Consider the following 57,671-nt stretch of genomic DNA (forward strand, 5'->3'; position numbering starts at 1 on the left):
ATAGCATTACCAGTACCCACAGCAAGTCTTCGCCGGAGGTCAGATCCCACATTGATTTTTCGGGAGCTGGGTCAAGAATTGTTGTTAACAGAAGATTCATGGTTGGCATCAATTAGGGCTTTGTAGAGTCGTCCAGTGGCAGGTTACCCATTTGCCGAAGATGCTGCTTATCAGCAATCAACAAATACAGGCCGACCAGGATAAAAAAGGCAAAAAACGTCAGGAACGAGCCGACCATATAGACGTCTGCTCCGGGAATTTTCGAGATGAATTGCTTGAACATAGTTGTGAGGAGCTTGGTGCTCGGAGCGGGGTATGGAGTGGATTATTAAGCCGTGCTCCATGCCCCTTGCCCCATGCTACTTTACTTTTTCCATTTTCTTAATATCCGTTCCTAACCGCTGGAGGTAGGCGATGAGGGCTACGATTTCACGGTCAGATCCGACCTTGATACCTTCCGAAGCCAACTGGCCACTGATTTTATCGGCCTGTTTTTTCAGGTCTTCGTTGGCGTATGAAATACCTGAATCATCGTAAGGAACGCCTACTTTTTTCAGGGCCGTGAGTTTATCCGCCGTATTCGAAATGTCGAGTTTCTGCGTGATCAACCAGGGGTACGATGGCATAATGGAGCCCGGCGACATCGACGTAGGTTCGTTCATGTGGTGATAGTGCCAGGAGTCGGGGTATTTGCCACCTTCGCGGTGTAAATCGGGGCCGGTACGTTTGCTACCCCACAGGAACGGGTGGTCATATACGAATTCGCCCGCTTTGGAATATTCGCCGTACCGTTCTGTTTCAGACCGGAATGGCCTCACCATCTGACTATGGCAGTTCACACAACCCTCACGGATGTAAATGTCACGTCCCTGAACTTCGAGAGCCGTATAGGGCTGCACCGACGCAATGGTTGGTACGTTCGATTTCACCATGAATGTTGGGATAAGCTCAATAAGGGAACCGATCAAAATCACCACCAGCGAGCCAATCAGTAATGGAAATGGTTTCCGTTCTAAGGATCGGTGCCAGAACGTGTCGCCCCCCGTTGGGGTATAGACTTTGGCCAGCGCCGGTGCTTCGGCCTCTTCGTTCGCGACCAGTTTACCGGCAGCCATTGTTTTGAAGAGGTTATAGCCCATCAAAATAGCCCCGATCAGGTAGAACGTACCACCCACGGCCCGCATCATGTGCATAGGCAGAATCTGGAGCGTCGTTTCGAGGAAAGTCGGGTATTTCAGAACGCTTTCGTTTGTAAATTCTTTCCACATCAACCCCTGGGTGAAGCCCGCAATGTACATGGGCACTGCGTAGAACAGAATGCCGAGTGTGCCAATCCAGAAGTGGAAATTCAGCAGCTTTTTCGAGTACAACGGCGTCCGGAACATACGCGGAATGAGCCAGTACAGGATCGCAAACGTCATGAAACCATTCCAACCTAATGCACCAACGTGTACGTGGGCAACAATCCAGTCGGTGAAGTGGGCAATGCCATTTACGTTCTTGAGCGACAGCATTGGGCCTTCGAACGTAGCCATCCCATAGCAGGTCAGGGCCACGACCATGAATTTCAGAATGGCATCCTCGCGCACTTTATCCCAGGCCCCACGAAGCGTCAGCAACCCGTTAATCATACCTCCCCACGAGGGTGCAATGAGCATAATCGAGAACACAACCCCCAAAGACTGTGCCCAATCGGGCAGCGATGAGTAAAGTAAGTGGTGAGGCCCCGCCCAGATGTAGATGAAAATCAGTGCCCAGAAGTGCAGAATCGAGAGCCGATACGAATAGACCGGGCGGTTCGCCATTTTGGGCAGGAAGTAGTACATCATGCCCAGATAAGGCGTGGTCAGAAAGAACGCCACCGCGTTATGACCATACCACCACTGAACCAGCGCATCCTGTACACCCGCATACATCGAGTAGCTTTTGAGGAAGGAAACCGGCATGGCCATCGAGTTGACGATATGCAGTACGGCAATGGTCACGAACGTAGCAATGTAAAACCAGATCGCTACGTACAAATGCCGCTCACGCCGTTTGATAATCGTACCGAACATATTGATGCCGAACACCACCCAGATCAGCGTAATGGCGATATCGATTGGCCATTCCAGTTCAGCATATTCTTTCGATGTCGTGATGCCTAACGGAAGGGTTGCCACGGCCGACAGAATAATCAACTGCCAGCCCCAGAAGTGAATTTTACTCAGCAAATCACTGAACATCCGGGCTTTACAGAGTCGTTGCAGCGAATAATACACGCCCATAAAAATGGCGTTTCCAACGAAGGCGAAAATTACTGCGTTGGTGTGTAGAGGTCGAATCCGACCAAACGTTGTGTATTGGTTGCCAAGGTTAGCGGCTGGTGCAAACAACTGGCTGGCCACAATAACGCCAACGAGCATGCCAATGATGCCCCAGATAATAGTAGCTATGCCAAAATCGCGGACAATTTTATTGTCGTAGGCGAAGCGTTCTACAGGTGTATCGCCACCCGGCGGTTGATGCCCGATCGCGATGGAGCCTGTCGCTCGATCGGGCGATGGACTGGCAGTGGGTTGATTAAACGAAACATTCATAATAAACGAGTACAGGGGTTACTATGCGTTTGATTGAGTTTCAGTGGAGACTGGAACGTCGTCGTCCAGCAGCATTCGAATCGAGGGCGTGTAGAGATCATCCTGTTGCCCGGTTTTCATCGACCAGAAAAACGCGCCCAGAAAACCCAGCGCCATTAGTAGACTAATCCCAATCATAAAAAAGATAATGCTCATCGCCTTGTCGGTTAGTGGCTCAAAAGTGGGGCGATTTCGGAGGAGGAAATATGAGTTTCGTCAGGTGCCAGCCTGATTTTGATTGCCGATGGCGCAAGGCTCCTGCCTTGTGACAGTTATTACCCAGCCTCTGGCTGGTAAATGAAAAACGCTATCAGCAAATTGGCCAGAGGCCGGAGAATAAAGGCACAAGGCAGGAGCCTTGCGCCATCAGCAATAGACTGATGAAGGTCATCTAACCGCCTGATGAACGTCAGGAAGGCAAGGGATATGGTCAGTCAATTTTGCAGTCATTCTTGTCAGTTTATAGTCATTCATTGTCCAGAGCTGATTGAGTTGACAGACAAAAAATGACTATAAACTGACAATGGCTGACCATTAATGACTACTAGATGATTATTGTCGCTTTCTTTCTGGCGCACTGGTACCTATCAGTGCTGATGCAAACGTTTTTTCTCCACCGCTATGCCGCCCACCAGATGTTCACGATGAGCAAAGGCTGGGAGAAGTTCTTTTATATAGTAACGTTTGTTGGGCAGGGCTCATCGTTTTTGAGTCCGCGTGCCTATGGCATTATGCACCGGCTGCACCACGCCCACGCCGACACGCAATATGATCCGCACTCGCCAAGCTATTCTGACAACCTGTTCGATATGATGTGGAAAACCCGATTATTTTATAATGACATCCTGAACAACCGGGATACGATTCCGGCAAAGTTCAAAAAGGGGGTGCCTAACTGGGAATTTATGGAATGGTTTGGTGATCGCTGGCCCGTTCGACTGGCCTGGGGTACGGCCTATACGCTGTTCTATATTCAGTTTGCGCCATCCCCCTGGTTCTTTCTATTGCTGCCCGTGCATTTTCTGATGGGACCGGTTCATGGCGCTATTATCAACTGGTATGCGCACCGCTACGGCTATACCAACTTCAAGCTGGACGATACGGCTAAAAACCTGTTACCCTTCGATTTCCTGATGATGGGTGAATCCTATCATAATAATCACCACAAATATGGTGGTCGGCCTAACTTCGGAGGCTTCCGCTGGCACGAGTTCGACCCGGCTTACCCAATGATTCTGTTCCTCAACAAGGTAGGGGTATTGAAATTGAGGCTTGGGCGAGATGAAGCGTATATGTGACTAGAACTTCCCGAAAGCTTTAAACTTTCGGGAAGTTGGCTAATGTCGAATATTTTCATTTTTTTCGACATCAAATCATTATTATGTCGATTCTGTCAACATATGCATTCATGTATGTCGAAAAAACAGTGGATATTCGACATAATCAAATGAGCGAACTTTGCCGCTTAGGTGAATTCACATGTCATAAAGGATCAATAAGCTATGCATAAAGATAAATGCAGCTGCTATATATACAATATAATTATTTCTAACTACTTATTACATTATACCTATCTCATCCACCGCATCGCCAACACTCCTAAAATGGGGCCGGGAAGTAAGACGTAAAACAGCCAGCCCGAGAGGCCAACCGTTGCCACAAGCCAGGCCATGAACTGGATGGATACTACCGTTAGCAGAAAGCCGAAGCAGGTAACGAGCGTCAGGATACTGCCCCGGTTATCGAGTGTAGCGTGGCTGGCGACGAGGGTGGAAAATTGCGGAGAATCGCCAGCGGCTGCGGCTCCCCAGATCAGTAAAAATACCCCAAACAGCCAGGGTGGTGCAGTTACCAGAAACGGTAGTAGTAAAATGCAGAGGCCGGAGGTCAGCAGTAGATACCGGGCCACTCGTGCGCTACCAACCTGTAGCGCCAGGTAGCCTCCACCCACGCAGCCCACAGCACCCGCAGCAATACCCCCAAACGCCCAGAGTGAATTCGTTAGTTCTACATCAGGATGTTGCAATCGATAGTAGGCTATCAGGGATGGCAGAAAAGCCCAAAGTGTGTATAGCTCCCACATATGGCCAAAATAGCCCAGCATAGCGGGTCGAAAGGCGGAGGGTTTTCCTAATGAACGCAGGGTTTGAAACCGAAAAAAGTTACCCACGGATTGTATAGCTTTCGCTGGTACCACTAGCATCAATAAAACACCCCCGCTAATGGCTAACAAACTGACTGATAGGATCAGTGTACGATACGGCAAGCTGCCACCCAATCCCCGTAGGAGATGCGGAAAGGCCGTACCCAGCACCAACGCCCCAACCAGAAAGCCCATTGCCCGACCTAAAACGGGTTTGAATCGGTCGGCGGCAATCTTCATTCCAACGGGATACACGCCTGCCAGAAAGAAACCGGTCAGGAAGCGGCTGGCTAAAATTGTTTCTGCGTTTACGGGTAGCAATAGCCAGAGCAGATTAATGGTGGCGGCTAATGTAACGGATATCAGAAAGACATAGGTCGAGCGGAACCGATCGGGTATGGCAAACAGCGCGTAGAGTAACGTACCGGCGATAAACCCAATTTGCACCGCCGAGGTGATCCAACTGGTAAGCCCTGGAGCTGTAGCTTTTAATAGGGGCTGAAGTTCAGGCAGGATGGCGTTACCAGCAAACCAGAGCGAAGTACCAGCAAATTGGGCAAATACAACAACCAGTAACTGACCATTGATACGTGAGGAAGCGAGCATGCCCAAAGATAAGTATTCAGGGAATCAGGCAGAATGCATAAAAGGTAAACGTTGTGCCACAGTTTTGAACCGTGGCACAACGTTTACCTTTTATGCATTCTGCAAAAACTAACTTATACTAGTTTTTTCTCCCGGCTCCAGAAGCGATGCTGGCCAATGGCCTCTATAAACTGCGAAGGAACATCAGCGTCGGTCGCATCCAGACTGGTAATCACGCCGTCGCTGTCTAATAGCTTTTCGGCCCCACCAGTCGCAGCGGCTTTCAGAAGTTCAACCCCTTCGCCCGTGGCGGCAATGGCTTTACAGTGCATGAAGGCTTCGTGAACAAATCGGATGGCTTCGTCTTCCTGTAGCAGCGACTTCACACTGGATTTACCACCGGGAACGTACACTGCGTCGAACAGCACCGAAGCTGCCGTTTGTAAACTGGCGTCGATTTTCATCGTTTCGCCGGTCGATGTTTTGAGCATGCCCAATCGGGGGGCAATGATAGCGATAATGGCTTTCTCGGCCGATAGGGCCTCTTTCATCGCGTTCAATGCGGAAGCATCAACACCATCGGCTGCCAGAATCGCTACCTGGCGCGTTTTAATTCCCACTTTAGGCGGGTTCGCCATACTGAGCGCAGCCGAACTTCCCACTGTGGCCTTGGCCGGTACAGACTGGTAATCGGCCGGATTGGCATCAGCCGGAACGCTCTTATTTAACTGCACATCGTTCGATGAAGGCACATCCAGACCCAGTCCTTCGGCAACCCCTTTCGCTAAAGTTGCATCGACCTGGGCCAGGTGCATCAGCATTCGGTTACGGATATCATCGACAACCACTTTGCCCAGCTCAAACCGAAGAGCTTTTATCAGGTGGGTTTTCTCCGTATCCGACTGGCTGTTCCAGAACAGTTTCGCCTGGTTATAATGGTCCATAAAGCTTTTGCTCCGGGCCCGTACTTTATTGGCGTCAATCCGTTCAGGATAATTGGTAAAACCACCCTCCTTCTGCCCCGCCTGCGCTGGTGAATCACCATTGATGGCGTTGGGTCCGTAACTGGTTCGACCTACATTGATCGTCTGGCGCATATGCCCGTCCCGCTGACCATTGTGGACAGGCGCGATGGGCCGGTTAATGGGGATCTCGTGAAAATTAGGACCTCCCAGCCGCTTTAATTGCGTATCGGTATAAGAGAATAAACGGCCCTGCAAAAGCGGATCGTTAGTAAAATCGAGACCGGGAACCAGGTGTCCAAGGTGAAAAGCAACCTGCTCGGTTTCGGCAAAGTAGTTGTCTGGGTTGCGGTTAAGCGTCATCTTCCCGATGCGCTGCACAGGTACCAACTCTTCCGGAATTAGTTTAGTGGAATCCAGTAGATCGAAGTCAAATTTATGTTCGTCTTCTTCCTCCACAATCTGCACCCCTAACTCCCATTCCGGATAAGCTCCGCCTTCAATGGCATCCCACAGATCGCGACGATGGAAATCAGGATCGCGGCCCGAAATGAGCTGTGCTTCATCCCAAACAACCGAGTGAACACCCAGCAGGGGTTTCCAGTGGAATTTCACAAAGCGAGATTTTCCGTCTGCATTTATAAATCGGAACGTATGGACGCCAAAGCCTTCCATCATCCGGTAGCTCCGCGGAATAGCCCGATCCGACATTGTCCACATGATCATGTGCATCGACTCGGGTGTGAGCGAAATAAAATCCCAGAAGGTGTCGTGCGCTGAAGCCGCCTGCGGAATTTCATTATTGGGTTCGGGCTTTACGGCATGAATAAGATCGGGAAACTTAATGGCATCCTGGATAAAGAATACCGGCATGTTATTACCGACTAAATCGAAGTTGCCTTCTTCCGTATAAAATTTAACCGCGAAACCCCGTACATCCCGAGCCAGATCCGATGATCCGCGCGAGCCCGCTACCGTAGAAAACCGCACAAATACGGGCGTTTTTAGCGAAGAGTCTTGCAGGAATCCGGCTTTTGTCAGCTCGCTCTGTGATTCATAGACCTGAAAATAACCATGAGCAGCCGCTCCCCGGGCATGTACAATCCGCTCAGGAATCCGTTCATGGTCGAAATGGGTGATTTTTTCGCGAAGAATAAAGTCTTCCAGTAGAGTTGCTCCTCTTGGCCCTGCCTTCAGTGAATTCTGATCATCGCTGACGCGAAGACCCTGGTTGGTTGTCAGGAACTGGCCGGTACTGTCTTCCCGGTTCTGGTCCAGTTCCTCAAGCTTATCGTTCGTGTTGGTTTTGTTGGTTTCCTTAGGCATGATAATTCCAATTGGTCTTTCTACGTGAAGACAGGAATTACCAATTTGTTGAAACAAACCAGAAAATAGTCTGAAAAGTGTGGCTACGGGCGGTTATCAACCCGCGCCCGACTACCCTTAAATCTTCCGAAAGCGCATGCCTAGTGTAGAAATCGCCAGCATTGTCGCCGAACTGATCGGCATCAGAATAGCCGCCACCACAGGCGACAGGTTCCCCGTTAGGGCATAGCTGAGACCAATGAAGTTGTACAGCAGAGAAACGATAAAACTGAACCGGATCAGGCGCATACCGAATCGAGTGTAGTTCAACATCTGGGGCAGTTGCATTAACGCAGCGGCTTCCAGTATGGCATCACTGGCGGGGGTGAACTGAACGGTATCGTCGGTAACGGCAATACCCACGTCGGCCTGTTTCAAGGCACCAGCGTCGTTTAAGCCATCACCCACCATCATCACCCGCTTATCGTTGGCTTGTAAGTGCTTAATGAAGGCTAATTTTTCTTCAGGCCGGCAATTAAAATGCATCTGCCCAACCTTGGGGAACAAGTGAGTCAATTCGGTCTGGGCATGATCGTTATCGCCAGAGAGCAGATACAGTTGATGCGTGGCGCGTAAATCGGTCAGCATAACCTCTAACCCTGATCGATAATCGTTCGGAAAGCCGAAGTATCCCCGATACTGATGATCGATGCTGAGATAGGTACGTGCTTCGGAAAGTGAACCAGCCACCTCTCCATGGCCTGTGTCCTCACAGACCGCAGGATCCACAAACGAACGAGTACCTAGTTTGACAACCAAACCATCTACAAGCGCCTGAATTCCATGCCCCGGCACTTCGGTAAAATAGTCGATAGAAAGCGGTACATTACCAGATAGATAGGCGGTCAGTTTACGGCTAAGTGGGTGCGCTGACTGTCGAACCAGCGATACAACCATAGCGCGCTCAATTGGATGCAGGGGCCGATCAAACCGCTCAGCTACTGCATGTTGTGGGGTCGTGAGTGTACCCGTTTTGTCGAAAACGATAGTATCGCAGGCCGCCATTTTTTCAATAACATCGGCGTTTTTGAGGTATAGATGCCGTTTTCCCAGCAACCGCAAGCCGTTTCCCAACGCAAAAGGGTACGATAGCGACAGTGCGCAGGGACAGGCAATAATGAGCACGGCGGTAAAAGCGTTGATGGCCCTGGCGGGATCGTGGTAGGCATACCAGTACAAACCTACCAGGGCAGCCACCGACATAACGGTTACGGTAAAATACGTTCCAACCGCATCGGCGAAGGTGCGGATTCGGGAGGTATCGTCCTTTTGAAAAGCATCGTTGTTCCAGAGTTGGGTGAGGTAACTTTGCGATACCTCGCGTACCACTTCCAGTTCAATGGCTTCGCCCACCTGCTTCCCGCCTGCATAAACCAGCGCACCAGGTTCCTTGGCTTCCGGCTCCGATTCACCCGTTACAAAACTATAATCAATCATGCCCTGGCCTTTATAAAGCAAGCCATCGGCAGGGATCAACTCCTGATTTCGCACCCGAATTCGATCTCCTTTACGGAGTTGGGCAAGGGGCACGGAGCAGGAGGCAGGGGGGGCGGATCTACTTACGCCCTGCTCTGCGCTCCCTGCCCCGCGCCCCACCACCGTTACCGCCAATGGGAAGTACGATTTGTAATCCCGCTCGAACGACAGGAATTCGTGGGTACGCTGCTGGAACCATTTACCACATAACAAAAAGAAAATCAGGCCCGCTAGCGAATCAAAATAGCCAGCACCATCAAGCGCCAACACTTCATAAGTCCCCCGAAAAAAGGCTACCAGAATGCCGAGTAGAATGGGAAAGTCGATATTTATAGTGCCCTTTCGCAGTGCCGTCCAGACGGACTCAAAATAACCCGATGCCGAATAAAATACAACGGGAATGGCCAGCAGCAAATTGAGTATCCCGAACAGGTGTTTGAACGACGGATCAGTAAGGCCCAGGTATTCGGGGAAGCTGAACAGCATGATATTCCCCGCGCAAAAGCCCGCTACGCCAAGCCGATAGAGGAACGGCCGATTTGATATTTTTTGCCCGGCCTGCACCACATCGTTGAGGCTAATCAGTGGTTCGTAGCCAATGGAACTAAGCAGTTCGACTACCTGACGAAGTGTTAGCTCGGCGGGATTATACGTCAGATGGACTTGTTTTTTCAGGAAATCAACCCGCGCCTGCTGAATAGCAGGATTAATCCGATACAGGTGTTCCAGTAGCCACAGGCAGGAGCTACAGTGAATGGTGGGAATATAAAACGTAACCTTAGCAGTAGACTCGCTGGAAAACTCCAGCAATTGAGCCACAATATCAGGGTGGTCTAGAAACTCCAGCCGCGTGTGTCGGGCGTCACTAGCCTTCAGATTGTTTCCCGGTCTGGTAGTGCGGCCTTGACCCGACAGTTGCTCGATGTCGTAATATTGACAAAGCTGATGTTGACTCAGGATACTATATACTGTTTTGCAGCCATCGCAGCAGAATGGTTTATCATCAAGAACGATTGACTCGTCGGGGCATTCATTGCCGCAGTGGTAGCAGATGGTTGATGAAATCGTAGCCGTACTCATACCTCATAATTTGGAGGCAAGTTGGCACCAGCGCGCAACTTAACTCCTGATTATCATCAACCCGAGACCTGATACCACTCAGGAGTTACCACGCATGAACAAGCCATTTTTGCTTACACAATAGCAGGGTGCATAGGGCAGGGAGCACGGTGCGGGGAGTATGCAAAAAGGGTTAGTACTCCGTTTCTATAGCTGGCTCCCGGCACCGCGCTCCCTGCCCTATGCCGATCAACCATGAATCCGCTCATCGAGAAATATAACGTCCCAGGCCCACGCTATACCAGTTACCCAACCGTACCTTTCTGGGACGAAACCACGTTTAGCGAAGCCGCCTGGGTATACCATTTGAAACGGGCTTTTTCAGCTACGAATTCAACAACAGGCATTAGTCTCTATATCCATTTGCCTTATTGCGAGAGCCTTTGCACGTTCTGTGGCTGCAACAAACGCATCACAAAAAACCATGCTGTTGAGGTGCCTTACATAGAAGCCTTATTAACCGAGTGGAATCTCTATTGCGATTTATTGCCCGAAAAACCACGCATTGCCGAACTACACTTAGGTGGCGGAACACCCAGCTTTTTTGCACCCGATCAACTGGAACGGCTCTTAACCGGAATCTTTGAGCGCGCTACGCCCACCGATTTTCCCGACTACGGTTGGGAAGGACACCCGAACAACACAACCCGGCAGCATTTGCAGGTTTTATACAACTTTGGTTTCCGGCGCGTGAGTTTTGGCGTTCAGGATTATGACCCTGTGGTACAAGAAGCCATTCATCGGCATCAGCCGTTCGGGAATGTACAACAGGTAACAAACTGGGCACGTCAGATTGGCTATACATCAATAAGCCATGATCTGGTGTTCGGGCTGCCGCACCAAACGACCGATTCAATCGAGGATACGATCTATAAAACCCTAACCCTCCGGCCCGACCGTATTGCGTTTTATTCCTACGCTCATGTACCCTGGCTCAAGGGAAATGGCCAGCGCGGCTTCCGGGATGAAGACCTGCCCTCGGGCGATGAGAAGCGAGTTTTGTACGAAACCGGCCGGGACTTATTAGAAAGTGCGGGCTACGTTGAAATTGGCATGGATCACTTTGCCAGGACGCACGATAGCCTGTACAAAGCCATGGAAACGGGTCACCTCCACCGGAACTTCATGGGGTATACAACCACACAAACGCGCGTATTACTCGGACTTGGGGTGTCTTCGATCAGCGATGTCTGGTCGGCGTTTGCACAGAATGAGAAAGATGTAGATACCTATACCAATCGGGTTCTGGCAGGTGAGTTGCCCTTGCTACGTGGCCATGTTCTTGATGATCAGGACCAGTTTCTGCGTCGGCAAATTCTGAACATCATGTGTCAGGGCGAAACGCATTGGCACATTGGCAGTTGGTCGAAACGGGAGTGGGAAGACCTCGCCAAACGACTGGACGAATTCCGACTCGATGGGCTATTGGACTATGATGCAGAAGGGTTACGCGTCCATCCCGAAGGTCGCCCCTTTCTTCGGAACATCTGCATGGCGTTCGATGAGCGACTGAATTACGCGAAGCTAAATGTCGGCCCGGCCAAAACAAGGTTGTTTTCACAGACGGTTTGAGCAGATTTCTGTTAGCCATAGCCTCGTTAGGGGCGACCTGTCAATAGCAGGCAAGTAAATACACACGTCATAATAAGCGCCGTAGGTGCGACCTGATTCAGTTCATAATAGGTCGCACCTACGGCGCTTTGAGCATAGGAGTTGGCTATTTTACTATTGACAGGCCACTCCTACGGAGTTTACATACAAGCCAAAATAATTATAAATCAGAACGACTCATGCCGTAAACCATAAAACGAGCAGCCCCTGGCTCAACGTAGTACTAAACTCATTTTGAGTCCACAAAAAACGAACCGCCTGATTCACACCGGGCGGTTCGTTTAGTTAACATAGGTTGGCTAGTTTCGGGTGCCAGTCGACCCGCATAGACCAGCAGGCTGGATTACTGATCGTATGCTCAAATTACAGTAAGTCAATGGCGATCATCAGCAAGTGCAGAACCAGGCTAGTCGCAAATGCGGGGAAAATATATTTTACTGGAAAAGCCGACAGAATTGGGATTAGCACCAACAGAAAACAAAGCATGCTCACCAGAAACTGCCAGTCGCCACCGCCAAAGTTCGACATGATCAATAACAGGGCGGGCGACAGTATACAACCCTGAATAGCCAATGCCGAAACGGCCCAGCCAAAGCGGTTGAATTCGGCTTTAGCCACGTAGTTTTTATAAGCAGCTAACCAGCTAGAATCGGCTGTATTTGTATAATTAGTTGTTGAGTGCGAGAGCGTTGCCATAAGTTGTGTTCGTTTAAATGATGACACAAAATAAAGCGTGGGCTATTGTAACCTATATGACGTTCGTCAGGTCAACAACTGATCTTTATCTGGTATGGACGAAGCAGACAGCCGCTTTTTTAGTATCGAATTTCCCAGTATGGATTCTGATGAGCCGTCATTTGCTCAGAAATGTATTGGCTAATTACTTTGTCGTAATCAGCATCCGTGATTTTCTTGCCCTTAGTTTTAGGCAATTTCAGATCGTCGGGCGTAAGCGGTCGGAACGCGACACCAATGGCTTCAATGATTACATCGCCATCGTTGACATTTAATTCCAGAATCAGGCCGGGTAGCCCATTTATGCGTTCGGGTCCGGCAGGCACAGGAATATCCTGGGCAAACCAGGCTGTAATCTTCTGTTTCTTAATCGGGTCTTCGGTTTCGGCTTTCATACAGATATAGCCCGCTACCTCTTTGATTTGATTACCGATTTTCCAAACGGGGGTATGCAGCGAATCATCAACAATGTAGGTTTTTCCCAGCATTTCAATGATGTCGTTTTTCTTATCCTTCTCAAAATTACGATAGAGAATATAGTCGTATTTACGCCAGGAATACCCCCCCTCTTCTGGCTCATCACTGTTGTAGGTATATCGGCTTTCGTTGGGACTAAAGGCCAGTTTCATCTTAGTGCCCTTATTATTATCGTCCCAGTTTTTCGTAATCTGCGCCATTCGGTCTTTTTGCTCCTGACTCAAAAATGTCAATCGACTGGCAATCTTCACCCAGTATTCTTTACGAACGTAGGTAACAATTCCTTCGCTTTTCTGCGCCATTGCCATCGAGCTAGTCAGCAGGCAAAGGATAATTAGTATTTTTTTCATAATCGACGTTTCAACAAAATAGTAGATAGGTAAGGAAACTGTTGGCTCAGAAAAAGCCATCCCGGCGCATTTTGGCCTGAACACCCCGCATGTTATAGGTAAAACCAATTGTAAAATAGCGTGCCAGCGTCTGGATCGTTTCTGACTGCGTGTAGTTGGCACCACGATTTAACGATACCGCTACGTTCCGATTCAACATATCGGTAGCCGTTAAGCGAATTTCAGCCCGTTTGGCTTTTCCCAGAATATGATACATAGCCCCATTCCAGATGGGAATTCGCTGATCAAAGTCCAACTGCGTATTTTTACTAATTCGGTAGTTCAGCGTTGTATTAATGTAGAAATCGTGCGGTAATTTCAGCGTCAGCTCCCCACCAAAGTTGTTGTTAATAAATTGATTACGAATCGAGCTAATTGAAAATTCCGTAGTAGTAACCCCAAAATTGGCATTTCCATAGAATGTTAGCCAATCAACAGGTGTCAGGCTCAAGCGCCCGCCTGCATTAAAACCCTGGCTCTTTGCCTCATTGAGTACATCGTTAATTTTAGCAGGATTCTTTCCCAGGCTTACATTAGCGTTCAGATCGAGCGTTGCCTTGGTTTTCTTGAGTGGGAAGCCAAATCCGAGGTACGAATTGAAATTCTGTCCACCGGATAGATTTTCAGGCTTTATCACTGTAACCAGTGTCTGCGCATTTGTCGTTTGGCTATTCACTATTTGATTCACATACTTGGTTCCGTTCATCCCTACATATAAGTTCATGAAGCTTCCCGGATTAAAATAGTTGAAGCCAATGTTTATATTATGCCCCAATTGCGGCAACAGATCGGGATTACCTTCATTGATAAACAGTGGGTTACTATTATTCCGAATCGGCTGGAGCTGGAGTGACGTTGGAATCTGAACGCTTACGTTATACCCTCCATAGAGGTACTTATTATTTTTCAGATCGTAGTTTAAGCCCACGTTTGGAATCATCGTTGTAAACACCCGGCTAATGGGTGTAAACGTCGCAGCCGTCTGATCGGGAGCAAACTGCCCATTCAGTGTAAACCGTTGGCCTGCCAATCCAACCGAAACGTTCAGGCCTTTGTAGGAGTAACGAACACTGCTTCCCAGCCGGTTATAGACGTAATTGTTTTTGTAGTACAAGCTTAGAGTATCATTGTGAATGTAGCGACCATCTCCCCGGTTAAATACATCGCGATCCACTTCGTCATTCCGCAGGCTAAAGTTGTAAAATGTTTCCCAGGTAAATCGTTTGGCAAAGGGCTCTACATACTGTAAACTGGCTTTGTACTCGCTCCGCACAATATTGTTGTGCTGATCCTGGTGAATATCAGCCGATTTGTCGGCTGCGGTAATGGGGCCAGAGTAGGTATTTTGAGAGTCTAAAATGAGGTTCGCGTTATTGGTGTTTACTTCATACGTGGCACTGGCAGCCAAACTACGGCCTTTTTTACTCTTCATTTTGTGGCGATAAATCAGAGAGTTCGATGATGAAAACTGTTTCTGATCACTGCCGTTCGTACTTTCGTTATGTGTTGTCGCGCCATTGCTTCGGGCCAGATCCTGAATGCGGAAAAGCCGGGCATTACCAACGCCATATCGGCTATTATTGATAAAAAGCAGGGTGTTCAGCGTATCAATCTGTTTTTCGTACCGTAAGCTAACGCGGTGGTTTCCATTGAAATTAACCTGATTACTGGTTTCGTCGGTTGTATACTCGCTCTGGGGCAGCGAGACATTTCGGTTTCGGTTTGCATTCAGTTCCAGTCGGGTCTGGTTATAATAATAGCTACCACTCCATTTTTTCTCTTTTGTATCGAAGTTGTAATTGGCTCCACCGGCTGCATTGTTAGAAAAACCTACTCCCTGGCGGCCACTCACAGGAATGCCCAGTCCTTCGTCGCCACTGTCGGAGAAATAAAAGAAGTTACCGCCACTGAAACCGAAATCTGCGTTCTGATTGGAATTGTATGCATTACTACCCCGAAAATCCTGGTAATCATTCTGCGATAGTCCCTGCTGATTCGTGTTATTTCCCAACCCGACCAGCGAGAACTGGTGCTTGGAATTGAATTTATTGTAAATCCCTTTCACTTCGGCCCGTGCCGATACGTTGTTGGAGGCCGGTCCTGCTGCCGCCGTTATTTTTCCGAAGCCACCTTTCTTAAACTCTTCTTTCAGTTCCAGATTGATGGTTTTTTCTTTCTTACCATCATCAACGCCCGTTAATTTGGCCTGTTCTGTTTTGTCGTTAAAGACCTGGACTTTCGTAATGGCTTCGGCCTGAAGGTTTTTGGTCGCCTGTTTTGGGTCGTTGCCAAAGAAGTTCTTCCCATCAACGGTCAGTTTCTTCACATCCTGGCCCTGTGCTTTAATATTACCATCCTGATCGATCTGCACACCCGGCAGTTTTCGCAATAAATCCTCAACCGTTGAGCCGGGTGGTACTTTAAACGAACTGGCGTTATACTCAATCGTATCTCCTTTGATGGTCAATGGGGCTTTAGCTGTACGAACAACCACCTCCATCAACTCTCGGGTAATGGGCTTCAACTTTAGTTTACCCAGATCTATTACGGCCTCCGTCGATGGTTTGATAACCTGGTTGTAGGGAATGAAGCCGACAAATGAAATCTTCAGAACGTAGTTACCAACCTTAATATTCTTGAACGAAAATGCACCATTGTCGCCCGTACGGGTGAAATTCACCAGCGACGAATCTTTGGCGCTCAACAGCATAACGGTAGATGAACCAAGTGGTACCGATGCGGTGTCGACGGCCTGGCCCTGAAGCGTAAAGCGGGTAATCGCAGACGGACTTTGAGCGTAAAGCGTAGCCGTCAGTAGACACAATACGGCCAACAGGGAAAGGTTTCTCATGGATAGTAGAAGTAAGGATAATAGGATAATGGAAGCAAATATAGACGCCTGACCTTACGCTGTTTACCTGATTAACGATTTTTAACTAAATTTATAGTAGCGAATTTAGCTAACGGTCATTAGTGCTCATAATGAGTCGTTAATCCGACAAAACGTTGCAAGGGGTATACTATACGAGTAGAAAAAGGAAACAATTCCACAAAAAAAGTTTGGAGAATTGTCCATAAAGCCCGCTTAGCTAAAAACTAGCCCCCAGCACATCCCGAATCGCCTTTGCTTTTAGCAGGCATTCCTCCCATTCCTGTGCAGGATCGGCATCGTAGGTAATGGCGCTGCCCACAGAAAATGAAGCATATTGAGTTTGGGCATTGTAGAGCAGCGTTCGGATAACAACATTAAAATCAAAATCACCCTCGGGAGTTATAAAACCAACTGCCCCCGAATACACTCCCCTCCTACTGACTTCCAGTTCATCGATTAACTCCATAGCCCGGATTTTGGGGGCACCCGTCATGCTCCCCATTGGAAAGGCATTACGGATAGCATCAGCCCAGGAAACATCGTCACGGAGGGTTGCCGATACTGTCGAAATCATCTGATACACCTGCTTGAACCCATAGATACCAAAGAGTTCATCCACCCACACTGAGCCGGTTTTGGCACTTCGGGCGAGATCGTTACGGACCAGATCGACAATCATCAGATTTTCGGCCCGCTCTTTTTCAGAGTTCAGCAGTTGGGCACGAAGAATAACATCTTCTTCCGACGTTCTCCCTCTACGAATGGTGCCTTTTATAGGCTGTGATAAAATGGTCCGGCCTTTTTTAGTCAAAAATCGCTCTGGAGACGCACCCATAACATACCGATCCCCAATTTTCAGAAAACTCGAGAACGGCATCGGCGACCGTTCATTCAAGGCGAGATAGGTGGACAACGGGTCCAAGTCGATCTGCTCGGCAAAAAACTCAATGCAATAATTTAGCTCATACACATCGCCCGCCAGGATATGCTGCTGAATTCGGCGAACATTGGCCAGGTATTCATTGGGGGTAACGCGGCATTGGATGGCGCGAGGAGCAGGGGAAAGGGCGCGAGGAGCAGGAGATGAAGATAAGGCTACTAACTGACTCCACAATTCGTTTGGATCACCTTTTCCCCGAATCACTAGGCTATCCTCTTCAAAATCAATGATCCACTCTGGTTCCACAAAATAAGCATCCGGGAAACCAAGCCGATTGGGATTACGGCTATTAAGCGCTTCGAGCTGATTCTTGAGATCATAACCCAGATAACCAACCAGAAATGAGGGATGCGCGTGGTGAGCGTCGGCCAATGCCTGAATGGCTGTTGAGTCCGAAAACGAAATAACCCGTTTCTGTCCGACAAATAATCGGTTCGGAAACGGGTCATTTGGGTAAGCAACAGTATTATTATTCAGAAACGCGACAAAACCGTCTTTGTGTGCCTGTTGCCCCATTGCCCAGGTCAACGCATGCCCCCGAATTGCCGGGATGTTGTCAACAGTCACCCGCAAAACGTTCATTGTTACGTATGTATCAATCGAACATCAACGGCAATGTCTTTACCCTCAGCATTCTGGCCAATGGTAAATTCAACTTCGTCGTCTACCTGCAACTCGTTGAAGTCGGTATCAACCAGGCTTGTATAGTGGAAAAACAGATTGTTGGGCGGATAGTTTACAAAACCATAACCGGTTTTCAGGCTGCGAATGGTACTTATTTTACGTCCTTCCGGGTCATCGTCTACCAAATCCAAGCCATCGGCAAGGTTGTAGTTAGGCTCGTCGGACGATGAATAGGCGGAATCATAGGCATCGCTCGCTGAGAGTCCGCTACCGAATCCATTCGCATAACTGCTGCCATTGGCAGCCACAGCTGTAAAGGTTGGGCGAGCAGCCTGTTGCTTCACAAACAGATTCTGAATGACCATATCATTTCGGCGGCTCCGGTCATCAATCAGGCCGTGCATACCAACTGGATACGATACTTCCTCCAGTAAATCCTGCGAGGTACGCGTAACCTGTTTTTCGCCTTGCTCGTTCAGGAATTCAAAATCCCAGCTCAGCACCATGATTCGGGAACCAAGCGTGTTTAGTTTACGAATAAGGGGCACATAATCTCCATCGGATGTAATGAGTACTACTACATCGAATTTCTTATACTGAGCCAATTCAAAGGCTTCGAGGGCTAACCATACATCAATCCCTTTTTCCTGCCGATAACCCTGATATGTTTTTACGGGAAGGTAGTGCGTGACTACCCCTTCCGACATTAGAATATCATCGAATAACCGATCGTAGAAGAGCTGATTACCGCGTTGGTTAGCTTCATGGGCATTTAATCGCCCACGAAAATAATGTGCATCTACAATCTGACACAGGCGTTCGTTGACGCCTTCCTCTTCGGCTACCTGCCGACGAATGAATGCGTGCAGGCCTGAAATACTGATACGGCTGCGACGTTCGTGAGAATAATTATAGTAGTTGCTTACGTGTAAAAAATAGTTACCGTCATAGAAAACCCCAATCCGGGTTAGTCGGGATGCTGCTGGCATGCTGTACCTAAATGTTTATAATTGTATGATTATGTAAGAGAATACATTAAATTTTTCCTTTTAGTACGGTTGGCTGGTGGTATATGGATTGTATGGCTACGAAGAAAATTGGTTTATAAGCAATCTATTTTATTCGTATAGATTAAATGGGCAAAACAAGTTAATAATAAGCTATTCACTAAGCCGACTATGTAGTCAGTAAGCGTTAAGTATTATAAATAATAGACTTTAATAAGCCCAAAAAGTAACATATAACAAAGAAAATCGGTGCGGGGAGCAATCAGAATAGCTATAAAACTATTCTGCAAACATAACACTTTTTCGCATGCTTTGCACTCGAACCGTATCTTTGTTGGCTTATTCCTGCACACTATGCAAAAAATTCTGTTTATCGACCGCGATGGTACGCTCATCCTTGAGCCACAACCCGATCAGCAGGTCGATTCGTTAGCCAAGCTTGACTATATTCCCAAAGCTATTTCGGCTATGCGGACAATTGCCGAAGAAACGGATTATGAGTTGGTGATGGTCACCAATCAGGACGGCCTTGGCACGGATGCATTTCCAGAAGACACTTTCTGGCCCGCTCATAACAAAATGTTAGCCACATTTGCCGGAGAAAATGTTCATTTCTCGGCGGTTCACATAGACCGCCATTTCCCGCGTGACAACTCACCTACCCGTAAGCCAGGCATCGGGATGCTAACCGAATATTTTACGGATGCCTATGATCTGGCAAACAGCTATGTCATTGGCGACCGGCTGACCGACGTGCAGTTAGCGGTAAATCTGGGTGCCAAAGCGATTTTATTTCTACCACCAGATGGGCTGGCCACCGTGCAGGCAGCTGATGTGTCAGGAATGACGGAGGCTATGCAGAACGCCATTGCCCTTAAAACCGACGACTGGGATCAGATTTACGCGTTTCTTCGATTACCAGCCCGAACGGCAACCGTTGAACGTACTACGAAAGAAACCCAAATCCGAGTCGACTTAAACCTCGATGGAAAGGGTCAGGCCAAAATCCATACCGGGCTTGGCTTCTTCGACCATATGCTCGACCAGGTGGCCAAGCATTCGGGGGCGGACCTGAGCATTCAGGTCAACGGCGATCTGCACATCGACGAACACCATACCATTGAAGATACGGCACTCGCCCTGGGCGAAGCCTACCGACGCGCCCTTGGCGACAAGCGGGGCATTAGTCGTTATGGGTTCCTGCTACCGATGGACGAAGCGCTGGCGCAAGTTGGCATTGACTTCTCAGGACGGCCCTGGCTCGTTTGGGATGCCGACTTTAAGCGCGAGAAAATCGGCGATATGCCTACCGAAATGTTCTTCCATTTCTTCAAGTCATTTTCTGATACGGCGCTCTGTAATCTTAACATTAAAGTTGAAGGCGACAATGAGCATCACAAAATCGAAGCCATTTTTAAAGCCTTTGCTAAAGCCATTAAAATGGCTGTTCGGCGCGATATAAAAGAACTGGATAACCTGCCCAGTACGAAGGGGGTTTTATAGGTCAGTTTGAAGTTTATAGTTCGAGGTTTGAAGTTGATTAGAGGGCGAATAACTTCAAACCTCGAACTGCGAACTGCGAACTTCAAACTTATTAATTACTTTTGCATCTGAATTCAACTGAATATCGATATGGATTTATCAACTCCTTTGACGCTCCTGTTCTACGCTGTACTGCTGATCGCTTCGTTTATGACAGGCCGGTGGTTAGAGAAGAATGACCGGAAGTATTAAAATTAGTCAACAGTCTTTAGTTAATAGTCAACAATAACTACTATGTATTGTCTGTTGACTATTGACTAAAGATTGTTGAGCCTTATGCTTAGTGCTATTACCCGTTGGTTATTTAAGCTTGCCGGATGGCGAGTTGTTGGCCCCGTTCCAGACATATCGAAAGCGATCTGGGTCGTAGCACCTCACACAACCAATTGGGATTTCCTTCTCGGTCTTGGCATTCGCCCAACTATTCATGTCTGGATTGAATACCTTGCTAAAAGCTCACTCTTTACTTGGTACTCAGGCTGGTTATTTCGGGCACTGGGAGGTAAACCCGTCTACCGAGACAAGTCACACAATTTAGTGGATGCGATGGTTGCCGTGTTCAATTCAACTGAGCGGTTGCATATCTGTATTGCTCCTGAAGGTACCCGCAGCAACGTTTCAAAGCTAAAAACGGGCTTCTATTACATTGCCTTTAAAGCGAGCGTTCCGCTTATTCCGGTTGGCTTCGACTGGCCCCGTAAACTCGTTATTATCGGTACCCCCCTATACACTACGGGCAATTACTCTGCCGATATGATACCCTTCTACGAGTTTTTTTCCCAGATTCATGGCATTAAGAAAGACTGGCTGAAGCAGTGGGAAGAAACGGGGATAATTGACTAGCAGGGTCTCGTTGAAATATATGGCTAAAAAAAAGCGGTGCCACGGTTTAGAACCGTGGCACCGCTTTTTTTTAGCTGACTTCACACGTTAACTCAGTCGATCTTTAAAACTCTCGTAGCCGTAGGTTTTGACCAGCTGAAATGTCTCGTTTTCCTTCCAGATACCAATAGCGGGCAAGTTCACCCCATTGAAGGTTGTGGTTTTCACCATGGTGTAATGAATCATGTCATCAAACACGAGTTTATCACCAATTTCCAGGGGTTCGTCAAATGAGTAATCACCCATGAAATCGCCAGCGAGGCAAGTCATACCACCCAGGCGATAGGTTGGTTTGCCCGCAACAGGCTCGTGGTATGAATTGATAATCCGTGGCTTATAGGGCATTTCGAGCGTATCGGGCATATGGGCAGCAAACGACGTATCTAAAACCGCGACGTGAATTCCCTGGCTATCCAGCACATCGAGCACTTCTGATACCAGCACACCCGTTTGCCAGGCAATGGCGGAACCGGGTTCCAGAATTACATCCACATTATATTTCTGTCGGAAAGCAGTCAGCAAGCCAATCAGGTGATTCGTGTCATACCCCTCGCGGCTCATTAAATGTCCTCCTCCGAAATTAACCCACTTCGCCTGATGAAGCAGATCACTAAATCGGGCTTCGAGAGCCTCAAGCGTGCGCTCTAATGTAAATGAATCATTTTCGCAGAGGGTGTGAAAGTGAATTCCCTCCAGCCCCTCCGGTAATTGATCAGGCAGCTGATCACGCGTGGCACCCAGTCGTGAACCCGGTACGCAGGGATTATACATATCCGTGGCCACTTCGGAGTATTGCGGATTTACCCGAATGCCGCAGGAAACGCGCCCAACCGCCCGGTCCTTATATCGCTCCCACTGGCTCCAGGAATTGAAAGTCAGGTGGCTGCTACGGCTAACGACTTCATCAAAAGTAGCATCCTGATAAGCAGGTATATAGGTATGCGCCTGCACGCCCATGTACTCGTTCACGAGTTTGATTTCGTTGAGCGAACTGGCTGTCGCACCGCTTAAATATTCACGCACCAACGGGAACGCACTATACATGGAAAAGCCTTTCAATGCCAGAATAATGGTTACGCCAGCCGCCTTCTGCACCGAATCGAGTAAGGCAAGGTTTCGGCGTAGTTTAGCTTCTTCCAGGATAAAGCAGGGCGACGGAATAGCAGCGTCATTGAGGTTTTGCAACAAAGTCGTATTCATCCCGCAAAGGTAGGCAAACCTCTGTATCGTACCTTGACCTTTGGATAGTCGGTTCCGAAAAGTATAGGCAAATTGTACTTGACTCGTATTAGTCTGCCCGATTGACTTCCTGGCTCCCAACACGGCATTGCTCTAACAACCCGCATAGCCTCTTCGTCGCAGCCGTAGCCAAGGCCTTTCAGGACGGTAATATCCGTACGGGAACCATCTAGTTCAACTATGAACGAAACAAAAAGCCGGTCTTTAATCTTTGCTTTTTTAGCTTCTGGTGGATATTGAACTGATGTTTTAAGGTATTCCATTAATGCACCTATTCCACCAGGAAATTCGGGTTGCTTTTCTACAACTGTGTACACATTCATATCTCGTTCAGCCAATCGTTGGGCGAAACAGGCAACTGAGAGTAAAAACAAACCGATAGTCAGAAAGCAAGCTTTACTGACTATCGGTTGACGCGTATATAAATTTACATGCATGCGAATTATTGGTTAGAGCGTACAGCCTACTGGATGCACACTCTACACATTTTCCACAAGTTTCTGAAGGTCATGGTGTTGCATACGCCATATCTTGGAAATATGGCGTATGCAACACCATGACCTTCAGAAACTTAGGCTTATTATTCCAATGTAAACGAAATGGGCAAATTATACTTTACCCGGACGGCCCGTCCTGCCTGCTTGCCGGGTCGCCAATTAGGCATTTTTCTCATTACGCGTATGGCTTCTTCATCGCAACCAAAGCCAATTCCTTTCAGTACCTGCAAGTCAGTAAGGCTCCCATCCGTATTGACGACAAAGCTGACGAACACCCGTCCCGAAACACCCGCCGAGGCCGCTGAGCGTGGGTAATTTAGGTTTTTACTCAGGAAGTTTCTCAGTGCATCCAGCCCCCCGGGGTATTCGGGTTGTTGCTCAACCGTGATAAATGGTGCTTCGGTCTTCGTTTCTACCTCTACCGCCTTTTCCTGCACCGTAGCCACTTTTGCCTCAGGCGCAGCAATCACCTCCACATCGCCAGAACCTTCGGCGGTTTCAGGCCCTGAAGTAGCATCCTGAAGTTGATCAACCGTAGCAGGCGGATTCTCTTCCACTACATCGGCCTCGGGCATAACTACAGGCGGTAGATTTCGAACCGTATTAACGGTTGGCTGCTTCTCAACAGGTGGCAACTCGATGGGTTTTTCGGCAGGAAGCTCCTTGATCTTGGTCAGCGACACCTCAGTCATTGACTGTTTAGTAGCGAAATCTGCCTGAGGCCAAAACCGGTCGTAGAGCATGGGACCAGATAGTCCCATCAAAAATAAACCGACACCCAGCCCTAATGCGCGGCTGAGTGTCGGTCGGTAATGCTGGCGCAGGTCAAAAGCACCATAGGCCTTATGACGGGCCTGAAAAATAACGTCGTCGTAAGTCAGTGCGACGGATACTGGAGCATCGGAGTGAAGCATAGCGTTAGATCGTTTATAACGCCAGGATGTTCCCTCCGGTTAATTTCCACAACCAGGTTTAAAAACTATCGTATTTCTGCACGACCAGAATAGCCTCTTTTTCCGTTTTACCGCTCAGGTTTTCCTGTTTGACAAATGCCTTCAACTCATCGGCGTGATCGCCAAGGGTTTCGATAATTGCCTTGTCGGACAGCTTCACTTTCGTTAATGTCAGATCGGGTTTGAGGATGAAATAGGAATTAACATCCCTGAACTCGTCGTAGCGATTACCGCTCGAATATGGGTTTTTATAGTCGGCTTGTTTGAAGGCTTTTGATACCCGTTTCAGCAGGGCCGATTTACCCTGATACAGCACCAGAAAGTACCCTTCCCGTAGGGCTTCATCAGGATTTTTAGCCTCTGGTAAATGTCTGAACACATATAGTTGGCCATCAGGATTTTTAAGCTGAAACGATTTTACCTGATCCGCATTGACAATAATAGAATCGTTACCGGCCCACGTTCGGAGTAAGATCAGGTGTTGGCGGTAAGCATCAAATTTGATCGGCACTTCTTTATAATTCTGACCAGCCACCATTTCAATCTGGCCTTTATTCCAGGCTGGCAGAAAATAAGGTGTTCCCCGAAGGCCTTCGTAGCGGTGATCCATGGTATTAACCATTGTATAGGGCCCTGAGCCCACAATCTGGCTTGTCGATTGATAGGTTTCATACCCATTACGCTGGGCGTTGGGATTGTACTGTTGTTGTGGGCTGACCTTCGTTGTATCGGTTTTCTGAGCATGGGCACTCAGGATAGACAAACCAGCCAAAATGGGGATGAATAGAAGTTTCATAACTAAACTACTTTGAAAGGGGATAGGAAATTGGCTGGCATTGACTGTCAGCACACTAAGTAACGAAAATCCCGCCATGTCCTATAGCGGGATTCTCATTTTTTTAAGAAATTTTAATCAGGCAGGGTACTCATGTGGCAACGGAATATTCACCCGTTCGTTTACCGGTAATCCCTGTTTATTCATCTGTTCGATAAACGGATCGGGGTCCATTTCTTCACAATTCCAGACGCCGGGTTTCATCCATACACCTGTGAGCATCAGCATTGCCCCAATCATAGCCGGAACGCCCGTTGTATAGCTAACGGCCTGACCGCGCACTTCGCGATAGGTTTCGGCATGATCGCAGTTGTTCCAGATAAAATAGGTACGGTCTTCACCATCTTTTACCCCTTTAATCTGGCAACCAATACTGGTTTGTCCGGTATAGTTTTCACCTAACGTATCGGGAGCGGGTAGTACGGCTTTCAGAAACTCAAGGGGTACAATATCCATTCCTTTAAATTGAACCGTATCGATCCGGGTCATGCCTACGTTCTGCAGCACTTCGAGGTGCGTTAGATACGCCTGGCCAAAGGTCATCCAGAACCGTGCCCGCTTTAGAGTCGGGAAGTTCTTTACCAGTGATTCCAGCTCCTCGTGATAAAGAACATAGGATTCTTTAGGGCCAATAGCCGGGTAATCAATCGGCTTATGAATGCTCATGGCCGGAATCTCAACCCATTCGCCATTTTCCCAGTAGCGGCCCGGCTGGGTAATTTCCCGAATGTTGATTTCCGGGTTAAAATTCGTGGCAAACGCTTTACCGTGGTTGCCCGCATTGCAATCAACAATATCCAGATAGTCCATCCGGTCGAAGTAATGCTTATTGGCATAAGCCGTAAACACCTGAGTAGCGCCTGGATCGAAACCGCACCCAAGCAATGCCATCAAGCCTGCCTGTTCGAATCGTTCTTTGTAAGCCCATTGCCAGCTATACTCAAACTTGGCTACATCCTTGGGTTCATAATTGGCCGTATCCATATAATGTACGCCCGCTTCCAGGCAGGCATCCATAATGGGTAAGTCCTGATAGGGTAACGCTACATTGATGACCAGCACCGGATTAAACGACCGAATCAACGCAACTGTCTCGGCTACCACATCTGCATCGACCTGCGCCGTTTGAATCGTGATGCCGTGCATTTCCTTAATTTCGGCAGCAATACGGTCGCACTTTGCTTTGGTACGACTAGCCAGCATAATCGTTGTAAAGACCTGGCTGTTCATTGCGCATTTATGCGCTACAACGCTGCCAACACCACCGGCTCCGATAATGAGCACATTTGCCATCTATCTGAATTTAATAGTTCCTGTATTTTCTTTCTGCCGCAAAGATAGGCAAAGTCGATAAGTGCGTACGTAGTGAATTTGTTAACAGACTAGGTCTTATACCTGATGTAGTTGCGAGTGACTTATAAATGAGGAGTATATAGGATAAAAACACTAAATAAAATATAACTTTATCAACAAACAGTTAGTATATTTGTTAAGTAGACATATACTCAATCCCCAATTAATCCCGTTATGAAATTCGTCTCTTCTTCCGGCTCTCCCAACTCATTTGAATTAGCGATTTTAGGCTACGGTAAGGCTACTAAAACCTGGCGTGACCGTAACCGGCTACAATGCCGATTTTCAACTTTCTGGGGGCAAAAGGCCGATACCCAGTCGGCTCCTCTGCAAACCTGGGAGGTCAAGCGTTTATTGGTTGGGTTACGTTCGCTCTGGACTAAAGCAACCAACCATGTTACCCTGACTTTCTCGGAACCCGGCTTGAGTATGGAGGCAAAGGCTCTATCTGATGATAACTATTGCCTGCAAATTCAGTTGGATCATTCCCTAACACCCTCCTGGCATACGTACCCTGATTTTCCAATGGAAATGGATATCCATTTAAATAGAAATCAGCTCCAGGAAGCCATTCAGGAGCTATCGGGCCAAATAGATACCTACCCCGAAAGATAAATACTTTCACAAATCGCTTAGCATGAATTCAACCCTATCTGATCGGGTAAACACAATTCATGCTAAGCTGAAGCGTACCTATTAAGCGATTACTGATCCCTTATTTCTTGTTATAGTTATTTATTTAAAATACTGTAAATCAATAATTTACTTTATTAAATTATCTGTACGCTTTTTAATTAGGCGTGTTTATTTGTTTTGCCAGCTTACGCTAAGGGCATATTATTGAGGAGACTATCTTATAGTTTGTAAATCATTCTTCCATTTATTATTATTTTTTCCCAAGATTATTTTTTGATAACATCAACCGTAATAACCATATTTGTAGCTACAGTAGATTTGTAGTCACACATAGTACTCAATCCGATTGCAAAGGAAAAATCATTGAATCCTCTTTAATAACAAAAACGACCCTATTATATGAAAGTCGTCAAGCGAAGAAATCGCCAGATGACCATGGAGCGAATTTTACGTGCCATGGGTGAAGTAATGGCCGAGCGAGGCACTGAAAAGGCTGGAATCAACGCCGTTGCTGAGCGCGCTGGCGTGAATAAAGTACTTATTTATCGCTACTTCGGTGGCTGGAACGGTCTGCTGGAAGCGTATGTCCATCGCGGATTCTTCCTATCCATGTTCAACGATAAATTTCTGGAATCGGTACCGGATAATCTGGCCCCTGAAGCCCGAAGCAAAGCCTGGTCTGAATATACCATTCAGTTCATGCGTGAGTTTCGGAGCCGTAAGTCTTCGCAGGAATTGATTCGCTGGGAAATGTCGAATGGCGAAACCGAACTGGCCCGCCGATTAGCCGACTTCCGGGATCAGTCCTACAAGACGATGGTGAGCAAATTAGCCCCTTATTCTGATTTCGACCCTATTGCTATTACCAGCCTAATGGTGGCTGCTGTGACGCATCTGGTTCTCACCAGTAACCAACGCGACCATATCGGCGATATTGACCTTCGCTCCGATGCAGGTTGGGAACGGCTGGAAACGGCTATCCGCCGAATTTATTCCAGTTTGAATATTGCCCTTGAGCGTGAAAATGCCAAGACGGCGTAAGCAAAATTGTGAAGAATGTAGAGTGAAAAGTGAAGAATAATTTTTTATACCAGTCTTATTCTTCACTTTTCACTCTACATTCTTCACTTATTCATAAATTCTTCAATCTCTTCGGCTTCGAGGGGAATGTTGGCCATGAGGTCAATGTTTCCAGACTCTGTTAGTACAACGTTGTTTTCCAGCCGGATACCCAGTTTCTCTTTGGGAATATAAATACCAGGTTCAACGGTAAAGACCATACCGGGTTCCATTTTCCGGTATTTGTTACCTACGTCATGCACATCAAGTCCCAGAAAGTGCGATGTACCATGCATGAAGTACTTTTTGTATAAAGGCGCATCAGGGTCCTGTTTATCCACGTCAGCCCGATCCAATAAGCCTAAGCCGATCAGCTCGGACTCCATTACCTTACCCACTTCCTTGTGATAGTCATCCCAGAGGTTACCGGGCTTGAGCATTTGGGTAGCCTCTTTCATTACCCGTAATACAGCATCATACACAGCGCGCTGACGTTTAGTAAACCGTCCGTTAACAGGGACGGACCGGGTCATATCCGCATTGTAGTTTGCATACTCCGCGCCAATATCGAGTAGTATCACATCTCCATCCTGACACTGTTGACTATTGTCGATATAGTGCAATACGCAGGCGTTAGCCCCCGAAGCAATAATTGGACTATAGGCTGCTCCCCGAGAGCGATTTTTGATGAATTCGTGCATCATCTCAGCCTCAATTTCATACTCCCAAACACCCGGCTTGATAAAACCAAGCAGTCGCCTAAACATCTTATCGGTAATGTCGATGGCGGTTTGAATAAGCGGGAGTTCCTGTGGTTGTTTGATGGCTCTGAGGTAATGCATCAACGGAGCAAGCCGTTCCAGCTTATGAAGCGGATATTTTTGTCGGAATTCGTCGATATACCGGGCGTCTCGCGTCTGCACCTGTACGCCAGCGCGAGTATGCTCATTGGTGTTCAGATAGATATGTTCTGCCTCGAAGACCATTTGCATAAATACCTGCTCAAACTGGTGAGTCCAGTAAATTTGCTTCTGAGATATACCCGTTACCTGTTCGGCTTCTGCTTTGGTCAGTTTGTGCCCTTCCCAGATTTCAATAAGCTCGCTGGTTTCACGTAGAAATAAGGCTTCGCGAAATTTTGGATCAGGGTGATCGGGAAATAACACCAGACAGGTTTCTTCCTGATCGACACCCGTTAGGTAAAAGAGGTCGTTATTTTGCCGGAACGTCATCGTGCCATCGGCATTAGTTGGCATAATGTCGTTTGCATTTACGACAACTAATGATTTTGTTTTCAGCAGATTAGCAAGTCGCTGGCGATTGTGAATGAAAAGCTGGTTGTCGATGGGTAAATAACGCATACGGAAGACCGTTGAGGCTGAATTTCTGATTATTTTTGCAAAGAAACTCAAAACCCAGAATACTTTCTGCGTGTTTTCCTGTTTCTACCTAAACGACTCATGACACTTCGTCTTACTGTATTTCTCGGCCTGTTAACTTCGGTGCTACAGGCCCAGCCTAACGTGGACCGGCCTGGCGCTGCCCGACCAAGCGTGGCCCGACCCGATGCACCTAAATACTGGATTTTACTTCGGGATAAAGATCAGGCATCTGCACCAGCATTGTCGCAACAATCAATTGCCCAACGGCAACAACAGAATCTACCGTTAGATGAAACGGACCAACCTGTTTCCGCAGCTTATCTAACTCAGTTCAACCAGGCAGGGATACATCCCATATGCCAGTCGCGCTGGCTTAATGCAGTGTCGGCTCGCTTAACAACCGAACAGCAGATCCGCGTTCTTGCCATGCCCTGTGTGAAAGGCATTCAGCCTATTGATCCAGCCATCGTAATTACGTCGATCAACTTGCCCGCTAATCCGCAAATGGCACCGGTTATGACGCAGATACAGGCACCCGACTTTGCGCAGGCAGGCCTGACAGGTCGGTTTGTGAATATTGGTGTTATTGATGCCGGTTTTTTTGGGGCTGATTCGGCCAATGCACTCAAGCATGTATTTGCACGCCAGGGCGTTAAACGCGTACGTGATTACGTGAACGAGAAAAAGACGCATGATAACCTCTTTCGTACGCTCGAAACCATGTCCGATTTTCATGGCACAGAGGTAATGGCCGCCATTGCCGGTAATGATCCGCTGGAAAATATCCAGTTTGGCCTAGCCACCGATGCCACTTTTTACTTAGCCCGAACCGATCAGGGAAATCGCGAATACCGGGGTGAAGAAGATAACTGGGTGGCCGCTATGGAATGGATGGACAGTCTCGGTGTCCGGCTTATCAACACATCGCTGGGTTATGCCAAGGGCATGAGTAACCCCAAAGAAAATTATGAACCCAGTCAGATGGACGGCCATACAAGCCTCATCAGCCGGGCCGCACAGATTGCCGCCGACAAAAAAGGGATTTTGATTATTGTGTCTGCGGGCAACGAAGGCGATGACCGCTCGTGGCGAATCATCAGCACACCTGCTGATGCACAGGGCGTTATGGCGATTGGCGCTACAAATTCCCGTCTCTGGAACCGGATTGGCTACAGCAGCATTGGCCCAGAAAATCTTCCCTATCTGAAACCCAATGTCTCCTGTTTTTCGCTCTATGGCACTTCACTCTCTGCACCGGTCATCACGGGTTTTGCGGCTTGTATTATGCAGGCCAACCCGAAACTGACCAACAAACAGGTGATGGAGATTATCGAAAAATCATCCCATTTGTACCCATACGGTAATAACTACGTTGGTTATGGGGTTCCGCAGGCTTCGCGAGCGTTAGCGTTGCTCCGGAATAAGGATTTGGCTGGAACTGTTCGATCGGTAAAGGCTACAGGGAAAACACTTACATTACCGATTGAGACAACGGAGTCCATCGTTTCGGTATTTCATAAGAAAGACGCAACGCATGTGTTGCAGCAGGAAGCAACCAAAGTGACCAATGGCAAACTGGTTCTCCGTCGGTCGGCCGATGAAAAACAGACGACAGTCGATTTGAAAAAAGAGGTGATCGAGGTAGTTTGGGAGTAACAGGTCAATGAAAAATGGATAATGTAAAATGGACAATAATCAATGGATACCCATACTGCATTAGTCATTCTACATTATCCATTTACTTAATCCGTATGAAGAAAAATTAATTTCCGTTTCAGTCCGAGCTTATATGGCGATCCTAGATTTGCTTCCGTAATCAACAGTAAACAACAAATTGACTATGGAAACGAACACAAAATTAGTCGCCATTGCCGTACTCACAGCTGCTCTAGCCACTCCCTTTGCACGTGCACAACAAGTAGCTGGTCCTAGTGAACCCATCTTAGGTGTTGCTATGAATGCGCCCGGCAGTGAACGTCCAGAGCCTCCTCAACCCGGCGGACCTGGTCCCCGACACGGCAGGCACGGCGGTGGCCCTGGTGCCCCCGGCCGACCACAAGGACCACAGGGCGGCCCGCAAGGTAGCTTTCATCAACAGGGACTCACGTCACTGACTACCGTTTCGGGTACGGTTGGGCAATGGGTTGGTAATGACGATGCTATCCTGGATGGCTTTCTGTTAACAGGCAATACGGGTACAACAACAGTAAAATTTCCTGCTCATTTGGGGCAACAGGTCCAAAAAGCAATCAAGTCGGGTAGCAGCGTGAGCGTTACGGGCTATTCTGAAACCACGCCAACGGGTGAAACTCGCTTTCGGATGAATAGCCTGACGGCGGGTAAAACAACTGTACTGGACGCCCCTCCTACTCAACCTACCACACCACCCGAAACACCTGCCTTAGCTACAGCTACCGGAAAAATCGCCGATTACCGGCTAGATAAAGGTGGGCGTGTGAACGGCTTAGTGCTGGACGATAAAACGATTGTCAGCATTCCACCGCACGTAGCCTATCAGCTCACCGATCTGGCCAAGAAAGGCAGTACGATTACCGTACAGGGTTACCCAAAAAGTTTGCGTGACGGTCAGGTGCAACTGGAAAAAATCAATATTCTCCGGGCATCGGTACTGACGATCAACGGACAGCAGTATTTAGTTCGCTAACTTAATGGTGAAAGAGTGAATGAGTGAAAGTGCGAAAATTACTGAACAGTTTTGTTCGCTCTTTCACTCATTCGCCCTTTCACTCTTTTATTCTCGTGAAAATCCTAGTTATCGAAGATGAGCGCAAACTAGCCCGGTTTATCAAACAGGGGTTGGAGCAACATGGTCATGTAGCCGACCTGACCCACTCCGGTTCCGAAGGACTCGACTTTCTGGCCGGAGGGCTTTATGATCTGGTTCTCCTTGATCTGATGTTACCGGGCCAAACGGGTTTCGAGCTGTTACAAAATCTTCGGGCATTCGGATTAAGCGTCCCGGTAATTATTCTATCGGCTCTGAGTGATCCGGATAAAGTGGTGCATGGACTGGACCTGGGCGCTGTCGACTACATCCGAAAACCGTTCGATTTTAATGAGCTATTAGCGCGAATTCGCGTTTTACAGCGACGCACAACGACCAGCGATAACGTGGTATTACGCGTAGCAGATCTGGAAATGCGGCTCGTTTCGCACGAGGTGGTCAAAAATGGATCGACGCTTGACTTAACCAACCGGGAGTTTTCGTTGCTCGAATTATTGATGCGCCGGGCTGGGCAGTTGGTCACCAAAAATGAAATTGCCGAAAAAGTTTGGGCTGTCGATTACGATATGGGCAGTAACGTGATTGAAGTACACATTTATCAGCTCCGAAAAAAACTGGATGCCATCGGTAAAAGCGGTCTCATTGAAACACTTATTGGCCGCGGATATCGGTGCAAAACAGCATGAGCCTCCGCAGCCGTATTGTACTGGCCGTTACGGCGGTGTTTGCAGGGGTGAGTCTCTTGGCGGGTTGGCTCATGCTCAATCGTGCCGAACGAAGTCTGCAAATCGCTTTTGATCGGGCTGCCCAAACGAGGGCTGAGTGGCTACTATCGCTTGTTAGTGTTGACCCTGTTGTACTTCCCTTACCCACCGATCGGGAACGGATGCAGGTAATTTATCGAACCTACGGGTATGCTCGTGAGCTATTCCGAAGTCCGGGATTTCCAAACAGTTCCGGCAAAGGTCAACGCAGGGCTCCCCACCGTTTCTCGTATCGGTCTGTTACAGCACAAACCTCCAGCGACCAACTTTCGGACGGTCAGCTTCTATTGACGTTAACCGTACCAGACGCCAGTTTACGGCAGGATATCAACCAGCTTCGATGGCTGTTTGGCATAGGCTGGTTACTAAGTTTAGTGATGGCATTTGGCGCTGGGTACGGCGCGGCAGGTTGGTTATTACGCCCTATACAATCCATTATCAATCAGGCTAATACGATCAGCAAAGCAGCCGATAGCAGTCGAATCACGTTACCTAAATCCCAGGACGAACTTTATCAACTAACCGATACACTGAATCGGATGCTGGCCCGAATTCGGGAACATGTTGACTTGCAACAAAATTTCTTTGGGGCAGCTGCGCATGAACTACGCACGCCATTAACCGTTATGAAAACCGGGCTTGAAGTAACCCTCAATAATGAGCAGGTCGACCCAGGGACAAAATCATTCCTGACCGGTCAACTGGATGAGGTGAGCCGTCTGGCTCGCTTACTGGATGAGTTTTTAACCCTTAGCCGCCCTGATGAATCGACTCAACCACTTACTATCGCCGAAATCAATCTACCCGTTTTAGTTAAAAATTGCGTAGCCCAATTAGCAACCGTAGCCGCTGATTATGAAGTAACAATACGTACGGATACCGATAAATTGACAGGAGAAACAGCCCGAACCGATAGGGTCAAGCTAGAGCATATTCTACTCAACCTAATCGAAAATGCCATTAAATATGCCGTACCAGGTAGTATAGTTCTTGTTCAGGTTCGCTACTCAGGCAAGTGGCAAATACAGGTACAGAACCAGACCGTTCGCGCAACGGGGCCCACCCTTGATTTAATGCAGCCTTATTTTCAGGCTGACCCACTCAAAGAAGGCCATGGGTTGGGGCTTTGGATCAGCCATCGGTTAACAACAATGCTCAATGGTGAGTTACATCTTGACTGGCAGGAATTTACATTCACCAGCCTACTTTCCCTGCCTTAAATCAAAACTAAACTGAAAGTCAAAAATCAATCAACGTATCGAATGAAAGGTGTTTACTGTGTATTGCTGCTTACCCTATCGAATATTTTCATGACACTGGCCTGGTATGGCCATCTTCAGGTTAAACAATACCCCATGCTGGCCAAGCTTTCCTTATTCGGCGTAATTATGTTGAGTTGGGGGCTGGCATTTTTCGAGTACATTTTTCAGGTTCCCGCCAATCGAATCGGCTCTGATGAAACCGGGGGGCCTTTCTCACTTTTCCAGCTAAAAACCGTCCAGGAAGCGGTTTCACTAACGGTTTTCACACTCATCACCGTATTTGTTTTCAAAACGGATAAACTGGCCTGGAATCACCTCGTTGGCTTTGTTTTTCTGGTGATTGCGGTGTTTTTCATCTTTAAAAAATGATAGATACGGCCCAACAAGCCGATACGCGTCAGCCAACGGCAACCAGTCTGAACGCCCTCGACTGGGCTAATTTTTTTCTGGCCGATGTGCGCGATGGGCTTGGGCCTTATTTAGCCATCTACCTGTTAACCTCACGCCATTGGCACGCCCAGAACATAGGCCTGGCCATGTCGGTGATGGGAATAGCCACAGTCATTGCGCAAACACCAGCGGGTATATTCGTTGATCAAACCCAAAAAAAGCGGCTATTTTCAATTGTTGCCTCCCTGTTAATTGCCACTGCATCCCTACTAACCATCTCGCTGCCAACCTTTGGCGTTATTCTGGGCGGACAGGCTATGATGGGGGTAGCAGCCGCCTGGTTTACCCCTGCCATTGCGGCTATTACACTCGGCCTGGTTGGGCATCAGGCGCTGGACAGGCGAGTGGGTCGTAACGAAACCTTCAATCATGCAGGGAATGTGTTTGCGGCTGTACTAGCAGGTTTAATCGGTTATTACGTTCGTAGCGAAGGCATCTTCGTGCTATTAGCCGTTATGTCGCTTCTGAGTAGCGTAGCCGTCTGGCGCATTCGCGAAGACGACATTGACCACGAATTGGCAAGGGGCGATGGGGAAAGCGAGGTCAGGAAAGGCGACGAGCCGTCTGGCTGGCGGGCAATCGGAAGCAATCGGGCCATTTTATTTTTCGCGTTGGCCTGTGTGCTGTTCCATTTCGCCAATGCCGCCATGCTGCCCCTGCTGGGTCAGCGATTAGCAAACGGTATTGATGCGGGAACATCCTCGGCCTATATGTCGGCCTGTATCATTGTTGCTCAGGTTGTCATGATACCCGTGAGTAACGTAACCGGGCGGTTGGCCCCGAAAGGTCGTAAACGACTGTTGCTGATTGGGTTTGCCGTATTACCAATCCGGGGGCTACTGTATACGCTTACAAACGACCCTATTCTGTTGGTCACTATCCAGATACTGGATGGCGTTGGCGCTGGAATTTTTGGTGTATTGTCGATCTTAATCGTATCCGATCTAACCAAGGGCAGCGGCTTATTCAACACCACGCAGGGAGCTATAGCAACCGCCATTGGGTTGGGTGCATCACTAAGTAATGCCTTTGCCGGGGTAATTGTGCAACGGTCAGGCTATAACACCGCTTTTCTTACCCTAACGGGCATTGCAGTAGGTGCTTTAGCTGTTTTATGGTTTTTTGTTCCCGAAACGAAGCGATGAAGTTGTCAACTTACAGATACTGACCTTTACTCAGGTAGTTTGTTACATAATCGGCGATACCATCTTCGAGGGAGTGAAAATGCTTTTCATACCCAATTGAACGAAGTTTAGACATATTCGCCTGGGTGAAGTACTGGTATTTGTCGCGGATATCGACTGGCGTATCAACAAAGTCAATCTGGGGTTCCAGATCCAGCGCGTAAAATGTATTTTTGGCCAGATCGAGGAATGTACGCGCCTTGCCACTGCCCAGGTTATAGATGCCGGAGTTGCGCCGGTGATGCATTAGGAACGAGCAAACCTCTATCACGTCCTTCACGTAAACGAAATCACGCATTTGTTCCCCGTCGGCAAAGTCGGGATTGTGCGACCGGAACAACTTCATTTGTCCCGATTTTTCAATCTGGTGGTAGGCATGAAATATTACAGATGCCATCCGGCCTTTGTGGTATTCATTCGGCCCGTATACGTTGAAGAACTTCAGCCCCGCCCAGAAGAACGGCTTGCGCTCCTGTTCCAGCGCCCAGATGTCGAACTCATTTTTTGAGTCACCATACGGGTTCAATGGTTTCAATTGCGGAATCAGCGACTCATTGTCATCGTAGCCCAATTCACCGAGACCATAGGTAGCCGCCGACGACGCATAGACTAGTGGGATTTGGTACTCAATGCAACGATTCCAGATTTGTTTGGAATACTCAACGTTCAGATGCTCAAAAATCTGACGATCAAACTCCGTGGTATCGGTACGGGCACCGATGTGAAAAATAAACTCAACTTCCTGATAATTCTGGTCGAGCCAGTCAAAAAAATCTTCCCGATCTACTCGTTCCTGGATTCGTTTTCCGACCAAATTTGCCTCTTTTTCGGGGTACGAAAAATCATCAACCGCAATAATGAAATTGAAGTTTTCCTGATTCAACTTGCTGATTAAACAGCTTCCGATAAAGCCGGCTGCTCCCGTAACGATAATCATAAAGTGGTAGTCGTAAACGTGTTCGTAGTGATAATTAGGTATCTATCAGCGTGATTGAAGCAAAAACGCCCGTAAAGATACATGTTTTATATTTGACTATAGAATAGCAGATTTAATGATTAAATTGTACTTTTCCACTAACGGTCATATTGACACTTCTAGCGTTATCTGCCTGGAGGTGCCACTTTTATAGCGCCCAAACAGTTCGTACCTTTGCACTTTATTTTCAAATCGGCGTTTCTGGCAACCGCCCCATCTAAACCAGAAAAATGGTCTATATTAACAGAATTGAGCATTTCAACGCGGCCCACCGGCTCTATAATCCGGCCTGGTCGGAAGAGCGAAACAAGGAGGTTTTTGGTCCCTGTGCCAACATAAACTGGCATGGCCATAACTTTGAATTAATTGTAACAGTCAAAGGTGAGCCTTCGCCCGACACTGGTTTTGTGATTGACCTCAAATTATTGGGCGACATCATCAAACGGGAAGTTATCGAGAAAGTGGATCATAAAAACCTGAATCTGGATGTCGATTTTATGCAGGGAAAAATGGCCAGCTGCGAAATCTTCGTCATGGAAATCTGGAAGATCCTCGAACGGGCTCTCGAACCCATTACCGATGCACACCTTCACCAGCTTCGTCTGATTGAAACCCCGAAGAATTTTGTCGATTATTTTGGGGAGTAATTATTAATTGTCATTAGTGGTCATGAATTGTTATGAATAGCCATTTATCGTTTTTGACAATTAATGACCACTAATGATTACTAATGACAATTAATGACCTACTATTTAATTGCTGGCGAACGTTCCGGCGACCTTCACGGTGCGAATCTGATCCGGGGCATTCGTCAGTACGATCCGGCGGCAAACTGTCGGGCATATGGCGGTGAGCAAATGGAAGCTGCCGGGGCTGTGATGGTGCGTCATTATCGCGAGATGGCGTTCATGGGATTTCTGGAGGTAGTTAAAAATCTCGGTACTATTCGCCGGATATTGCACGAGTGCCAGGCTGACCTGCTTGCTCACCGACCCGACGCGCTTATTCTGATCGACTATGCTGGTTTCAATCTTCGCATGGCGCGGTTTGCCAAACAGCACGGCATTCGGGTGTTTTACTATATCTCGCCAAAAGTCTGGGCCTGGAATCAACGTCGGGCACTGAAGATCAAAGCGAATGTAGACCGGTTATTTACAATTCTACCCTTCGAGACCGAGTTCTTCGCTACATACGATTACAAAGTCGATTATGTTGGTAATCCACTGCTCGATGCGCTGGCTGACTTCAAACCTGATCCTGCGTTTCGGGCTAAGTCAGGGTTAGGAGAACAACCCATTATTGCCCTGTTACCCGGTAGCCGCCATCAGGAAATTACGTCGATTCTGCCCATTATGCTACAGACCACCCGACAGTTTCCAGACTATCAATTTGTGGTTGGTACGGTAAGCAATCTTCCCGATAAACTGTATTCCGATTTGTTGGCCGACTACCCAACCGTGAAACAAGTCGATGATGCGGCTTACGATTTGCTTCAGGTAGCTACAGCCGCCCTCGTTACATCAGGAACGGCCACACTCGAAACGGCCCTACTGAACATCCCACAGGTGGTTTGCTACAAAACAACGGGCATAAGCTATGCTATTGCTAAACGACTCATTGCCGTACCGTTTATCTCGCTCGTCAACCTGATTGCCGACCGAGAAGTGGTAAAGGAGCTGATTCAGAACGATCTTACACCAACTCGGGCAGCCCTGGAACTGAAAGCTATTTTACCGGGCAACCCGGGTCGAACTGTGCAACTGGCTGGTTATGCAAGTGTGCAGCAAAAAATGGGCGATCCGGGCGCATCCGAACGAGCAGGCCGGTTAATGGTCGAAGCACTACAAGAGAGCATCTGAGCTAAACCCCGCTGAATAATTATATCATTAAAATATGATATAAAACATATTGATTTCATTCCCGTTGGCGTTGACTCAGACCACACTTAAGTCGTTCAATGCCTTTTATACTCTACCCAATCCGCATCTATAGGAGTATACTATTCTTATTTTTAGCCCTATTATTTATCACATTTAGTTACAGAGCCTCCTATTTTGATGAAGCCTGGTTTGCAGAACAATCCTTTTGGTTCATACGAGATGGTCAGGTACGGTCAGAGCTATTTCGTGGCTACAATGGCTGGGAAACTAGTCTGTATGTCTTTCATAAACTGTTTGTGTATGCGGGAGCGCTGGTGATGTCGATCACGGGTATTTCCGTTGCTTCCAGTAAACTAGTCAGCATATTCTTTGGCCTATTAGGCGGGTATTTAGTTTGGCAACACGGCCAGAAGTCGTCGCGGGAGCAGCAGTGGTTGTCGGTACTTCTGTATTTTGGATGTGGTACGCTAATTCGGTATATATCGGTTAACCGGCCCGAAGCGATGTGTATGACGCTTGGGTTTGCGTCTTATCTATGCCTGGACCCACCCCATGCATCATCACGACCGAAACCCATCCTTGCGGGTATATTAGCGAGCTTAGCGGCCTTAACGCATCTCAACGGTCTGATCTATTTGTTAGCTGGCGCTAGCTGGCTTTATCTGAAAACAGGCTGGCGACCAACTAGTAGGTTTGCCATAGTGGGTGCACTAACCCTAAGTTTATATGGCCTGGATGCCTTTTTGGATGGAAATCTGGCGATGTTAGTCAAACAGTTTCTTTACGATCCTGCTACCCAGCAAAACCTGCACCTGAGCGATAAGCTATCTGTTCTGGCTGATTATCACCGAATCTTTTTCTACGGTCAGAATGAGATTGCCTTAACGGCACTCGCTATCCTTTGTGGGATTGCATTCAGACACTACCTCAACCTAACGCAGCCTATTTTTCTGTATACCCTCTTATTGATTGGCTCCTTCTGGCTGCTCACCAAGAGTATCACAGATATCTACTTTCTACTATTTATTCCCTGGCTCGCTATACTGACAGCCCATTGGTTAACAAGCTATCTGCCTGCGCAACCCATCTGGCAGAAGAAAGCAGCCAGAATCCTCCTGATTCTCTACGGGCTTATTGCTGGTTTACAGTTCGTTAATGTTTTAACCGAAAATAAGAACGCGCTTCATACAGAGGCACATAATGCCTTACTAGCCAATCACATGCCCAATAAGCATGCAAAAGTTATTGCCCCTCTCGAATTCTTCTTTGGCCAGATGGACAACTACAAAATTCTTGGGTTAACCTATTTTTACCTACTTGAACGAGAAAAGGGGAAAATTCCTCTCGATACGTTTTTTCGCCAGGCAGACCAGGCGCGGGTAGAATACATCATTAGTGATCATCGGCTGAATGCGAGTTACGACATTCCCATTCATGCGCCCGCCCGAATAGGCGTTTACCAACGTATTTTTCAAGATAGCTGGAATACCATCTACGCCCGCCAACACAGGTAGGTATACCCTTATTTACCCATCCACTGCTTAAAATCGCTTACTTTCTCACGACTTACAAGCGCTTCTTTGTCGAACACGGGCTTGAGGCTAAGAGCCAGCCGATTGCCGAAATAAGGTTGTATCTGGTCTACAGTTTGATGGGTGACAATGACTCCCCGGTTGATTCGGAAAAAGCGGCCCGGATCGAGGGCATCGGCAATTTCATCCAGTGTATAATCGACCAGAAACTTCTGCCCCGTGTGCATGGCGAAAAAACTGTACCGATCTTCGGTATAGAAATAAGCGATCTCTCCTACTTCGACCGATAGCATCCGCTGGCCCTGACGTACCAGAAATCGCTGACGATAATCTCGGGGTGACTGGCTCTGAAGCTGTTGCAGCAGCTTTTCGATATTGAGGCTAGGGACATTGCCCGACTGACTCCGCAGATCCTCATATTTTTGCAGGCTTCGCTGTAAGTCGTCTCGCTGGATGGGTTTTAGCAGATAGTCTATGCTGTTTACCTTGAATGCCTGAAGGGCATATTCATCGTAGGAGGTTGTAAAAATTACGGTACTACGTACGGTGGTTCGCTCAAAAATCTCGAAACTTTGTCCATCGGCTAATTCAATATCTAGGAAAATCAGGTCAGGGTCTGGCTGTCCTTTTGCCCGAAGACCCTCCAACCAGTCTACTGTATCTTCAATGCTGGCTGTTACCCCCAACACTTTTAAGGTGGGAGCTACTTCAGCCAATAATTTCTGAAGTTTGCGAACAGCTAATTCTTCATCCTCAACAATCAGAGCATTCATGCGGTTGCTTGTTTTTTTTCCAGTAGTGGTAATGTGACAGTAAAATAATCCGGGCCAGTTTCGATAGTGGGTGCCGGGCAGGCTAATAGCTCATATTTAGCCTGAATATTTGTTAGTCCAACCTGCGTCGACTCTAAAAGCACAGGCCCGGACCGGCTCGTTTTTTTCTGAAGGTTATTGCGCACCAGAAGGTAGCCCCGCTCGGTGGTCATAATGTCGATACATAAAGGGCGACTTGCCAGAATGACGTTGTGCTTAACGGCGTTTTCAACCAGTAGTTGCAACGTTAACGGTGGTAGCCGGTACGAGCGATAGTGGTCATCAATTTGTAGGTTGAGATGTAACCCATCGCCATGCCGGGTTTTCAACAGATGAAAATACGAGTCGATAAAGGCCAGTTCAGCCTCCAGTACAGTTAACTCATCACCGTCTTCCCCTTCTGCCGATCCCACTCCGAACAAATAGCCCGGTAGTAGGGTATTGGCCTGCCGGTCAGCCTTAACGGGCGAGTTGGGACGTCGGTTAGTCTGGAGCATATAGCGATAAACCCGTGCCATCTGATTCACAAACTGCTCCGCGCGCTGGGGCTCTTCGGCAATGAGTGATGAAAGAGAGTTCAGACTGTTGAACAGAAAGTGTGGGCTGACCTGACTTCTCAACCCCTGCAACTGGCCCCGTAAATTTTCTTTTTTAAGTTTTTCTTTATTCATCTGGTATTGCTGCCATCGAGACAGGGAGTAAGACGTCTCGTATATACCGATTAACAATACAATAGCAACCAGATCGAACGTGAATACCGATGGCACAGTTTGGTAGGTTAGTTGCGAACCAAAAGGCCGGAACCGAATGAAAAACCACGTATAGGCAAGCAAAAACAAACCCGATAACATAATGAATGCCAGTCCTGTACAACTCGCCCGAATCAGTGTCTGGCGTAATTCAGGATACCGCTGAGCAATGGCATTGGCCGCCCAGTCGTGGAAAAGGAAGGCAATGGTTGATAGTAACCAGACAAAAATCGTTGCTCCACTAAACGTCTGCCAGGTATGCAGATAGGCGTCTCCAATGAGCAGGTAGGTAATGAGTGGAACAAACCAGGGCATGAGCGCAACATACGACCACCCTCCGCGTTTTGTCAGACGCAGCCAACGGCGAAAATGGTCAAAATAGCTCGTGTTCATCAGGTTTTATTTAGCAACTAATTCAGCGGATGGCATCGTAACGCATCCATGTTAAAGATAAGTGGAAGGCGATAAAATTAGTAAATCAACATGTGTCAACTGGCGAATGTATGGTATGAGTTGCCTTTTTAGGCAACTGGATTGTTGACTTAAGGCAGCCTGTTTCATAGCGCATTGGGCGGGAGCAATGGCAGTGTTACCCGGAAGTAGGCATCCGTGGTATCGACCATAATGGATTTTTCACTCAGTAATCGGTATTTAGCGGTCAGGCTACCCAGCCCTGCCCCATCCGTTTCCAGACGAATTGCTTTCGGCTGCCGGCTATTCGTTACAACGACCCAGCCATCAGGCATAATCTCAATCGAAAGAACCAACGGTTTCGCTCCAGACATGCTATTGTATTTAATGGCGTTGTCGACCAAGGTGAGTAAACTGAGCGTTGGCAATACATAGGTTGCCAACGAACTACCAGCTATGGCAGGCAACGTAATGTCAAGGCTTTTACCATAACGCATCGTCAATAAGTCGGTGTACGAGCATATAAAGTCAAGTTCTGCCTGTAGCGTCGTTACGTCTCCCGAACTCTTACCCAATACAGCATCGCCCCGCCGATCAGGCTGTAGCATATACCGGTAAACAATGGCCAGTTTATCAACAAACTGCTCGGCCAGCTTTGGCTCCTCTCCGATAAGTATTGAGAGTGAATTGAGCGCATTGAACAAGAAGTGGGGATTTAACTGACCTTTTAACGCATCGTACTGATTTTGCAGGGATGCGCGCTCTAACTGTTCACTTTCCGTCATGTCCTGTTTCCAACGGGCATACGCATAAAACAAGCCCAGGGCCATGCACAGAAAAACATCGAAAATAAGCCCTAATACCCAGATCGGGCGGACGGCGGCCCAACTGAATTGAACACCGGTTGCGGGTAGTAGACTATACACCCAAACATCGAAGATGGCTAAGCCAACCGTTAAACTACCTACGGCGGTTAGCATAACCACTGTACGGAGCAGGGTCTGGCTCGCATCGGGATAACGCCGAATGGCCCACCAAACCGTTAGCGTCAGTGTAACAATCGACAACCAATATAACCCAAATACCACCACAGTTCCGACGCCAAACTTTATGGGGTCGGTAAAGTAGGATGGGCCAATGAAGTAATAATTGCCAAGTGGAAACAGGATGGGCATCATCAGCAGATGATACCACCATTCGTACTTGGAAAAAAAACTAGGTCGACGGATAAGCACGGTACGTAAACGCAAACGACCAGCACTAGAGATGCTGGAGAGCGAATAGCCGAAAATGGCAGATTTGACGCTAACCAGTAGGTGAGGGCTACATAGACTGTAGAAAACGGTGTATGAATTGAGAAAAACGATGTATGAATTGTAAACCCTATTCGCTTTTCCAAACGAAAGGATAAAAGCTACTCCAGTTCAGGGATTTAATTGAGCCAAAAATGGCTGACCTCGTATTGTTCATGGAACGATACGAAGTCAGCCATCTGGAATGCCCGTCAGAAGGTTTTATCCTATTTGGTAGCCGTCAGAGTAAAGGATGTGCCTGCTTCATCTTCGCCCTCTATGCTGACCTTGCTGCCATTCACTTTGGCGATTACATTCCCTTGATAGCGTAGCTCAACGTTGCCATTGCTAGCTTCCGTTACCGATACACCCTCAGCCGCATCATCGGCAAACGTCTCGTTGGTTGTTTTGTTGATAATAGCCAGTTGAATTGAAACCGTAGTTGCCGTTTGCCGACCCAGTGTTATAGTACCCTTCAGGTTAGTATCGCTGGCAGGGTAGGTTTTACCCCCAGTCGTAAGCTCAGAATACGTATATGTCCCGGCGACACGAGCAGCCAGATCAGGAGCCGGAGCAACCTCATTTCCTTTTTTACAGGACGTCAGCGAAGCGATAAACAGTACTACCAGGAAAGCGGGAAAGCGGAAAGCTAATCGTGTTTTCATTGTATTTGATGTTGTTTGGTAAAAGATGGAAGGTTCTTGACCGGATATTGCCGGTTTGGTAATACAAATTTGGGTGGTGCAATTCCGTTAATGAAGTATGCCTTGTACCAACTGCCAAAAGAGAGGTTTCAACTGGAAGAACTACCGAATGAAGTGGAAGCGGTAAGTTGCCAGGTAGACGTATGCTGCATAACCCAAACAAGCAGTTTATACTAAAAGGCTGATAAAGCCGAACAAGATAGCAAGATGAATAGGGGGATCTAATTCATGAATAGATTCGCTCAATTGATGACAGAAAAGCTACAGTTCGGACGTATACTGTTTTCAATGAGGCTTTTGGACACTTCAATTTTGGGGAAACGAAACGTTGCTTCCTCTTATGAAACCAGGAAACCATTCAATTCTGATAGTCAGCCTGATTGGGCTATTGCTACTTCTTGTTACGCAGAGCATGGCTCAATCGGCGGGAAAAAAAATACATGTTGGACTAAAAGCCGGAGCTAACTTCTCACAGCTTGACAACCTGAGTTTCTCGACACCCAGGCTGATGGAAAATGGGCTACCCGTATTATCGGGAGGCCATGTTGTGTACGATTTCTTCGAGCAGAATCAGTCGCGCTCAACAGGAATCGTGGGTGGTGTATTCGTTCGGTTCGGAAATCGTTTTTTCATTCAGCCAGAACTGCTCCTATCTTCTAAAGGAGGGCAATTCGATATTATCCGGCAAGGGCTGGAAACACAATCTGTTCGTGTTCGGGTAACAACGTTCGATCTTCCTCTGCTGATAGGCGTCAAACTTGGGCCGTTACGAATTAATGTCGGACCCGTGGTTTCACTACCTCTTTCGGAAACAAACAGCCTGTCTGACTCCTTCCAGCGCTATGCCGCCCAGTCACTAAGTCAAACAGCGAAACAGGCTGTATACGGTTATCAGGCTGGCATTGGTGTTAACCTGGGAGGTATTCAGCTTGACCTGCGACAGGAGGGCAGCCTGAATACGATTTTCCCCGTTACCTTGAAAGACCCAGCCAACGATAGTCGGTTTTCGTCAAAAACAAACGTGTGGCAGCTCACAGCAGGCTTCAGCTTTTAACACGCGACACTCTTTACATCCATAACCCAACCCCAATGAATCATAAAATTTTAGGTCTACTAGGCCTGATTGGCGCACCAACTCTGGGAGTTGGTATGTATCTCGAATCAATACACCACCCATTGGCTTCCAGTTGGTTGGTTAAAACCTGGGGGCTCCTGTACATAAGCGGCTGGCTGGCTAGTATGGAAGGGTTACGCAGGCTGGAAGCTACCGGTTCCGACCGATTTGGAAAAACCATTATCCGGGTTGTTCTGCTTACACTCTGCTTAGCGAATGTGTATAACGTGTGGGAAATGATTGATCCGAAATCCACGTCAATCCTATACTTTATTGTCGACATGAACTGGCCGCTAAGCAACCTATTGATGGTAGCTGTGGGGATTGCCGTTTTGCGGGCAAGGCGCTTATATGGCTGGCAGCGTTGGATACCCCTTTTCATGGGTTTCTGGTTACCATTGGCTTTTTCGCTCTCAAAACTAGTTGGTTTAACCAGTTCCGTTATGCTCATTAGTGGCGCCTATTCCGCATTGGCCTGGTCGCTGCTGGCGATTACAGTACTAACGACTCGCGTGACTGAGCCACGAGCTAGCGGGCTATCAAATTTATTCGGTTCGTAAGCTTTTGACGGGGTTCATCAGAGCTGCTTTAATGGCTTGATAACTGACGGTCAGGATAGCAACAGTGGTAGCCAGTCCGCCCGCCAGGACAAAGATCCACCAGGATATGTCAATCCTGTAAGCAAAGTCTCCCAACCACTGGTTCATGATGTAGCCGGCAATAGGCGACGCAATTACCATGGCAATTAGAATTAATTTCAGGTAGTTGGTCAGTAACAGCTTGACAATGCCGGTGACAGATGCTCCCAGCACTTTTCGAACGCCAATTTCCTTGGTGCGCTGATGGGTTGTAAAAGCAGCAAGCCCCAATAAGCCCAGACAGGAAATTAACACGGCCAAACCAGCGAATACGCCAAACAGTTGGCCAATCCGCTGTTCAGACTGGTACAGTGTATTGAATCGCTCATTTAAAAATGAATACGCAAAAGGGTCGCCCGTCTCCGCCTTCCATCGCTGTTCGATGGTAGTTAAGAGCCTGGAAACATTGTCCGTCCGGATGCGTAAGGCCAGTTGAGAATTGTCTCCGCCATAGAACATGATTAACGGTGCAATGCGATGACGCATAGATTCGAAATGGAAGTCCTTAACCACGCCAATAACCGTATACGTATGTTTACTCGCTTCAGAACCGTCGCCCGTTATAGAAATCTGTTGACCAATGGGCGTCTTGAAGCCATACGCCCGAACGGCGGCTTCGTTAAGTAGCACAGACGAATTATCGGCGGGAAAAGCCTCCGAAAAATTGCGGCCCTGCGCCAGTTGCATCCCTAATGTAGACAGATAATCTTCGTCGACGAAATAGCTTTTCGTTGTGTAAGCGGCAGTTTTAGACCCATCCTTAATCAGAATACCATCCTGACTCTGTTTAGATGTTCCGGCCGGTAGAAAACCTGCCAGAGATATCTTGACGACGGATGACATCCTGGCGAGTTCAGCTTTAAAGGCATTTAATTTGGAGCCCAGTACGTGCGTATCGTGTAAGACCAGCACTTGCTCTTTGTCGAAGCCAACCTTCTTATCCTGCATGAAGCGCAACTGTTGGTTAGCAACGATTGTGGCGATAAGTATACCGATTGAAACAGTAAACTGACCGGTCACTAACGCATTGCGTAACCAACCGCTCCGCAAGCCAGCCTCACTCTTGCCGTTAAGAACCGTAATGGGCTTGAACGAGGAAAGCACAAAGGCCGGGTAGCTACCGGCTAGCAGGCCAATTACCAGGCAGGTTACTACTGCGCCGGAGAGCAGCCATCCGTTAGCAATCTCACCGAGGGTAAACTGTTTCCCGGCCAATGCATTAAAGCCAGGCAATACCAGGAAAACGAGCCCCAGCGCCAGCAACAGTGCCAGTAAAGTTAGAAGGACAGATTCTGTCAGGAACTGACTGACCAACTGCGATTTAACAGAACCCATTACTTTGCGAACTCCTACCTCTTTAGCGCGTCCTGCTGATCCGACGGTGGATAGGTTCATGAAATTGATGCAGGCCAGCAGGAGGATAAACAGCGCAATCACCGTAAAGATGTACACGTATTTAATATCGCCGTTGGCTTCCAATTCATCATCTAAATCGGAATATAAGTGAATGGTCGTTACGGGTTGAAAGCCAAAGCCAAGTCGATTACCTTTTTGCAGGAATTCGGGCAGGTCAATACCGAGGAACTCCTTGATTTCTGAGGCCATGTACTTACGCAGAAACCCCTGGCTTTGGGCTTCTACCTGCTGAATTGAGTAACCATCCCGAAGTAGCACATAGGTGTAGGCACCGCTGGCCAGCCATTTAACGCCCTGGTTAACGGACGGAAACGAGCCAAACAGATCGTAATGAAAGTGGGTGTTCGACGGAATGTCGGCACAAACACCGGTCACCCGAAAAACGCCCAGATTACCCACTGACAGCGTTTTCCCAATGGGATCTGCCTGACCAAAATACTTCCGGGCAGTTGTTTGTGTGAGAACCAGTGTTTTGGGGTCAACGAGTACGCTTGCCCTATGCCCTTTTATCAGAGGAATTGAGAAAATCGAGAAGAAATTTGAATCAACAAAGGCCACATGACCTTCTTTAAACGTTTCCTCTCCGTTTTTAACCAGAAAATCACCATCATCGCGTAGACGGGTAATGGCCTCCACGCCTAGGTAGTCACGCAGCAGAGCTGGTCCTGCCGGTTCGGCTGAATAGGCATAATTGATGTCTTTTTCACCCAATCGGGTATGTAGGGTCATCCGATATAGTCGCTCTGCATGGGAGTGGTAGCGGTCATAGCTCAGTTCGTGTAGCACGAAGAGGGCAATCAGCAGGCAGGTTGCCAGCCCCACAGCTAAGCCTATACTATTGATGGCTGTAAACGCTTTATGCCGCCATAGGTTGCGAAAAGCAATGGTTAGATAGTTTGAGAGCATGTCCATAAAAAAGGGTTTAGAATACGCATTATAATGGCTAGGGTTGAGTTTGGCCTTTCGTACATCGTTTTTTTGGCGCCTGGCAAAGAAGGGGGTTAAACAATGCAGTACAGCCCAGACGTAGTCGCGTCGGGCACGGACCAGACCCACCTGAGCAACCTGCTTATAAAAGGCTTCGTGTAAGTCACCCTGCACATACTCCAGCAGGTGGGGGGCCACAAACCATTCCAATATCCAGTCTGCCCAACGGGGCGGTTGTTGAGGTGAAAGATGCTTTCGAGTCATAAGTCTGGAAAAGCTTAAAGTCCCAACAGTTGGAGTTTGCTCTGGGGAATAGACTGCCACAACCGGGTTCGCATCTGCTGAATGTCTACTAAGACCCTCCCCCCTTCTGCCGTCAGGACAAATAAACGTTTGCTTCGCCCTCCCCGCTCAGCAGTCGCGCCACCCACGGAGGATGACAGAAAGCCTTTTTCTTCGAGTCGATATAGAGTGGTATGTACTGCACTAATAGTGAAGCTTCGTCCCGTCTGGAGTTGAAGTTGCTCCATAACGGGTACGCCATAGACATCGTCTGTGCTGGCGGCAACCACCAGAAGTACCAATTCTTCGAGCTCTCCTAATATGGTCTTTTTCATGGATAAGCAAGCAGGTTTATTAGATACAATATCTTAAATCAAATCTAATGCCAGAGGCAAAAAGTGCTCTTAGGATACTCAGAAGTACATAAGGCATGAAACCATTGTCCAGAAACGGACGCATCCATGTCCAATCATGGACATTACTTAATAAACGTATATCGCGCTGTTTACTGTAGGTAATTACCGATCAAGTAAGCTACAACCAGTGAAGTAATCTGCCACTTAGGAGCCTCATTCCACTCCTAAAAACGAAAGCCACAACCATCTGCTTTAATAGCTTCGGGCTGTGGTTTTGTTTGGCGTAGGCTATTAACTATCATAACCGGCCAGTTCAGTAGGCGGGCGTCCGCCGTACTGGGCGGGAAACTACGGTTCCCACACCCAGTAACCGAGCGCGCTCGCTGCGGAAAATGGTACGAATTTGTCGTGTTGTTTTCATTGTATTTGTTGTTTTGGTTTTTAGAAGGATGAATATGCGTTAAAATTTTGCGGTTAGTCCCAGCTTTACAGCCGACACCCCATATCCTAGTTCGGTAAAAGCGCCAACCTTGGGGCTGAACATAAATCGAGCACCCAGGTGTAGCCCTACCCACAGGCCACTATTATACGAGCTTGAATAGTAGTAGTCCGAGTACCCAGAACCTGCATAGCGAAAGCCCAGCGATGCGCCTATATACGGATCGAAACTGTCTGACTGTACGTTGAGGGCCTCGCCTAAGTGATAAGAAGCGCGGGCGCCAAAGTACACAAAGTTGTAGCCACTGGAGTAGTACCCGTAGTTGTAGTGGTAGTAATCAAGGGAGCCACCCACAGAAAAGTTGTTTTTCACATCTGTTTCGACCGACACACCCACTGGAAAACCTCCTCCATAATAGGTTGCCAGGCCAACACCCAGATTAACATACACATTCTTATGACTCCGGTATGAGGACGTTACCCGAGGGCGAGCAGTAGTAGTATGAGCAACCGGCTGTGGACGAGTCTCCGTCTGCTGGGCAGCTGCTGGGGCCGGGCTAGGAGCTGGAGCCTGTTGCACCTGTGGCTGAGGTTTTGCCGCAACGGGTTGAGTTACCACTGGCTTTTTTGCCTGGCTAACATTGGTACGGGTAGTTGATGCAGTAGGCCGGGCAGCGGTTTTTGTCGCCGGGCGACGAACGGGTTGCTGGGCCAAGGCCGGATCAACTGAAAGCGTTAGGGCCATAGCCAACGCAGCGAAATGGATACTTGTTTTCATTTTGTAGTTGTTGTTTTTGGTTTTTCCTGAGGAACGATGCAAACGTACGACGGACCAGTGCGATCAATCCAGAAGCGATTGATTGAACTGTACAAAGCACAACATGAACTGTGATGAAAGTCAGGTGAAATGATTTGAATTGGCGTAGCCGGTACGCCCTCTTCTACCAATGACGCAGGAGCCACTTATACAAAAGTTCGTACGACTCAGCCCGAAATACCACCGCTCATAAAGTGCTATCTCCGCTAAATAGGGCGCATTAAATTAAAATAGATCGATTCTTGTATCTTTGTTTATCCTCTTGATAAACTGATCTTTACTTGATTAATGACGTACGAAGCCTGGTCTCCACTCTTCCTGGGTATGGTATTGGCGATGCTGCTGGCTAATTCTGTTCAGTGGTTTATGTATCGGGAGCGCATCTATAGTATCTACTCCATTTACACACTGATTTGGGCCGTTTACTTTACAATTAATCATTTTTTACTGCCCTATAACATTGCCAATTTCTATAAGCTCCTGCTCTCCTACACGGGCTATATTCTCTACCTTGAATTAGCCAAGATTTTCCTAAACCTTCGGGAGCGTCCCAAGTTTCTGCGCTGGGTAGCCTGGGTTCAATGGATGCTGGTTGCCTACTGCGTTGTCAAAACGTATATCTACCTGTTTACCGATTTCTGGCAAACCAGGCTCCACACCTTACTCCTGATTCCTGTACGCGTTGCGTTGCTTGGTGTAGGGGGCTATATCGTTTTTTCATTTTTCCGTTCCAAAGATGTTGTTGCACGCTTTTTCGTGGCCGGAACAGCATCGCTACTGATCAATCACGCCATAACCTTTGTTTTACTTGTACGCTCGCCCAGTCTCGACTTACAGTTACCGTTTTGGCAACATCCCGACTTATTTATTCAGACGGGTGTTGTATTGGATTTAATCTTTTTTTCGCTGGGCATTTCGTATCGGCACCGGCGCGAAGCGGTTAACAAAGCAGTTCTCGAAAAAGAACTGGAGCGCGAACGAGAGCAACATCACCGCGAGTTTCTTGAAGCCGATCTGGCCTTACAGCGTATGCAGCAGGAAAAGACGGAGATGCAGATGCGGGCCTTACAGAGCCAGATCAACCCTCATTTTCTGTTCAATGGGTTAAATACCCTCTCGTCGTTAATTGACGAGAGCCCCACTCAGGCAGGAGAGTTTGTGGATGAGTTATCTAATGTATACCGCTATTTGTTGCGGAGTAACGAAAACGAGTTGACCACCTTACGCATCGAGTTACGCTTTATCAATTCCTACTTTCATCTGCTTCGAACCCGCTTTGGTCGCTCGGTTAGTTTGGAGGTAGCCGTCGATGAAGCGTATATGGAAACGTTGCTCCCTCCACTTACGCTACAATTGCTGGTTGAAAATGCGGTCAAACATAATGTAGTACTCAGCCAGAGCCCACTCAGAATTCGCATCCGAAGCACAGATACCCAACAATTGGTTGTTGAAAATAGCCTACAGCGAAAAACACTACGCGTCGAATCGAATGGGGTCGGTTTATCGAATATCTCCGTCAAATACCGACTCCTAAATCAACCTGCGCCAATTATTGAAGAATGGGATGGTTGGTTTCAGGTAACGTTGCCCTTACTGATGCCTCAGTCTGTAGCCGTTAATTAGGCCGGTACCAGCGCACAAAAAAACCTGCAGGCCATGTGGCTCGCAGGTTTTCATTAGACAGCTAAAGGTGTACTGCCAAGGCAGTTACTGAAGTAAAATTAGGTAATTTTTCAGTAACTGCAAGCGTTATTGTTGCTTCGTAAACTCACGATGATAGGCTGCCCGGTACAGCTCTTCCTGAGGCAGGCTCTTGAAATAGTCATAGGTTACCCGCAACCCTTCATCTCTGGGCACTTTAGGCTCCCAGCCCAAAATAGCCTTTGCTTTTGTAATGTCGGGCTGGCGTTGTTTGGGGTCGTCGGTAGGCAGATCTTTAAAGATTAACTGCTGGGTTGTTCCGGTAAGTTTGATAATTTCTTCGCCAAACTCTTTAATGGTAATTTCAGACGGATTACCAATATTAACCGGATACGCATAGTCGCTCAACAAGAGTCGGTAGATTCCTTCAACCAGGTCATCTACGTAGCAGAATGAGCGCGTCTGGCTTCCATCCCCAAAAACAGTCAGGTCTTCGCCCCGTAATGCCTGGCCAATGAAAGCAGGTAATACACGGCCATCATTCAGGCGCATCCGAGGTCCATAGGTATTGAAAATGCGAACAATACGTGTTTCCAGTCCATGATAGGTATGGTAAGCCATCGTTATTGCTTCCTGAAACCGCTTTGCTTCATCGTACACACCACGAGGGCCAACGGGGTTTACATTTCCCCAGTACTCTTCAGGCTGTGGGTGCACGTTTGGATCGCCGTACACTTCTGAGGTAGAGGCAATCAGTACTCGGGCACCTTTTACCCGCGCCAAACCAAGACAGTTATGAATACCCAAGGATCCTACTTTCAGGGTCTGAATCGGAATTTTAAGGTAATCGATCGGGCTGGCTGGAGAGGCAAAATGCAGGATGTAATCCAGTTCGCCCGGCACGTGGATGTATTTGGATACATCGTGGTGATAAAACTCAAAATTGGGCAGATGGAAGAGGTGCTCGATGTTACGGATATCGCCTGTAATGAGATTGTCCATTGCCATCACATGATAGCCTTCCTTAATAAACCGATCGCAGAGGTGCGACCCCAGAAACCCGGCTCCACCGGTTATTAACACTCGCTTCATAAACTGCTTAGGAAAGTAGTAAACACAGAGACACAGAGTTTTATTTCTGTGTCTCTGCAAACTCTATGTCTAAAGGAATTAGGCCTTCTGCTCTACCGGTGCTAAAACGGTTTCGCGGCCTACCGAATAGTATGTATAATTCTGCTCGCGCATCTGATCGAGTTCATATACGTTACGACCGTCGAAAATTAGTTTATTTTTCAATAGCAGATTCATTTTTTCGAAATCCGGTGTCCGGAACAAGGGCCATTCGGTAATAACAACCAGTGCATCCGCATCATCTAAAGCAGCATATTGCGTATGTGCGTACGTAACGGCATTACCAATTTGCTCACGGACGTTGTCCATCGCTTCTGGATCATAAACCGTCACTTTCGCGCCAGCAGCGATTAAGGCACGAATGTTATCGAGAGCTGGTGCTTCACGAATATCGTCGGTGTAGGGTTTAAATGCCAAACCCCATACAGCAATGGTTTTGCCTGTCAGATCGCCCCCAAAGTGCCCCAAAATCTGCGGCAACAATTTGGTTTTCTGTAGGTAATTCACTTCCATTACCGACTTCAGTACTTTGAAATCATAATCGAAATCTTTCGCTGTTTTAGCTAACGCCTGTACATCTTTGGGGAAGCAACTTCCGCCATAACCAATACCGGCAAACAGGAACCGTTTGCCAATACGACTATCGGTGCCAATACCCCGACGAATATCGTCGACATTGGCACCCGCCCGCTCGCATAGATTGGCGATCTCGTTCATGAACGTGATTTTCGTGGCCAGGAATGCATTGGCAGCATACTTGGTCATTTCAGCCGAACGTTCGTCCATGAAAATAACCGGATTACCCTGCCGCACTAACGGGGCATAGAGCCGGTTCATTACGCCTTTCGCCCGATCTGATTTAGTACCGATTACAACCCGGTCGGGTTTCATAAAGTCTTCGACGGCTACGCCCTCCCGCAAAAATTCGGGGTTCGATACTACGTCGAAATCCACCTTGGCATTGTCGGCAATGTGGGCATGAACTTTCTCCGCCGTACCAACGGGAACCGTACTTTTATCAACAATAACCGCATACTGACTCAGAATCGGTCCGAGATCACTGGCTACTTTCAAAATATATTTCAGATCGGCAGAGCCATCTTCGCCGGGAGGGGTAGGTAAGGCCAGGAAGATAACTTCTGCGCCTTTGATCCCTTCTTCCAAATCAGTGGTAAAGGATAAACGACCTTCCTCAACGTTCCGGTGAAACAGCGTTTCAAGACCTGGTTCGTAAATAGGGACGATTCCATTATTTAGTTTTTCAACTTTTCGGACGTCGATGTCCACACAGGTAACCTGATTGCCTGTTTCAGCAAAGCACGTACCCGTAACAAGGCCTACGTATCCGGTTCCAACGACTGCTAGTTTCATATAGGTAGCTTAACTAAGGATTTTACGATAGATTAATACAGACGTATTCGATTATCTAATGTCACAAAAATAGGAGTTTTTTAATAACCGCCTACTCCTAATGAATAATAGTGGACTTACGATTGATTAATCGGCTAACGACAAAGCATATATTTCTGAACGTAGCTAAACGTGTCTAAATGACACCCAAAAACAACGAATGATTATTATAAGTTACTCATTTATCTGTTTTACCAGTATTCCATTCTTAATACAACGGTTAAAATCGAAAAGGAATGGTTATTGCAGCCGACAAAAAAAGATTGTACTTAATCTATAATTTGTCGAAATTTCTATCTGCACACGGTATCAATTAGCCTTGCTTTATGACGAACGAAATTGTAGAAAATCAAGAATTAATAGCCCAGTCTGTCCGTGATTTGAGCGAACGGCTAATTCGTCCAAACATCCGACAATGGGATGAAGGCCAGCACTTCCCGGCTGAGCTGTTCCGTCAGTTAGGCGAACAGGGATTAATGGGTATGCTGGTGCCTTTAGCGTTCGGGGGAGCCGGTTTAGGTTACCGCGAATACGTAACAGCTATTGTTGAATTATCCCGCGTTGATGGGTCAGTTGGCTTGTCGATGGCGGCCCATAATTCGCTCTGTACCAATCACATCCTTTTATTTGGGAGCCCCGAACAAAAACAGACGTACCTTCCCAGGCTGGCCACTGGCGAGTGGTTAGGGGCCTGGGGGTTAACAGAACCCAATACTGGCTCAGATGCGGGGAATATGCGAACAACGGCGGTTCGTGATGGCGCAGATACGTGGGTATTGAACGGGGCAAAAAACTTTATTACTCACGGCATAAGCAGCCAGGTAGCCGTAGTGATTGCCCGTACCGATACGTCGGACCGCGGTGAACCAAACACAGCCCATAACGCAACAGCCTTTATTGTTGAACGGGACACACCCGGTTTTTCGGGAGGGCGTAAGGAAGACAAACTCGGCATGCGGGCTTCCGAAACGGCAGAGATGCTGTTCCAGGATTGCCGAATTTCCGACAGCCAACGGCTCGGTGCCGTAGGCGATGGCTTTATTCAGTCACTGAAAGTCCTTGATGGAGGTCGTATTTCGATTGCAGCCCTAAGCCTGGGTATTGCCTACGGTGCTTATGATGCAGCATTGGCCTATGCCAAAGAGCGTGAGCAATTTGGCCAACCGATTGCCAATTTTCAGGGCATAAGTTTTAAACTGGCCGATATGGCTACGGAGATTGAGGCAGCTAAGCTCTTAACCTATCAGGCTGCTGATTTGAAAGACACAGGCAAGTCGGTTACAAAAGAATCAGCCATGGCGAAGCTGTTTGCTTCGGAAACAGCGGTTCGAGTAGCCAACGAAGCGGTGCAGATTTTCGGTGGCTATGGCTATACAAAGGATTTCCCTGTCGAGAAATTTTACCGGGATGCCAAGCTTTGCACAATTGGAGAAGGTACCAGCGAAATTCAGAAACTGGTAATTTCAAGGCAGATACTGAAATAAAGAGGTAAAAGGAGGAAGGGGAGGAGAGGGAGAATGAATCGCATAACGCAGTTCTCTTCTCCCTCTCCTCCCCTTCCTCCTTTTACCTCTTTTAAATTATACCGTACTACTACGGCCTTTAACTAATGCAGCAATACCAAGAATAATAATGGCACCCACAAAAGCCGTTAAAATTTGATCGAGCATACCGCCATCGCGGCCAAATATCCAGCCACCAACAAATCCGCCAGCGATGCCAAGCAGGATTTCGGCGAACAATGAAAACGAAAACCGTTTAAAAACGAGATCGGCCAGCCAACCGGCTATAGCCCCTACCAGAATTGATACTAAGATTCCCATGATTGTTAAGCGTTGAGTGAACTTCTATACTGAAAACAGGTATATAACAGGGGCTATACTATTTTGTTTAATTTCTCAATCCAATCACGGCCAGCATCCGCCCGGTTTGCCCTTGCTCAGCCCGATATGAAAAGAAGTCATCGTTATGGAGCACCGTCGAAAAAGGCGATACCTCTACCTGTGCCATTGGAATACCGAAGGCTACGAGCTGATTCAAATTAGCCCGTTTCAAGTCGATATAGCCTTTGCCTGTATGGGCATCTAGCCGCTTCAACGCAGGTTCAAACTGCTCGGCCACCTCTGGTCCTACCTCAAACGAGCATTCGTCAATACAGCTACCTATGTAGGCATAACACTGACTGGCTGTAGTCCCAAATTGTTGCTGCATTCGTTCGAGTGTTTTCGTTACAATTCCACCAACCGTTCCCCGCCAGCCTGCATGAATGGCTGCAACGGCCTGATGTTCGTGATCATACATAAGAATCGGGACGCAGTCGGCAACGGTTACGCCGATCAGCAAATCCGGTTTATCCGTAATCAAGGCATCATATCCATCAAAACGGCCAGCTTCCGTGGCGTATAGGATTTCTGTACCATGTACCTGATGCGATGAAGCAAACTGATCTGTCCGGGCACCAATAGCGTCAAAAAAACGACGACGATTCTCCTCTACGTTCGCAGGGGCATCAGCGGTATTGATGCCTAGATTGAGCGATGAAAACGGAGCTGGACTGACGCCCCCATGCCGGGTACTCTCGGCGGCAATGAGCTTCGTGAAACTAAAAAATAGTGCAGGTGACCGATATAAAAACGCTAGGTTTGAGTCCGTGTTCATACTGTAAATTTACGGGTAAAACTAAGTAATGAGACGTTTTTCAGTGTTGACGTCCCGTACTTTCAAGAAAATTACCATACAAACCAAGTAACCTGGATGGGCGACTTACTGCCTTGATTACCCCAAAATAAACCATTCAGGACATCTCGTAAGAATAACTATCGAGTACCTCTTATTTAGGGAATTAAAAATGAGTACGATAACATAAGTTCGTCCTTATTAGCTTAGCAAGACTAAATAGATTGCCCGCTTTCATGGTACGTCCATACCTGCTTTTACTCGCGTTGATTCCCTTTCTGCAGGGGTTCGCTCAACCGTATCGCTTTGATAGTAAGCAGGTAACAAAGGCGTTAACCCAGCCCATAGTTAATCAGTTTGAGCATCTTTCCGTTAAAGATGGGCTCTCTAACAACTCGGTTAACTGTATTCTTCAGGATCGCGAAGGATTCATGTGGTTTGGCACAAATGAAGGACTTAATAAGTACGATGGCCACACCTTTACCGTTTGGCAACCCGATCCCGGTAATCCAACGCATAGTTTTCAAAACAGCCACATAACGGGCCTTTGCGAAGATCGTTCAAACCGGTTGTGGGCCATAACGGAAGGCGGTGGATTGTATGAGCTGAACAAGCAATCCGGGCTTGTTACACCACACCTCATTCAGGCCAGCAAGGCACACCGCTGGAATAATCAACTTTCCATTTACGAAGACCGTCAGGGCGTACTGTGGATAAGTACGTTTGCAGGTCTGGCCCGCTATGAACCAGAAAAACGTTCAT

Annotated in this window: 50 protein-coding genes (2 of these 50 only partly in view); 20 read left to right on the plus strand and 30 right to left on the minus strand. The window is 47.7% G+C overall.

The window, feature by feature from the left end; all coding sequences use genetic code 11:
* The 4 genes from EXU85_RS27615 to ccoS form a co-directional block, all read right to left on the minus strand.
* Positions 1–100, minus strand: partial view of a cbb3-type cytochrome c oxidase N-terminal domain-containing protein gene (locus tag EXU85_RS27615; RefSeq protein WP_142775180.1) — the 5' portion only. Its footprint begins 743 nt before the window's first position; the window shows 100 of its 843 coding nt (coding positions 1–100); its start codon is at positions 98–100; its stop codon lies beyond the left edge, outside the window.
* A 12-nt stretch (positions 101–112) separates the two neighbouring features.
* On the minus strand, positions 113–283 hold the full coding sequence (locus EXU85_RS35520; protein ID WP_168207877.1) for a hypothetical protein: 171 nt from the start codon (positions 281–283) through the stop codon (positions 113–115).
* Between the two features lie 76 nt (positions 284–359).
* Entirely contained in the window at positions 360–2,579 is a 2,220-nt protein-coding gene (gene ccoN / locus EXU85_RS27620) for a cytochrome-c oxidase, cbb3-type subunit I (protein WP_142775181.1), read from the minus strand.
* Positions 2,580–2,600: 21 nt separating this feature from the next.
* Positions 2,601–2,774, minus strand: coding sequence for a cbb3-type cytochrome oxidase assembly protein CcoS (gene ccoS, locus EXU85_RS27625; RefSeq protein ID WP_142775182.1), 174 nt, complete (start codon positions 2,772–2,774; stop codon positions 2,601–2,603).
* 392 nt (positions 2,775–3,166) lie between these two features.
* On the opposite strand from ccoS, the gene EXU85_RS27630 reads away from it, so the two are divergent.
* Complete coding sequence (locus tag EXU85_RS27630) at positions 3,167–3,916, plus strand: acyl-CoA desaturase (protein ID WP_142775183.1); 750 nt, start codon at positions 3,167–3,169, stop codon at positions 3,914–3,916.
* 272 nt (positions 3,917–4,188) lie between these two features.
* On the opposite strand, the gene EXU85_RS27635 is transcribed toward EXU85_RS27630, so the two are convergent.
* The 3 genes from EXU85_RS27635 to EXU85_RS27645 form a co-directional block, all read right to left on the minus strand.
* Entirely contained in the window at positions 4,189–5,367 is a 1,179-nt protein-coding gene (locus EXU85_RS27635) for an MFS transporter (RefSeq protein WP_142775184.1), read from the minus strand.
* A gap of 113 nt (positions 5,368–5,480) precedes the next feature.
* Positions 5,481–7,634, minus strand: coding sequence for a catalase HPII (gene katE, locus EXU85_RS27640; protein ID WP_142775185.1), 2,154 nt, complete (start codon positions 7,632–7,634; stop codon positions 5,481–5,483).
* 117 nt (positions 7,635–7,751) lie between these two features.
* Complete coding sequence (locus EXU85_RS27645) at positions 7,752–10,229, minus strand: heavy metal translocating P-type ATPase metal-binding domain-containing protein (protein WP_142775186.1); 2,478 nt, start codon at positions 10,227–10,229, stop codon at positions 7,752–7,754.
* 234 nt (positions 10,230–10,463) lie between these two features.
* Here EXU85_RS27645 and hemN point away from each other — a divergent pair, with 234 nt between their 5' ends.
* On the plus strand, positions 10,464–11,840 hold the full coding sequence (gene hemN, locus EXU85_RS27650; protein ID WP_142775187.1) for an oxygen-independent coproporphyrinogen III oxidase: 1,377 nt from the start codon (positions 10,464–10,466) through the stop codon (positions 11,838–11,840).
* Between the two features lie 402 nt (positions 11,841–12,242).
* Here hemN and EXU85_RS27655 read toward each other — a convergent pair whose 3' ends face one another.
* The 5 genes from EXU85_RS27655 to EXU85_RS27675 all read right to left on the minus strand — a co-directional run bounded on the left by EXU85_RS27655 (position 12,243) and on the right by EXU85_RS27675 (position 18,905).
* On the minus strand, positions 12,243–12,575 hold the full coding sequence (locus tag EXU85_RS27655; protein ID WP_142775188.1) for a hypothetical protein: 333 nt from the start codon (positions 12,573–12,575) through the stop codon (positions 12,243–12,245).
* Between the two features lie 119 nt (positions 12,576–12,694).
* Positions 12,695–13,441: a GLPGLI family protein gene (locus EXU85_RS27660; RefSeq protein ID WP_142775189.1), complete on the minus strand. Its 747-nt coding sequence runs from the start codon at positions 13,439–13,441 to the stop codon at positions 12,695–12,697.
* Between the two features lie 46 nt (positions 13,442–13,487).
* The gene (locus tag EXU85_RS27665) at positions 13,488–16,331 is read right to left on the minus strand and encodes a TonB-dependent receptor domain-containing protein (RefSeq protein ID WP_142775190.1); all 2,844 of its coding nucleotides are present in this window, start codon (positions 16,329–16,331) and stop codon (positions 13,488–13,490) included.
* A 238-nt stretch (positions 16,332–16,569) separates the two neighbouring features.
* Complete coding sequence (gene pabB / locus EXU85_RS27670) at positions 16,570–17,874, minus strand: aminodeoxychorismate synthase component I (protein ID WP_142775191.1); 1,305 nt, start codon at positions 17,872–17,874, stop codon at positions 16,570–16,572.
* A gap of 2 nt (positions 17,875–17,876) precedes the next feature.
* The gene (locus tag EXU85_RS27675; protein WP_142775192.1) at positions 17,877–18,905 is read right to left on the minus strand and encodes an NYN domain-containing protein; all 1,029 of its coding nucleotides are present in this window, start codon (positions 18,903–18,905) and stop codon (positions 17,877–17,879) included.
* A 372-nt stretch (positions 18,906–19,277) separates the two neighbouring features.
* Here EXU85_RS27675 and hisB point away from each other — a divergent pair, with 372 nt between their 5' ends.
* Positions 19,278–20,426 (plus strand): bifunctional histidinol-phosphatase/imidazoleglycerol-phosphate dehydratase HisB, encoded by a 1,149-nt coding sequence (hisB, locus tag EXU85_RS27680; protein WP_142775193.1) that lies wholly within the window; start codon positions 19,278–19,280, stop codon positions 20,424–20,426.
* Between the two features lie 315 nt (positions 20,427–20,741).
* On the plus strand, positions 20,742–21,308 hold the full coding sequence (locus EXU85_RS27685) for a 1-acyl-sn-glycerol-3-phosphate acyltransferase (protein ID WP_142775194.1): 567 nt from the start codon (positions 20,742–20,744) through the stop codon (positions 21,306–21,308).
* An 87-nt stretch (positions 21,309–21,395) separates the two neighbouring features.
* Here EXU85_RS27685 and nspC read toward each other — a convergent pair whose 3' ends face one another.
* The 5 genes from nspC to EXU85_RS27710 form a co-directional block, all read right to left on the minus strand.
* Positions 21,396–22,547 carry a carboxynorspermidine decarboxylase gene (gene nspC, locus EXU85_RS27690; protein ID WP_142775195.1) on the minus strand — a complete coding sequence of 384 codons (1,152 nt, stop codon included), beginning with the start codon at positions 22,545–22,547 and terminating at the stop codon, positions 21,396–21,398.
* Entirely contained in the window at positions 22,544–23,023 is a 480-nt protein-coding gene (locus EXU85_RS27695) for an energy transducer TonB (protein WP_142775196.1), read from the minus strand. The genes nspC and EXU85_RS27695 overlap by 4 nt, the downstream gene beginning before the upstream one ends.
* Before the next feature lie 143 nt (positions 23,024–23,166).
* Positions 23,167–23,997, minus strand: coding sequence for an energy transducer TonB (locus EXU85_RS27700; protein WP_142775197.1), 831 nt, complete (start codon positions 23,995–23,997; stop codon positions 23,167–23,169).
* A 58-nt stretch (positions 23,998–24,055) separates the two neighbouring features.
* Positions 24,056–24,832: a hypothetical protein gene (locus EXU85_RS27705; RefSeq protein WP_142775198.1), complete on the minus strand. Its 777-nt coding sequence runs from the start codon at positions 24,830–24,832 to the stop codon at positions 24,056–24,058.
* A gap of 117 nt (positions 24,833–24,949) precedes the next feature.
* Positions 24,950–26,164, minus strand: a complete 1,215-nt coding sequence (locus EXU85_RS27710; RefSeq protein WP_142775199.1) for a saccharopine dehydrogenase family protein — start codon at positions 26,162–26,164, stop codon at positions 24,950–24,952.
* 234 nt (positions 26,165–26,398) lie between these two features.
* Between EXU85_RS27710 and EXU85_RS27715 the strand changes: the two genes are divergently transcribed.
* Positions 26,399–26,839, plus strand: a complete 441-nt coding sequence (locus tag EXU85_RS27715) for a hypothetical protein (protein ID WP_142775200.1) — start codon at positions 26,399–26,401, stop codon at positions 26,837–26,839.
* Positions 26,840–27,259: 420 nt separating this feature from the next.
* Positions 27,260–27,901, plus strand: coding sequence for a TetR/AcrR family transcriptional regulator (locus tag EXU85_RS27720; RefSeq protein ID WP_246859269.1), 642 nt, complete (start codon positions 27,260–27,262; stop codon positions 27,899–27,901).
* Between the two features lie 83 nt (positions 27,902–27,984).
* Here EXU85_RS27720 and EXU85_RS27725 read toward each other — a convergent pair whose 3' ends face one another.
* Complete coding sequence (locus tag EXU85_RS27725) at positions 27,985–29,280, minus strand: aminopeptidase P family protein (protein ID WP_142775201.1); 1,296 nt, start codon at positions 29,278–29,280, stop codon at positions 27,985–27,987.
* A 99-nt stretch (positions 29,281–29,379) separates the two neighbouring features.
* On the opposite strand from EXU85_RS27725, the gene EXU85_RS27730 reads away from it, so the two are divergent.
* The 6 genes from EXU85_RS27730 (at position 29,380) to EXU85_RS27755 (ending at position 35,668) form a co-directional block, all read left to right on the plus strand.
* On the plus strand, positions 29,380–30,957 hold the full coding sequence (locus tag EXU85_RS27730; RefSeq protein WP_142775202.1) for a S8 family serine peptidase: 1,578 nt from the start codon (positions 29,380–29,382) through the stop codon (positions 30,955–30,957).
* Positions 30,958–31,141: 184 nt separating this feature from the next.
* Positions 31,142–31,966: a hypothetical protein gene (locus EXU85_RS27735; RefSeq protein WP_142775203.1), complete on the plus strand. Its 825-nt coding sequence runs from the start codon at positions 31,142–31,144 to the stop codon at positions 31,964–31,966.
* A gap of 95 nt (positions 31,967–32,061) precedes the next feature.
* Complete coding sequence (locus EXU85_RS27740; protein ID WP_142775204.1) at positions 32,062–32,733, plus strand: response regulator transcription factor; 672 nt, start codon at positions 32,062–32,064, stop codon at positions 32,731–32,733.
* Entirely contained in the window at positions 32,730–34,031 is a 1,302-nt protein-coding gene (locus EXU85_RS27745) for a HAMP domain-containing sensor histidine kinase (protein ID WP_142775205.1), read from the plus strand. Before EXU85_RS27740 ends, EXU85_RS27745 begins: the two co-directional genes overlap by 4 nt.
* Before the next feature lie 42 nt (positions 34,032–34,073).
* The gene (locus EXU85_RS27750) at positions 34,074–34,442 is read left to right on the plus strand and encodes a DMT family protein (RefSeq protein ID WP_142775206.1); all 369 of its coding nucleotides are present in this window, start codon (positions 34,074–34,076) and stop codon (positions 34,440–34,442) included.
* The gene (locus tag EXU85_RS27755; RefSeq protein ID WP_142775207.1) at positions 34,439–35,668 is read left to right on the plus strand and encodes an MFS transporter; all 1,230 of its coding nucleotides are present in this window, start codon (positions 34,439–34,441) and stop codon (positions 35,666–35,668) included. Before EXU85_RS27750 ends, EXU85_RS27755 begins: the two co-directional genes overlap by 4 nt.
* Positions 35,669–35,678: 10 nt before the next feature.
* Here EXU85_RS27755 and rfaD read toward each other — a convergent pair whose 3' ends face one another.
* Positions 35,679–36,644 (minus strand): ADP-glyceromanno-heptose 6-epimerase, encoded by a 966-nt coding sequence (gene rfaD / locus EXU85_RS27760; RefSeq protein ID WP_142775208.1) that lies wholly within the window; start codon positions 36,642–36,644, stop codon positions 35,679–35,681.
* 269 nt (positions 36,645–36,913) lie between these two features.
* Between rfaD and EXU85_RS27765 the strand changes: the two genes are divergently transcribed.
* The 3 genes from EXU85_RS27765 to EXU85_RS27775 all read left to right on the plus strand — a co-directional run bounded on the left by EXU85_RS27765 (position 36,914) and on the right by EXU85_RS27775 (position 40,077).
* The gene (locus EXU85_RS27765) at positions 36,914–37,330 is read left to right on the plus strand and encodes a 6-carboxytetrahydropterin synthase (protein WP_142775209.1); all 417 of its coding nucleotides are present in this window, start codon (positions 36,914–36,916) and stop codon (positions 37,328–37,330) included.
* A gap of 93 nt (positions 37,331–37,423) precedes the next feature.
* Positions 37,424–38,542, plus strand: a complete 1,119-nt coding sequence (gene lpxB, locus EXU85_RS27770; RefSeq protein ID WP_142775210.1) for a lipid-A-disaccharide synthase — start codon at positions 37,424–37,426, stop codon at positions 38,540–38,542.
* Positions 38,543–38,640: 98 nt separating this feature from the next.
* Positions 38,641–40,077 carry a glycosyltransferase family 39 protein gene (locus EXU85_RS27775; RefSeq protein WP_142775211.1) on the plus strand — a complete coding sequence of 479 codons (1,437 nt, stop codon included), beginning with the start codon at positions 38,641–38,643 and terminating at the stop codon, positions 40,075–40,077.
* An 8-nt stretch (positions 40,078–40,085) separates the two neighbouring features.
* On the opposite strand, the gene EXU85_RS27780 is transcribed toward EXU85_RS27775, so the two are convergent.
* The 4 genes from EXU85_RS27780 to EXU85_RS27795 form a co-directional block, all read right to left on the minus strand.
* Complete coding sequence (locus EXU85_RS27780; RefSeq protein WP_142775212.1) at positions 40,086–40,868, minus strand: LytTR family DNA-binding domain-containing protein; 783 nt, start codon at positions 40,866–40,868, stop codon at positions 40,086–40,088.
* Positions 40,865–42,049, minus strand: coding sequence for a sensor histidine kinase (locus EXU85_RS27785; protein ID WP_142775213.1), 1,185 nt, complete (start codon positions 42,047–42,049; stop codon positions 40,865–40,867). Before EXU85_RS27785 ends, EXU85_RS27780 begins: the two co-directional genes overlap by 4 nt.
* A gap of 164 nt (positions 42,050–42,213) precedes the next feature.
* Positions 42,214–43,317, minus strand: a complete 1,104-nt coding sequence (locus EXU85_RS27790) for a sensor histidine kinase (protein WP_246859270.1) — start codon at positions 43,315–43,317, stop codon at positions 42,214–42,216.
* A 269-nt stretch (positions 43,318–43,586) separates the two neighbouring features.
* Positions 43,587–44,024 (minus strand): hypothetical protein, encoded by a 438-nt coding sequence (locus tag EXU85_RS27795; RefSeq protein ID WP_142775214.1) that lies wholly within the window; start codon positions 44,022–44,024, stop codon positions 43,587–43,589.
* A gap of 379 nt (positions 44,025–44,403) precedes the next feature.
* On the opposite strand from EXU85_RS27795, the gene EXU85_RS27800 reads away from it, so the two are divergent.
* Positions 44,404–45,117, plus strand: coding sequence for a porin family protein (locus EXU85_RS27800; RefSeq protein WP_142775215.1), 714 nt, complete (start codon positions 44,404–44,406; stop codon positions 45,115–45,117).
* A 35-nt stretch (positions 45,118–45,152) separates the two neighbouring features.
* A complete protein-coding gene (locus EXU85_RS27805) occupies positions 45,153–45,737 on the plus strand; it encodes a hypothetical protein (RefSeq protein WP_142775216.1) in 585 nt (194 codons plus the stop codon).
* On the opposite strand, the gene EXU85_RS27810 is transcribed toward EXU85_RS27805, so the two are convergent.
* The 3 genes from EXU85_RS27810 to EXU85_RS27820 form a co-directional block, all read right to left on the minus strand.
* Positions 45,723–48,422, minus strand: coding sequence for an ABC transporter permease (locus EXU85_RS27810; RefSeq protein WP_142775217.1), 2,700 nt, complete (start codon positions 48,420–48,422; stop codon positions 45,723–45,725). The genes EXU85_RS27805 and EXU85_RS27810 overlap by 15 nt on opposite strands.
* A 14-nt stretch (positions 48,423–48,436) precedes the next feature.
* Positions 48,437–48,775, minus strand: coding sequence for a PadR family transcriptional regulator (locus EXU85_RS27815; protein ID WP_142775218.1), 339 nt, complete (start codon positions 48,773–48,775; stop codon positions 48,437–48,439).
* Positions 48,776–49,256: 481 nt separating this feature from the next.
* A complete protein-coding gene (locus tag EXU85_RS27820) occupies positions 49,257–50,012 on the minus strand; it encodes a hypothetical protein (protein ID WP_142775219.1) in 756 nt (251 codons plus the stop codon).
* Positions 50,013–50,339: 327 nt separating this feature from the next.
* On the opposite strand from EXU85_RS27820, the gene EXU85_RS27825 reads away from it, so the two are divergent.
* A complete protein-coding gene (locus EXU85_RS27825; RefSeq protein WP_142775220.1) occupies positions 50,340–51,674 on the plus strand; it encodes a sensor histidine kinase in 1,335 nt (444 codons plus the stop codon).
* A gap of 126 nt (positions 51,675–51,800) precedes the next feature.
* Here EXU85_RS27825 and EXU85_RS27830 read toward each other — a convergent pair whose 3' ends face one another.
* Both EXU85_RS27830 and EXU85_RS27835 read right to left on the minus strand, forming a co-directional pair.
* Positions 51,801–52,784 carry a UDP-glucuronic acid decarboxylase family protein gene (locus EXU85_RS27830; RefSeq protein ID WP_142775221.1) on the minus strand — a complete coding sequence of 328 codons (984 nt, stop codon included), beginning with the start codon at positions 52,782–52,784 and terminating at the stop codon, positions 51,801–51,803.
* A gap of 78 nt (positions 52,785–52,862) precedes the next feature.
* Positions 52,863–54,194, minus strand: coding sequence for a UDP-glucose/GDP-mannose dehydrogenase family protein (locus EXU85_RS27835; RefSeq protein ID WP_142775222.1), 1,332 nt, complete (start codon positions 54,192–54,194; stop codon positions 52,863–52,865).
* Between the two features lie 365 nt (positions 54,195–54,559).
* On the opposite strand from EXU85_RS27835, the gene EXU85_RS27840 reads away from it, so the two are divergent.
* Positions 54,560–55,717: an acyl-CoA dehydrogenase family protein gene (locus EXU85_RS27840; RefSeq protein ID WP_142775223.1), complete on the plus strand. Its 1,158-nt coding sequence runs from the start codon at positions 54,560–54,562 to the stop codon at positions 55,715–55,717.
* Positions 55,718–55,813: 96 nt separating this feature from the next.
* Here EXU85_RS27840 and EXU85_RS27845 read toward each other — a convergent pair whose 3' ends face one another.
* Entirely contained in the window at positions 55,814–56,056 is a 243-nt protein-coding gene (locus EXU85_RS27845) for a GlsB/YeaQ/YmgE family stress response membrane protein (RefSeq protein ID WP_142775224.1), read from the minus strand.
* 67 nt (positions 56,057–56,123) lie between these two features.
* Positions 56,124–56,891, minus strand: a complete 768-nt coding sequence (gene pgeF, locus EXU85_RS27850; protein WP_142775225.1) for a peptidoglycan editing factor PgeF — start codon at positions 56,889–56,891, stop codon at positions 56,124–56,126.
* A 254-nt stretch (positions 56,892–57,145) separates the two neighbouring features.
* Between pgeF and EXU85_RS27855 the strand changes: the two genes are divergently transcribed.
* Positions 57,146–57,671, plus strand: partial view of a hybrid sensor histidine kinase/response regulator transcription factor gene (locus tag EXU85_RS27855; protein ID WP_142775226.1) — the beginning only. 3,545 nt of this gene lie beyond the right edge of the window; the window shows 526 of its 4,071 coding nt (coding positions 1–526); its start codon is at positions 57,146–57,148; its stop codon lies off the right edge, out of view.

This window comes from Spirosoma sp. KCTC 42546, from assembly GCF_006965485.1.
Lineage (GTDB): Bacteria > Bacteroidota > Bacteroidia > Cytophagales > Spirosomataceae > Spirosoma.

What these genes read in the sequence shown, in the direction of transcription:
- EXU85_RS27785 (WP_142775213.1), bottom strand. Translation starts at nt 42,049, where the DNA reads ATGAACACGAGCTATTTTGACCATTTTCGCCGTTGGCTGCGTCTGACA.
- hemN (WP_142775187.1), top strand. Translation starts at nt 10,464, where the DNA reads ATGAATCCGCTCATCGAGAAATATAACGTCCCAGGCCCACGCTATACC.
- EXU85_RS27630 (WP_142775183.1), top strand. Translation starts at nt 3,167, where the DNA reads ATGATTATTGTCGCTTTCTTTCTGGCGCACTGGTACCTATCAGTGCTG.
- EXU85_RS27665 (WP_142775190.1), bottom strand. Translation starts at nt 16,331, where the DNA reads ATGAGAAACCTTTCCCTGTTGGCCGTATTGTGTCTACTGACGGCTACG.
- EXU85_RS27750 (WP_142775206.1), top strand. Translation starts at nt 34,074, where the DNA reads ATGAAAGGTGTTTACTGTGTATTGCTGCTTACCCTATCGAATATTTTC.
- EXU85_RS27730 (WP_142775202.1), top strand. Translation starts at nt 29,380, where the DNA reads ATGACACTTCGTCTTACTGTATTTCTCGGCCTGTTAACTTCGGTGCTA.
- lpxB (WP_142775210.1), top strand. Translation starts at nt 37,424, where the DNA reads ATGACCTACTATTTAATTGCTGGCGAACGTTCCGGCGACCTTCACGGT.
- EXU85_RS27700 (WP_142775197.1), bottom strand. Translation starts at nt 23,997, where the DNA reads ATGCTTCACTCCGATGCTCCAGTATCCGTCGCACTGACTTACGACGAC.
- EXU85_RS27675 (WP_142775192.1), bottom strand. Translation starts at nt 18,905, where the DNA reads ATGCCAGCAGCATCCCGACTAACCCGGATTGGGGTTTTCTATGACGGT.
- EXU85_RS27820 (WP_142775219.1), bottom strand. Translation starts at nt 50,012, where the DNA reads ATGAAAACAAGTATCCATTTCGCTGCGTTGGCTATGGCCCTAACGCTT.
- EXU85_RS27655 (WP_142775188.1), bottom strand. Translation starts at nt 12,575, where the DNA reads ATGGCAACGCTCTCGCACTCAACAACTAATTATACAAATACAGCCGAT.
- EXU85_RS27745 (WP_142775205.1), top strand. Translation starts at nt 32,730, where the DNA reads ATGAGCCTCCGCAGCCGTATTGTACTGGCCGTTACGGCGGTGTTTGCA.
- EXU85_RS27685 (WP_142775194.1), top strand. Translation starts at nt 20,742, where the DNA reads ATGCTTAGTGCTATTACCCGTTGGTTATTTAAGCTTGCCGGATGGCGA.
- EXU85_RS27800 (WP_142775215.1), top strand. Translation starts at nt 44,404, where the DNA reads ATGAAACCAGGAAACCATTCAATTCTGATAGTCAGCCTGATTGGGCTA.
- EXU85_RS27715 (WP_142775200.1), top strand. Translation starts at nt 26,399, where the DNA reads ATGAAATTCGTCTCTTCTTCCGGCTCTCCCAACTCATTTGAATTAGCG.
- nspC (WP_142775195.1), bottom strand. Translation starts at nt 22,547, where the DNA reads ATGAATACGACTTTGTTGCAAAACCTCAATGACGCTGCTATTCCGTCG.
- EXU85_RS27695 (WP_142775196.1), bottom strand. Translation starts at nt 23,023, where the DNA reads ATGCATGTAAATTTATATACGCGTCAACCGATAGTCAGTAAAGCTTGC.
- pgeF (WP_142775225.1), bottom strand. Translation starts at nt 56,891, where the DNA reads ATGAACACGGACTCAAACCTAGCGTTTTTATATCGGTCACCTGCACTA.
- EXU85_RS27795 (WP_142775214.1), bottom strand. Translation starts at nt 44,024, where the DNA reads ATGAAAACACGATTAGCTTTCCGCTTTCCCGCTTTCCTGGTAGTACTG.
- EXU85_RS27780 (WP_142775212.1), bottom strand. Translation starts at nt 40,868, where the DNA reads ATGAATGCTCTGATTGTTGAGGATGAAGAATTAGCTGTTCGCAAACTT.
- EXU85_RS27825 (WP_142775220.1), top strand. Translation starts at nt 50,340, where the DNA reads ATGACGTACGAAGCCTGGTCTCCACTCTTCCTGGGTATGGTATTGGCG.
- EXU85_RS35520 (WP_168207877.1), bottom strand. Translation starts at nt 283, where the DNA reads ATGTTCAAGCAATTCATCTCGAAAATTCCCGGAGCAGACGTCTATATG.
- rfaD (WP_142775208.1), bottom strand. Translation starts at nt 36,644, where the DNA reads ATGATTATCGTTACGGGAGCAGCCGGCTTTATCGGAAGCTGTTTAATC.
- EXU85_RS27830 (WP_142775221.1), bottom strand. Translation starts at nt 52,784, where the DNA reads ATGAAGCGAGTGTTAATAACCGGTGGAGCCGGGTTTCTGGGGTCGCAC.
- ccoS (WP_142775182.1), bottom strand. Translation starts at nt 2,774, where the DNA reads ATGAGCATTATCTTTTTTATGATTGGGATTAGTCTACTAATGGCGCTG.
- EXU85_RS27720 (WP_246859269.1), top strand. Translation starts at nt 27,260, where the DNA reads ATGAAAGTCGTCAAGCGAAGAAATCGCCAGATGACCATGGAGCGAATT.
- EXU85_RS27840 (WP_142775223.1), top strand. Translation starts at nt 54,560, where the DNA reads ATGACGAACGAAATTGTAGAAAATCAAGAATTAATAGCCCAGTCTGTC.
- EXU85_RS27735 (WP_142775203.1), top strand. Translation starts at nt 31,142, where the DNA reads ATGGAAACGAACACAAAATTAGTCGCCATTGCCGTACTCACAGCTGCT.
- EXU85_RS27710 (WP_142775199.1), bottom strand. Translation starts at nt 26,164, where the DNA reads ATGGCAAATGTGCTCATTATCGGAGCCGGTGGTGTTGGCAGCGTTGTA.
- EXU85_RS27725 (WP_142775201.1), bottom strand. Translation starts at nt 29,280, where the DNA reads ATGCGTTATTTACCCATCGACAACCAGCTTTTCATTCACAATCGCCAG.
- EXU85_RS27660 (WP_142775189.1), bottom strand. Translation starts at nt 13,441, where the DNA reads ATGAAAAAAATACTAATTATCCTTTGCCTGCTGACTAGCTCGATGGCA.
- EXU85_RS27705 (WP_142775198.1), bottom strand. Translation starts at nt 24,832, where the DNA reads ATGAAACTTCTATTCATCCCCATTTTGGCTGGTTTGTCTATCCTGAGT.
- EXU85_RS27755 (WP_142775207.1), top strand. Translation starts at nt 34,439, where the DNA reads ATGATAGATACGGCCCAACAAGCCGATACGCGTCAGCCAACGGCAACC.
- ccoN (WP_142775181.1), bottom strand. Translation starts at nt 2,579, where the DNA reads ATGAATGTTTCGTTTAATCAACCCACTGCCAGTCCATCGCCCGATCGA.
- EXU85_RS27775 (WP_142775211.1), top strand. Translation starts at nt 38,641, where the DNA reads ATGCCTTTTATACTCTACCCAATCCGCATCTATAGGAGTATACTATTC.
- pabB (WP_142775191.1), bottom strand. Translation starts at nt 17,874, where the DNA reads ATGAACGTTTTGCGGGTGACTGTTGACAACATCCCGGCAATTCGGGGG.
- EXU85_RS27815 (WP_142775218.1), bottom strand. Translation starts at nt 48,775, where the DNA reads ATGAAAAAGACCATATTAGGAGAGCTCGAAGAATTGGTACTTCTGGTG.
- hisB (WP_142775193.1), top strand. Translation starts at nt 19,278, where the DNA reads ATGCAAAAAATTCTGTTTATCGACCGCGATGGTACGCTCATCCTTGAG.
- EXU85_RS27835 (WP_142775222.1), bottom strand. Translation starts at nt 54,194, where the DNA reads ATGAAACTAGCAGTCGTTGGAACCGGATACGTAGGCCTTGTTACGGGT.
- EXU85_RS27765 (WP_142775209.1), top strand. Translation starts at nt 36,914, where the DNA reads ATGGTCTATATTAACAGAATTGAGCATTTCAACGCGGCCCACCGGCTC.
- EXU85_RS27805 (WP_142775216.1), top strand. Translation starts at nt 45,153, where the DNA reads ATGAATCATAAAATTTTAGGTCTACTAGGCCTGATTGGCGCACCAACT.
- katE (WP_142775185.1), bottom strand. Translation starts at nt 7,634, where the DNA reads ATGCCTAAGGAAACCAACAAAACCAACACGAACGATAAGCTTGAGGAA.
- EXU85_RS27845 (WP_142775224.1), bottom strand. Translation starts at nt 56,056, where the DNA reads ATGGGAATCTTAGTATCAATTCTGGTAGGGGCTATAGCCGGTTGGCTG.
- EXU85_RS27810 (WP_142775217.1), bottom strand. Translation starts at nt 48,422, where the DNA reads ATGACTCGAAAGCATCTTTCACCTCAACAACCGCCCCGTTGGGCAGAC.
- EXU85_RS27635 (WP_142775184.1), bottom strand. Translation starts at nt 5,367, where the DNA reads ATGCTCGCTTCCTCACGTATCAATGGTCAGTTACTGGTTGTTGTATTT.
- EXU85_RS27645 (WP_142775186.1), bottom strand. Translation starts at nt 10,229, where the DNA reads ATGAGTACGGCTACGATTTCATCAACCATCTGCTACCACTGCGGCAAT.